This is a genomic window from Nostoc sp. LEGE 12454, assembly GCF_056620565.1.
In genome coordinates this window covers 1-57,671 of the sequence record NZ_JBWQXL010000014.1, presented here as the reverse complement: position 1 = coordinate 57,671, position 57,671 = coordinate 1, and the positions used below count along the sequence as shown (strand labels likewise).

The window sequence follows — 57,671 nt, the reverse complement described above, 5'->3', positions numbered from 1 at the left end:
TCCGTTTGAGGAGTCCAGCCAAACAAGAATGCATTACGATCTATGCCGTTGTATTCTGCTGCAACAGGTGGTAAATCAGTAGAGGGACGAGTTTTCATTGTTTTTTCCTTCCTAATCAAGTTGGTTTTTATTCTTTAAATGCTCTCGTAACCAATCAAATGCAAAACTCTATAGCCAACAAAATCCCAAACTAAATAGGCAAGAAAGCCAATCATTGCAAAACGACCGTTTAAAATTTCGGCTTGAGGAGTCTAATCAAACAGAAAATCATTGCGATCGCAACTCTTATATTCTGTTGACATTATTGACAAATCTCTAGAAAAAGGAGTTGCCATTTCCTGCCCTCAAAAATTCGTTTGTTAACTTTAATGTAGCTATTAATAATTAGAATGCTTTCTGTCTATAGGCACAAAAGACAAGCACTTCTTATGGCCGATGCTCAAACGTATTATTATAAATAAATCCACCTAGAGAGGGTGATACAAATAGATATTTAAATAAATCTAAACTATTTGGAAGCAAAGTATTATTAAAATAGAATTACTAACTATAAATTAAATAATTACAATTAAAATTAGCAGTACATAAATAATATTGGTTGCCAATTTAATTATGTTTTTTACCAAGAGATAGCAAAAGTTATATCTTCCGTTGTATGAGGGTTTCAGCCTTTGGAGAGATGCTTTAAAGAGGTAAATTCCACGATTGTGATCTAAAGAGTTAGGTATTGCCATAGGTACAAACATAATAAATACTAAGAGTTGCTTCTCAAGAAATTCTTAATTCCCCAAATTTAAACCTTAGAAGAAGGAAATACAATGTTCCAAAGTACGGAAATCATGGTGGGACTGTACAAACCACTATTGTGGTTAGCACAGGTTCCAGTAGAACCCTCAAACGTCACGCCAGAACAGGCATCAGTTCTCGTTTCTGGGCCGCGCTTTTTTGTGGCTTTAATTTCCGGCGTGATTCTTGCCTTTGCTTTCCAATTAGTTTTAACTAATCTCTCCCTTGCAGCCGGTATTTCCTACCTGGGGCACTCATCTGATTCGGATTCAGATAATGGGGAAGTCGGAAGTTTGGGCGGCAGCATTCGCAAAATAGGCACAGCAGTAGGGATTTGGACATTAATCACTGTGACTGTCGCCTTATTAATCGCTTCTTATCTAGCAGTAAAATTGAGCCTTGTAATCTCAGATCGGGGATTGGGAGCGACTCTCGGTTTGGTGATTTGGGGTGCTTACTTTTTGCTCCTAGTTTGGGTAAGTTCTACCACCGTAGGTTCCTTAATTGGCTCAGTTGTCAATACAGCAACATCTGGCTTTCAGGCGATTATGGGAACTGCTACCGCCGCACTAGGCGCGAAAGCTGTAAATAACCAAGTGGTAGCCACAGCTGAAGCCGCCGCCGCCGCTGTTCGTAGAGAACTAGGAAGCGCCATCGACCCCGTAAGTATCCGGGAAAACATCGAAGATTACTTAGAAAAGATCCGTCCTCCAGAACTCGATGTGTCAAAGATTCGGAGTGATTTTGAAAATTTACTCAACGATCCGCAATTAAAAGCGATCGCTGGGACTCCAGATATCCGCAATATCGACCGCCAAAAGTTTATCGAGTTAGTCAGCAGCCGCACCGATCTTTCCAAAAAGGATGTTAATCGCATTGCTGATACCTTGTATAAAGTTTGGCAGCAAGTCGTAAGTCAGCAACCACCTACCGAAGACCGTTTGGGTGAGTTGATGGATTATCTGAAATCACTTCCACCAGGACAAAGCAAGACAGATGAACTCAACGCTAAGTTGGAACGGTTATTAGCAGAAAAGGGTGGTTCCAAAGAATCTGACCAAAAGCCAGCTACCGGGCCAATTCAAAGTACACTCCAGCAAGGATTATCTGCCTTAACCGGCATTGTGTTAGGACGTACAGATTTATCTGATTTGGATGTGGAAAAAATCTTGGGTAGTCTCACTAGCGCTAAAGATAAAGTCACCGAACAAGCAGATAAGTTAGGCTTGCCAACACCGTCACAACCCTATAGCCCAATTCGGGCTGATGTCGAAAATTACCTGTACAATACTTATGCTTGGCAACTGAGTCCAGAAAGAATTGCCCAGGAATTTCATGATGTCATCTACGATCCAGCAGCTGACCCTGGAATCGTCCGCAGAGAACTAGAACGGCTATCCCGCAATGATTTCGTCAAAATTCTGCAACAGCGAGGATTGCTTACTCAAGGCCAAATTCAACGCATTGCTAATCAGCTAGAAACTGTCCGCCAAGAAGTGCTAGTAACAGTCAGAGCTATTGAAGAAAGAGATATAGTTCAAGACTTGCAACGCGCAGTAGAAAGTTATCTGCTTGTTACTCCCAAGGCAGATTTGACACCCGAAGGCATTGAGCAGAATTTTAAACCACTGTTGGAAGACTCAGAGGCAGATTATGAAACCCTGACATTGCGGCTGGCGCATCTTGACCGCCAAGAAATTCGGCAGATATTGCTACAACGTAATGATGTCCAGTTATATGAAGTAGATAGCATTGTCGATGAGTTGGAAAAACAACGCGATCGCGTCTTGGTAGAATCTAAAGGACTAGCAGAACAGGCACAATATCAAGCAGAAACCCTGTGGCTAAATGTAGAATCATATCTGCGTAACACAGGAAAATCTGAACTGAATCCTGATGGCATCCGCGCCGACTTCAAAAAGCTACTAGAAGATCCTCAAGCTGGAATTAGCTCAATTCGGGCACGCTTGTCTCGCTTTGACCGCGATACTTTAGTGCAGTTGTTGAGTCAGCGGGAAGATTTGAGTGAAGATCAAGTTAATCAAATCATCAATGCTACTGAAGAGTCGTGGTACAGTATTCGCCACACACCTCAAGCTGTAGTCGATAAAGCTAAAGAGCAATACGACTCTGTGACGACAACGATCGCAGATTATCTCCGGAATACTGGGAAACAAGAACTCAATCCTGAAGGTATTCAGCGAGATTTGACCAGATTGTTTGAAAATCCCAAAGAGGGAGCCGTCGCACTGCGCCGTCGGTTGTCACAGGTAGACCGGGATACACTAGTGAAATTGCTCAGTCAACGCCAAGACTTGAGTGAAGAACAAGTCAATGAAATCATTGATTCCACCCAAACTTCGATTCGTAACTTTGTACGTGCGCCCCGTCGTCTAGCTAGCCGCACACAGCAAAGAGTAGAATCATTCAAAGGTTATCTGGAAGAGTATCTGCGCCAAACTGGCAAAGAAGAACTCAACCCAGAAGGTATCAAACGCGACTTGCAATTATTGTTGCACGATCCGCGAGTCGGCGTAGAAAGTTTTGGCGATCGCCTTTCCCAGTTTGACCGTTCTACGATCATCGCCCTGCTGAAAATTCGGGAAGATATTTCTGATGAAGAAGCAGCACGGATTGCCGATAATATGGTGTCCGTAAGGGATCAATTTGTCGAACAAGTACGCAGCATTCAACGGGGCATTCAAGATGCAATTGACGGGGTTTTCGCCCGCATTCGCAACTATCTCAACTCCCTGGATCGCCCAGAACTTAACTATGATAGTATTAAGCGCGATATTCGCACAGTTTTTGACGATCCCCAAGCGGGTTTCGATGCCCTGCGCGATCGCTTGTCCTCCTTTGACCGTGATACCCTAGTGGCAATTATGAGTTCTCGTGAGGACATCTCCGAAGAAGATGCTAATCGGATCATCGACCAAATTGAACGGGCACGCAACACAGTATTGCAACGTGCAGAACGCATACAGCACGAAGCCCAGCGCCGTCTAGAACAGGTAAAGCATCAAGCACAGCGGCAAGCGGAAGAAACCCGCAAAGCCGCAGCTACAGCAGCGTGGTGGCTGTTTGCCACAGCATTCGTCTCCGCGATTTTCTCTGCATTAGGAGGAGCGATCGCTGTAGCTTAACAAGTTGTCTCCGCTAATTTTTCAGCCTCCCGAATGGGAGGCTTTCCTATTTTAAGTACGCATACTCCTATCCGTAGCATCTGCTAAAGAAAAAAGAAAAGAAAGAAATACGTATTCGCGAATTTTGTGTAAGTATGTCTTTCCATTATGTCTTTCAATATAGTCATATATGAATATTCTTTACTGCTCTAATATCAGCAATTAGATGGGTGAAAAGAGAATTGGTTTAATGTTTCAATTTTATTAAATAACTTGCAATTAAATCTCATATCAAGTCCGGGTAATTAGTTATGATTTCCAAAATCATTGCACCCCACCCCCAGCCCCTCCCCGCAGGCGGGGAACTCGGGGCCCCCTCTGGGGATTAGGGGCAGGGAGACGAAGCGTAGCTTTGGCGCAGTGGGGTTCTTGGGGTTTAGTAAGTAATCAAGCGGACATGATATCAGCTTATTATCAATAAATTACTCTGTAATTTTTGCAAGTTAATAATTTTACCTAAATAGCAATTTCAAACAATGGAAAACACGTTAGTTGATAAAACCTTCCGTGACAGCAATGGCAAAATTGTTTTGGCTGAAATGCCAAACCCACCACTTATTCTTTGGATAGTAGCTAGTTTACTAACCCTAGTTATTACAAGTGGTAAAATCAATACAGTGTTAGACTTTCTGGCAAATGGCTCCTTGTTTACTTGGGCATGGATGGAGCTATTTCAAGGCGTTAATTATTTTCGCAGAGCGCTAGGTCTTGCTGTATTGATTGGGATGATCGCATACAAAATCCAGTAAATATACATAATCAAGTAAAAAATACTACTAAAAAAGGAGTGATTTTAAACTCCTTTTTTTTGTCCAAAGTTTAAAATGTGAATAAAGTCATACTGACATTATGACTTTATTACACTGTGTTTTCTTATTCAGCATTTTAAACTGAGAGCAATACAGCAAATCAATTAACTCGTGCAACAAACAAAACTTACTGTAAAGTTAATGAGTAAGAATATCTGTTCACAAATTATTGATAAATGCTGTATAAAACTCAAGCAAATTAATTGATGGAGATTTGAATATGAAACGTATTTTATTAGGTACATTACTTGCTCTCCCATTTGCAATTTCCTCCTTACCGTCACAAGCATCAGCAGCAGAAATCATTGTTAGACCCAATGTTCATAGAACTGCTATTGTGCGTAAACCTGTTGTCGTCCGATATCAACGGAAGTTAATTCCTGCACATTGGGAAACAGTACGACGCGGTAACAGGTGGGTTAAAGTTAGAGTTCCTGCTCGTTATGTAAATGTCAGAGTTTAATATCTAAATAGAGGCTAACAACTATAGTTGTTAGCCTCTATTAGTTAAAATTTTGTTGCTGAATAAGATTTAGAAGTAAATACAGGTAGCTAACATAAGTCAATTTAATCAACATGAATATATCTCAAAGTTTTCAGTTTTTAAAAAGTTTTTTAATATTTATACTAGGAATTAGTTTAGTAACACCCTGCGATTCCATTCAGGCTGATGACAAAAATATAACTAAAGAAAAAATCTTGATTGGTGATAATTATGGAGAATTATACGATCAAGGAAAGTTACGTACTTACTATTTTTACACTCCAAAATCTTATAATCTAGACCGTCCGATACCATTAGTTTTAGTGTTTCATGGAGATGATGGGAATGGTCGGTCTATCAGTAACGTGACTCGCTTCAATAAATTAGCAGAGCAAAAAGGATTTATTGTTGTTTATCCAGATGGAATTGACCAAAAATGGAGTCTTAGAAGTAACGCTCAAGGAAAGGTAGATGATGTCTTATTTGTCAGTGCTTTGATTAGTCATCTTCAGCAGCAACTTAATATTGATAGTCATAAAGTTTATGCCACCGGTTTTTCTAGAGGTGGCATACTTACCCAAGCACTAGCTTGTGAGTTACCCGATAAAATTGCTGGCTTTGCATCAGTAGCTGGTTCGCTCCCAGTTAGACTCAAACCTAGTTGCCAGCCTCAAACTCCCATATCGATGTTAACGATCAACGGTACAAACGATCGCGATGTACTTTATGAAGGTGATGACCACACTCAACGAGGAGCGCTGGTTTCGATCTCAGACATGGTAGAGTTTTGGCGATCGCACGATCGATGTACCTTATCCAATGTATCTCCAAATTTCTCTGAAGATAAAGTGAAAACCGCTATCTACACAAATTGCAGTGGCAACTCCGAAGTTTGGCAGCTAGCGGTAGTCAACGGCGGACATTTCTGGCCTGGTGGTTCTTCAACTGACGAGAACCTAAACAAATTCAATGCCAAGCTGGGGCTGAACGCCAGTGAAACAATTTGGAACTTTTTTCAGCGTCACAGTTCATGAGTAGCTAATTTTTTAAACACCATTTTCCTTAAACCATGCCAAGAGGCGTTTCCAACCATCCTGAGCTTCTTGCTCGCGGTAGGAGGGGCGATAATCGGCAAAGAATGCGTGGGGTGCATTGGGATAGACGAAAATTTTAGATTTGCTGCTACTGGATTGTAAGCGATCGCGCATCTGCTCTACTGTATCAAGAGAAATACCTGTATCTTTCCCACCATAAAGTCCGAGAATCGGGACTGTGAGTTTTGATGCAATATCGACGGGATACTTGGGCTGAAGTTCGTTAGCATCGCCCACGAGTCGCCCATACCAAGCTACACCTGCCTTCACCTGGGGATTATGTGCAGCATATAACCAGGTAATACGACCGCCCCAACAGAAGCCTGTAATTCCCAATTTTTCGCCATTACCCTTAGCTGACTTCTTTGCCCAGTCTACTGTAGCATCAAGATCGGATAACACCTGGGCATCTGGTACTTTGGCGACAATTGGACGAATTTCGTCTATATTGCTTAACTTCGAGACATCGCCTTGACGCACAAATAATTCGGGTGCGATCGCTAAATATCCCAACCGAGCAAAGCGACGAGTGATATCCTGGATATGCTCATGTACACCAAAGATTTCCTGGATTACCAAAACGATGGGGAAATTATCACCAGTAGCTGGTGCTGCTCTATAGGCAGGAATTTCGCCATCTTTGACAGGAATTTTCACTGCACCAGCTACTAACCCCTTGGCATCAGTAGTGATGACTTCGGCAGAAATGGGTTGTACTGCAAGGGCAAAACCTGTCGCCACTGTCGCTGTTGCAATAAATTTGCGGCGCGTTATTTCTTTCATCATCTCTACGCTGAATTACTAAGTTCCCTTATATTTAGGTTACTGTATGGTCAAATGCGCGCAAGGGTAGGTGTACAAATTTCACACCCGAAAAAAAGTGCTTCTATCTCAACACCAGCAAGCGTTTCACCCCACTAATCGTCCAAATTCATCCGCGCAATCTCTGAAATGCTTACAATAATTGAGTTTCAGCCTTCAACCTTTCCCAACACTCTTCCCAAAGAAATTCTCTAATGCTATGATTGCTCTAAAAACGCGCAACCGCACCTTGAAAACTAAATATAGCTTGGCTTTCAGGCTTCCGCATTGCAATTAATCAAAATCCCTATTAGGGATTGAAACCAACTTATTATATATACGTGCATACAACGGAATTGCAATTTATCAAAATCCCTATTAGGGATTGAAACTTAAAATCCTGGTTCTCTGGCTTTGTCCGGCAGCTGTCGCATTCCAATTCATTAAAATCCCTATTAGGGATTCAAACATTTTACCGCCTACCTGTTTTCCAATCTTCTCCACCGGATAACTGAGTTAAATTTTCAGCCAAAACTGTGGGTAACTCCTTAGCTGAATAGGAATAAGTTAGCGCCAAAAACTTCAACGCAGTCTGAATAATTTGGTTTCTATCCACTATTTCAGACAGTTGAAATTGATTATATACTCCATTCATTACTTCATCACTGGCATCAGCGATCGCATCTTCAATCACTTCCTCTTCTATTAAACTCTCCCACTCACCTAAATTAATATAGTAAGATTTTTTATTATCTTTGATATTAAGACTTTTAATTTCTCGGATTGAATTACGAATAGAATTTGCCCATGAACCAGTTAATCGTTGTTCTACTTGGTTCTTAATCAAATGAATCAGCAGAATCCTTAAATAAGCTTGGATATTCCGCAGAATAGCTTGTTTACTCATGCCTTCTAATTCGTCTACAATTGCTAAGGCATCTGCATAACGTCCTTCCAAAATACTTTTTTTGAGGTCTATTAGTTCCTGCGTCATTTTTTCACCGCCTACCTGCTTAAGTACTATATAAAAACAACCTATACTTTATTAATAGCAGAGTGTCTTAGCTGCCATTAATAAAGTAGTATTGTTCACTTATTCGCCTGTATCACTTGCAAACTCCCACCTGCATATAAAGTAGACTTACTCACTTCAAAGCCAGTCTTAGCTAACAACTCAGCTAAATCAGTTTTCAGCAATTCCCAAGCTGTTTCCGTCTCAAACAACAATAAAAACACCGATATCCCAGGCCAAAATATCGGATTTGTCGGAGCGTGAAAATCCACCAACGTAAACACCCCTCCCGGCTTCAGCACCCGATAAACTTCATTAATAATTTTTCGTAATTGCTGAGGCTGCATCTCGTGTAATGCAACGCTCGTATGCACCACATCAAACAAATTATCTGCAAATGGCATCTCTTCAGCAAAAGCTTCTATGTATGAAGCTTCCGGGACATTTAGCCGCGCCCGTTGCAAAGACTTAGGTGAAGCATCCAATCCTATTACGTTTTGTGAAGTTTTTACTAAAAACTCCGTCGTTTGACCACTGCCACAACATAAATCTAAAACCTGAGAATCTGAGTGAATTGTTAAGCCTTGCAAAGCAAGTTGCCGAAAACGGGCTTCACCACCTACACTTAAGGCTGCTAAACGAGAGATACCATCATATAACCACTGATAACGGTAACTCCAATCTCTTAAAATTGTTGCCATTGCATATTTCCTTGCTATTAAGCTTTATATTTAATAAAGATATATTGTTAACATTAGTAAAAAACCTGAAAAGATTGGGGGAAAGTAACTGCTATGGGTCGTGTAGGCGTCTTATTACTCAATCTCGGTGGCCCTGATAAGCTAGAAGATGTCGGGCCGTTTTTGTACAATCTATTTTCCGATCCGGAAATTATTCGCCTACCATTTCGCTGGTTGCAAAAGCCCCTAGCCTGGTTTATTGCCACGCGGCGAACCAGAACATCTCAAGAAAATTATAAGCAAATCGGTGGTGGTTCCCCATTGCGGCGGATTACAGAAGCCCAAGGGGAAGCTTTAAAAGAACAGTTAGGTTCTTTGGGGCAAGAAGTTAATATCTACGTGGGAATGCGTTATTGGCATCCCTATACAGAAGAGGCGATCGCACAAATTACCCAAGATCGGGTAGAACACCTGGTAATATTACCACTATATCCCCAGTTTTCTATCAGTACGAGTGGTTCCAGCTTCCGGCTTTTAGATAAGCTTTGGCAAGAAGATCCAAAACTTCAACCGATTGATTACACCGTCATTCCTTCTTGGTATAAACAACCAGGCTATCTTCAAGCAATGGCGGAACTCATAGCCCAGGAACTTGAGCAGTACCCTAACCCGGATGAGGTTCATATATTCTTCAGCGCTCATGGCGTTCCGAAAAGCTACGTTGAAGAAGCAGGCGACCCTTACCAGGCGGAAATTGAAGAATGTACTGCGTTGATTATGCAGACTCTCAATCGACCCAATGTCCACACCTTAGCTTACCAAAGTCGTGTCGGCCCAGTAGAATGGCTTCAACCCTATACTGAAGATGCCCTCAAAGAACTAGGCGCACAAGGCGTGAAAGATTTGGTTGTCGTGCCAATCAGTTTTGTCTCAGAGCATATCGAGACACTACAAGAAATTGATATTGAGTATCGAGAAGTAGCCGAAGAATCTGGAATTCACAACTTCCGCCGCGTACCAGCTCCCAATACCCATCCAGTATTTATTAATGCACTAGCCGAATTAGTCATTGATGCGCTGAAAAACCCCAGTTTCAAGCTTTCGCAAGCTGCTCAAATGAAAAAAATGGTCAAGATGTACCCTCAAGAGCGTTGGGAATGGGGGCTGACGACTAGTGCTGAAGTATGGAATGGTCGGATTGCGATGCTGGGTTTTATTGCCTTAATCGTAGAGCTGATTACCGGTCACGGCTTCTTGCACATGATTGGGCTTTTGCAGTAAAGGAAATGGGGCATTGGGTATTGGGCACTTGTACTGAGCGTAGTCGAAGTATTGGGAATTGGGCAGAGGCGAAAAGCTTAGTGCAAATCTGCCCTTAGTTCTCCTACTTCCCATGCTTCCTCATCTCACTTGTCTGTCATGCCCTATGCCCTATGACCTTTTCTGCTTTTGTGATACCAGTCATACCACTGCTTTGCACTACGAACTGCAAACCAAAGCAGTATTAAAGCAATTACTCCTCCTTGCCAGGGAGCATCAAAAGCAAATAGTACTAGAGCAATGCACAAGGTATCTTGAAGAAAGACTGCCCACAACGGTAAGCCACGTAACCGATAGAACCAACCAATTTGGACGAGCTGGAGTACCAAAGCTAATAAACCTCCAATGATGGCAATCAGCCAGTTTGGGGTTGCTGTTGCTGTAGCTACTCCTAACCCCATAATTGCACCCACAAGGGGAGACATGAATAACTGAACTACTTGGAGCAATCTTTGCCCCCAGAGCTTTTTTGAGGCTAATAATTCAATTAATGACCAACTGGTGAGGCAACATAATAATATTGGTGGAGAAATGTGAGATAAGATTGGAACTTGCGACCACAAGTTGCTACCCTGTAATAAGCCAATAATTAGCAAAGGTATGCCTATTCTCATTCCTGCTGCCGCAGATGCAGAAAGTGTGGCTAGGATTTCAATCATCAAAGCACTCGTAATATTAATAAATAAGTAAGTATTTGTTATGTATACTACCCACTGCTGGCAATAATTCGAGCATCAAACAGATTGCAATATTAAATGTTATTGGTATCTTTATACAGCATAATTCAGAATTCAGGAGCGATGCTCTGAGCCTGCCGAAGGGTCAGAATGGAATGGCACTAAGAAAAGCCCAAAGACTTATTGTATCCTCGTTCCCAGCCTGGAGGTTGGGAACGAGTTCCGAGAGGCTCTGCCTCTTGTCAAGAAAGAGGAGGCGAAGCCTCCAAGAATGGTTTCCCAGCCTGGAGGCTGGGAAACAGTTGGGGTAAGGGCTGTATCTTAACAAGGCGCAGAGGACGCAGAGAGAAGAAAGAGAAGGAAAAAATTGCTTAACTAAACTGTATTGCTTTATACCTTGGTTTGAGACTTACAGCTATTTTTAGGTAAATAGACCACGCGGTAGGGGCGCAAGGACTTGCACCCCTACGACTTCGGTACCTCACTAACTTGAAATTCGCTGTATATTTTTTTGATGATATCTGCGTATTTTTGGGTTAACAGGTTTGTAGTAAGCGTTTAAACGCTTACTACAAGGAAATTAATCCTAAATCCCTAATCGTTGGTAAACTTCTTCTAAATGCCGCAGATGTTGCTGGGGGTCGAAACAAACCTCTAGTTCTGCTGGAGACAATTTTTGGGTAACTCGCGGGTCTTTGCTAATCAAGTCTTGGAAGTTTCCTTCTGGCTGATTCCAAGCGGCGTGAGCGCTTTCTTGAACGATCGCATAAGCCTCTTCTCGGCTGCTTCCCTTATCTATTAAAGCCAGTAGCACTTTTTGGCTGAACACAACGCCGCCATAACAGTTAAGATTCCGTTTCATGTTCTCAGGATAGACCAACAGGTTTTTGACCAAATCGGTTATTTCTGACAACATAAAGTGCGTCAAAGTACAAGCATCTGGCAAAATTACCCGTTCTACAGAACTGTGAGAAATGTCTCGCTCATGCCATAAAGCAACGTTTTCTAAAGCCGCACCAGCATGACTTCTGACGAGCCGTGCCATTCCCGTCAGTCGTTCCGAACGGATGGGGTTGCGCTTGTGTGGCATTGCTGAGGAGCCTTTTTGACCTTTGGCGAAAAATTCTTCAACTTCTAAAACGTCTGTTTTTTGGAGATTGCGAATTTCTACAGCAAAGCGTTCAATGGTTGCGGCTACCAAAGCTAATTGTTGCACGTAGTCAGCGTGGCGATCGCGGGAAATAACTTGGGTTGAGGCTGTATCGGGTTCGAGTCCGAGTTTTTGACAAGCGATCGCTTCTACGCGCGGTTCAATATTCGCGTATGTTCCGACTGCACCAGAAATTTTACCGACAGCGATCGTTTTGCGGAGTATTCTCAGGCGTTCTTGGTGTCGCAACACTTCTGCTAACCAACCAGCTAGTTTAAAACCAAAAGTAATCGGTTCAGCATGAATACCGTGCGATCGGCCAGCCATCACTGTATGACGATGTTCCCGTGCTTTTTGGCGAATTACCTGAATCAAATCTTCCAAACGTTGCAATAAAATATCCAGGCTGGCAACTAATTGCAGTGCTAAAGCTGTATCCAAAACATCCGAACTAGTTAAACCCAGGTGAATGTAGCGTCCGGCATCACCTACATATTCATTGACATTTGTCAAAAAAGCAATGACATCGTGGCGGACTACAGCCTCAATTTCCAGCACCCGCTTTGGATCAAAATCTGCCTTAGCCTTAATTTCCTCAACGGCTTCAGATGGAATGTAACCAAGTTCAGCTTGAGCCTCACAAACAGCAATTTCGACTTGCAGCCAAGTTTTTAGTTTATAGGTTTCACTCCACAGATTAGCCATTTCGGGCAAAGTATAACGCTCAATCACAGTTCGGCACAGAATACAACCGTCATATTTTACAGTCTAATTAATGTCTAATTAATGTAGATCGCTTTTTAACGCTACTTTTTGCTCAGGAACGGAACCAGTTTTTGAATCTAACATGATAATACTAATCCTGCCGTCAGCCTCTATATACGCGAATTTCACATCAGCTAAAAATTCTACACCTTGCTGACGTAACTTGCTCATCAACTCATCATCTGTAATTAACTCTCGTTGCAGATGGCGCTCAATCATCCGACCGTTTTTTACCAATAGCAGCGGTGGCGGATTCAGGAAACGTTGGAACTGGGGAAGTTTGTAACCCAACCAGTTCAGCAAGTAACTCCAAAAAATCACTGTTCCTACCAGAATAGCGCCTTCAGTAATTGATGTGTAATTACTTGCCATAGCATTTTGAGCAGCTTCCGCAAATAGTACAACTACGAGTAAATCAGTAATTCCTAGTGTTCCTAGTTGTCGGCTAGGAAGCAGGCGTAGCACTGAGAACAGCGCTAAGTAGACTAGCGATCCGCGGATAATCAACTCAAAGATACTGATGCTAGGAATAAAAATTGCTTGCCAATTGATAAAAAACCATTTTTCCATTAGCACTGATTTTCTTCCTTGTTCAATAGACTTCTGGAAAAAATCCAGTATAAAAAAGAGTTAGAATTCAGAATTGCTGAATACTCTACTCATCAACTGTAGCAATAAAAACTAATTCACTGAACTGGATATTAGATAGTTCAATATCTATAAGATTTACAAATATAAATCTCCAGTAATCAAGGATTAAAAGCGCTGATTTTTTCTTCTCTGCTTTAAGCGTTTAGGCTTTCTAAAATACTGAAAGAAGCGATTAATAAAGCGAGAAGATAGCTTTTTCTGACTCGATGCTTGTTCTCTTGGAGCCTTGCCATTATAGTTTGTGTTATCAGATATATGTACAGCATTTTTAGTTGGAACTATGCCGCTGCCATGCCTTCGGGAATAAACTTGAGTAAATTCTGCACCGAAGAAAAGAATTTGTGCGGCATAGTTAACCCAAGCTAAAACCACCACCAGTGAGCCAGCAGCACCATAGGCCGATCCAAAACTGCCATTACCTAAATATTGTCCTAATAAAAATCTTCCAATAGAGAACAAAAGTGAGGTGAGAGCAGCTCCAACTAAAACATCACTCCATGCAATTTTGACATCTGGTAGAACTTTAAAAATTAGTCCAAACAGTACTGTAGTTATTGCAAAAGAGATGACTAAATTAGCAATCTGCCAGATGAAATCGAAACCTGGCAATAAGTTACTAAAGTATGTTACTAAGGTTGCTAATATCGTACTAATTACTAGAGAAACTAAAAGTAAAAAGCCAATTCCAATCACCATTGCAAAGGACAAAACGCGTAGGCGAATCATATTATTTATGCCACGTCCAGGTTTGGGTTTCACTTCCCAAATCGTGTTCATGGCATCTTGCAACTCAGTAAATAAGCCTGTAGCGCCCACTAGTAGAACTAGGACACTAATAATCGAAGCGATCGCTCCTGTCTTTGGTTGGTTAGCATTTTGGATGGCTGTTTCGAGAAACTTTGCGCCATCTACCCCGACTAAACCTTGAATTTGTCCGACAATTTGACCTCTTGCCGCTTCCTCTCCAAATACTGCACCTGCGATCGCAATTACAATAATTAGCAATGGTGCAATGGAAAAAATCGTGTAATAAGCTAAGGCCGCCGCTAACCGCGAGGCTTTATCGTCACTCCATTCTTTGAATGTCTCTTGTAATAACTTCCAAATTTCTTGCAAATTCATCCAATCAGTCTCCTTGTAAGGGATGTTGCTTAGTCCCTGATATATTGGATACTGATCTCCTGAGTTGCGACATCCTCCCAAGGGTGTTTGTGAAGCATCCTTGGGGAAGAATTTAGAATTTTATAGTGAGATGACAGTGCGACTGCGCCAATTGGCAATAATAAAGATGCGCTGATGTTAATGAAGCCATGACACAGACCGCAGCAATTACAGAAGCGATTACCACTCTAGAGGATGCAGAAAATCGATTTGGTTTTGTCCGTGTTGAAAATGAGCAATTTTTCCTAGAGTGGTATGAGGGATTGTCTGAAATTACAGAAGTTTTAGCGTTCCCTTTTCCCTTTTATTGCATTCTATCTATCGTGCGATACTGAATTGCTTCTGCTACATGATTAGTTTTTAGCTCATCTTCTCCTGCTAAATCTGCAATAGTCCGTGCTACTTTAAGAATGCGATCGCTTGCTCTTGCTGATAAACCTAATTTTCTAATTGCTGCTTCTAATAAATTGCGGCTAGCATCATCTAACTTGCACCATTTCTGGAGATGACGACTTTGCAAATGGGCATTGCAACGCAGATTTACTTCTCCTTGGAAACGGGTAATTGCGCGATCGCTTGCTTGTTGCACTCGTTCGCGGACTGATATTGATGTTTCTCCCGTCGGTTGTTGGGTAATTTCTTCTGGTTTCAAGCGATTCACTGCAACTTGTAAATCAATTCGATCCATCAGCGGCCCAGAAAGTTTTGCCCAATACTGCTCGCGTTGTCGGGGAGAACAAGTACATTGTTGAATAGTATCGCCATAGTAACCACAAGGACAGGGATTAGTACTCGCCACCAAAGTAAACTGCGCGGGAAACATTACCGATAGTTTGGTGCGGGAAATTGTCACATAGCCATCTTCTAGAGGTTGGCGCAGAAATTCCAACACATCTCGTTTGAACTCAGTGAGTTCATCAAGGAACAGCACACCCCTATGAGATAATGATATTTCTCCAGGACGAGGAAAGCTACCGCCACCCACAAGAGAAGGCCCGGATGCTGAGTGGTGGGGACTGCGAAAAGGGCGATCGCGTACCAATGAACCACGATTTTTCAATAAACCAGCCACCGAATGAATCCGAGTCACTTCTAAAGATTCGGCAAAGCTCAATGGTGGTAAAATTCCTGGTAAGCGCCTTGCCAGCATGGTTTTCCCACTACCAGGCGGCCCGACAAAAATGAGATTATGCCCACCAGCAGCAGCAATTTCTAAAGCACGACGCCCATGAGCTTGTCCTTTCACATCATGCAAATCTGTGCCAGGGTAGGATAGTGTTGTTGTCTGTGTTGTACTATCTATCTGCACAGGTTTGTAACGCCCCGGATTATTTAAAAAATCCACCACCTCAGACAAATGCTTGCAGCCGTAAACAGCCAAATCTTCAACCACTGCTGCTTCTTGGGCATTATCAGCAGGGAGAACTAAACCTGCAATTCCCATCTTTTGGGCTGCTGCTGCGATCGGTAATACACCAGCCACCGGACGTAAACTGCCATCTAAAGAGACTTCGCCCAAAAATAGATAATCCCCCAACAAATCAGCACTAACTTGCTCAGAAGCCGCCAAAATTCCCACACTAATAGGCAAATCGAAACAGGGGCCTTCTTTGCGTAAATCTGCCGGAGTTAAATTAATTACTATCTTTCGCATCGGAAAGGCAAAGCCAGTATTTTTCAAAGTTGCTTTGACTCTTTCTCTTGATTCTTGAATCGCTGAATCTGGCAGTCCCAAGACAACTATTCCCGGTAATCCCCCTGACACATCGACTTCCACGCCGACTTTGACGGCATCGATGCCCACAATTGATGCACTCCAGACTCTAGCAAGCATTGCTTATATAACAGTAAACCTTTAGAATCTCTAGCAGATGAGTTGGTAGATTGGCATTAGTGAAACCACATAGACGATTTTTTGGAATTAAGGCTAGTAGTCTGTCAATTTGAAATTGATGGGTAAGCAACAAAGGATATTTATCGCGGTGTAATACCGTTTATTTTGTTGCAACTATTGGTGGTGTTAATTATTGTTTTCCCAGGAATTGTCAGTTTCTTATCTTCTTTGGCAAACTAACGCTAGCATTACCTGACTACTTTTTAGCCAGTATAACATTGGTAATCGCTTTGTGCTGCTTGCTTTTTCAGCGTATTTAACAGTTTTTTTTAATTCTTTTTGATTATCTTTTATTTCAACTTGTAATCTTAAGCCCATCACTCTTAAAGCAAATTTACCATTGTTGAGAATTTAGCCCAGCTTCATACAGAAATGGTATTAGTGTAATAATTGATTTTTTATTTACACCTAGTTGTTAAATTGATTATCAGAATGATCAGCTTTCAAACTCAATCTAATTTATTTGCACAGGAAAGAACACTGATAGATTTGCTATGCCAAAGGGGGAAAAACCAGCCGCATCAGCAAGCTTACATATTTCTTCAAGATGGTGAAATAGAAACTAACCGTCTAACCTACCGGGAGTTGGAAAATAAAGTAAAGGCGATCGCAGCTCATCTCCAATCCCTCTCTTCACCAAAAGATAGGGCTTTGCTACTTTATCCGCCTGGATTAGACTTTATTACAGGCTTCTTCGGCTGTCTCTATGCAGGAATTATTGCCGTTCCTGCCTATCCACCCAAACGCAATCAAAAACTATCTCGATTGCAGGCGATCGTTCGAGATGCTCAAGCTACCTTGTTATTAACCACCGCAGATATGTTCCAAGTAATTGAGCAACATGGAACAAACGAACCGACATTTAAACAGTTGCATTGGGTTTTAACCGATCGAATAGCAACTTCTTGTGATGACTTCACCCCTGTAGCCGTGGAACCCAATAGCCTAGCATTATTACAGTACACCTCTGGTTCAACTGGTACTCCGAAAGGGGTGATGGTTTCCCACGGAAATTTGATCCACAACTGCACCGCTATTGGTCAATTCTTTGAAAAAACCCCCGATATTGGATTCTCTTGGCTACCGCCCTACCATGACATGGGATTAATCGGAGGTATACTTCAACCTCTATTTGCAGGATTTCCTGTAATATTCATGCCGCCAATGGCATTCCTGCAAAACCCAATGCGTTGGCTAAAGGGAATCTCAACTTACAAAGCAACGCTGAGTGCAGCGCCTAACTTTGCTTATGACCTCTGCGTGCAGAATATGAAGCCAGAGCAATTAGAGAACCTCGACCTCAGCTGTTGGGAAATTGCCCTTAATGCTGCCGAACCGATTCGAGCCGAAACTATAGAGTCCTTTACCAAGCTCTTTTCGCCCTACGGATTTCGCCCCAGTAGCTTTCAAACCTGTTATGGAATGGCAGAGACAACCCTACTAGTAACTGGAATCAAGAGGGCAGAAGTACCGAGGATTAAGGTTTGTGATGCTAAGGCTTTAGAGGAAAACCAAGTACTTAGCCGCGCTGCAACCGATGGCGATCGCCTCTATCGGAAATTAGTTAATTGCGGTCATCTATGGTTGAATCAAACTGTAGCGATCGCTAATCCAGTTTCGTTAACTAAATGTGAAGCAGGACAAGTGGGAGAAATCTGGGTTGCTGGTGAGAGTGTGACACAGGGATATTGGAATCGAGATGAGGAAACTCAGAAAACATTTGGCGTTTATCTGGCTGATACGGGAGAGGGGCCGTTTTTGCGAACTGGAGATTTAGGTTTTTGGGACGATGAAGCTGGGTTATTTATTACAGGTCGTCTCAAGGATTTGTTGGTGATTCGAGGACGAAATCACTATCCTCAAGACATTGAACAAACAGTAGAAACTAGTCATCCAGGGTTAGGCTTTCACAGTAGTGCAGCCTTTACTGTGGAAATGGATGGAAGCGATTGCCTGATTGTTGTTTCTGAAGTGAAGCGAACTTATCTGCGGAATCTCAACGTTGACGAGGTTGTGAAAGCCATTAGAAAAGAAGTTTTAAGGGAACACGATTTACAAGTTTATCAAGTCTTGCTGCTAAAACCCGGAAGTCTCCCCAAAACTTCCAGTGGCAAGATTCAACGCTTGGCTTGTCGTGAAAATTTCTTGGCGGGTAGTTTGTCATCTGTAAACTCAGGGACAGATATTCCTCAACCCATTAACCTAGACAAGTATTCTCAGCAGTATAGTGTAGAGTCAATCCAAGATTGGATATCCCAATGGCTAGCGACAAAATTGAATATTCCTTGGCAATCTATTGACCAAAAGGAATCTTTTGAAACCTATGGTTTGGATTCTCTGCAAGTAGCAAAATTTATTCAAGACCTGGAGGTTTGGTCAGGATATTTACTCAATATTTCTACACTGCAAACATTTGGGGAAATCGCCTCTTTAGCCCAATATCTCACTCAAGAACTTGCTCACCACAATGACCAGCCTTTAACTCAAATTCCACCTGAACATTATCAATTTGAGCGCTTTCCAGAATATGCACAACTCCAGCAACGATTAACCCACATTCAAACTCTGGAAATTCCCAATCCTTATTTTCAGATGCAGGAATCCCTAGTTAGAGATTGCACTCAAGTTCAGGGACGTACACTGATTAATTATTCCACCTACAACTATTTGGGCTTGTCAGGAGATCCAGCAGTTTCCGCAGCAGCTAAAGATGCGATCGATCGCTATGGTACATCAGTTGGTGCTAGCCGTTTAACATCAGGTGAACGTCTTCTACATCAAGAACTAGAACAAGAAATCGCAGAGTTTCTTGGCGTAGAAGACTGCATTGTTTGCGTTAGCGGTCATGCAACCAATGTTACTACCATTGGACACCTGTTTAATTCTCAGGATTTAATCTTTTACGATACCCTGAGCCACAATAGTATTTTGCAAGGCTGTGCTTTATCCGGTGCTAAGACTGTGCCTTTTCCTCACAATGATTGGCAAGCTTTAGATGAGATGCTGCAAGACCAACGTCAATATTCTCGGCGAGTTCTGATTGTGATTGAAGGCATTTACAGTATGGATGGAGATATCCCCGATTTACCGCGATTTATTGAGTTGAAGCAACGGCACAAAGCTTTACTCATGGTAGACGAAGCCCATTCTATTGGCGTACTCGGTCAGCAAGGGCGGGGTATTAGTGAGTTATTTGGCGTGCAACCAGCTGATGTCGATCTGTGGATGGGAACTCTCAGTAAAGCTTTTGCCAGTTGTGGGGGATATATTGCCGGGTCTAAAGCTTTGGTGAATTATTTAAAATATACTGCCTCTGGTTTTGTTTATAGTGTGGGATTATCGCCCGCCAATACTGCCGCTGCCTTAACAGCCTTGCGTTTACTTAAGGCTGAACCCACACGAGTTAAAATCTTACAGGAGCGATCGCAGTACTTTTTAAAACAGGCTAAAGCTAAGGGTTGGAATACAGCCACAAGCCAAAATTCTCCAATCATTCCCATTGTGGTGGGAAATTCTGTAACCTGTATTCAGCTTTCTCATCTTCTCTTCCAAGCAGGTATTAACGTTCAACCAATCATTTCTCCAGCCGTTGCCAATCATGCCGCACGTCTGCGATTTTTTCTCAATTGTCTTCACACAGAAGAACAGATTAACACCACGATCGCTGCCTTGGCGATCGCATTTACCCAAGTACCTCATAGCATAGAAGATGTATAAACACGCAATTATTACTGGTGGTTCCAGTGGTATTGGTAAAGCGATCGCTAAACTTCTGGTGCAATCTGGTAGTAATATCTCCATCATTGCTCGCACTCAGACTCAGCTAAACTCTACCAAAGCAGAACTCGAAACCTTTAAAACCCATCCCAATCAGCAAATAATAGTTATTTCCGCAGATGTATCTGAACGCGAACAAGTGGAAAGTGCGATCGCATTTGCCATGATTCAGCTAGGTGTACCGGACTTATTGATTACCTCGGCTGGGATTGCCCATCCAGGGTATTTTGCCGAACTACCTGTGGCAATTTTTGAACAAACAATGGCGATCAATTACTTTGGAACTCTTTATTGTATCAAGGCTGTCTTACCCAGCATGATCCAGCAGAAAAAAGGTCATATTGTCGTAATTTCTTCGGGAGCCGGATTGATTGGTTTATACGGTTATACCCCCTATAGTCCCAGCAAATTTGCTGTGCGAGGATTAGCTGAGTCGCTGCGGGGCGAACTCAAAACCGCAGGTCTCCACATTTCCATTGTTTACCCACCAGATACCGATACGCCTCAATTGGCAGCCGAAAAGAAAACTAAGCCAATGGAAACAAAACTGATTACCCAATCTACCCAAATCTTGACAGCCGAGAAGGTCGCCTTTGATATCTTACTGGGAGTGAAACGAAAAGTGTTTGTAATTACACCAGGAATAGAAATGTCTTTACTGTTGCAATTTCACAGCCTTTTGGCTCCCATACTGCAATGGTATTTTGACCGTGTTGTGTGGCGATCGCGCAATATCAATAAACGCGATAATAATGAGTAATTCCTAGTAATATTACAGCTAATTTAATGCAGAACTTGGGCGCAGAGAGTCACGATACTCACGCCCTAACCGCATTGCCTCATCATAAGCTGAGTTGTCAGCAAATTTTCCAGCGATTTGCTCCCACCAGGGTATAGAAGATGAATTGGATTCTACTTTGTTTTTAAGCAGTGCCACTTCCGCTTCTAAATGGGCTACCCATTCCTCTAACTGTTCTGACATTAGCAACAAACCTCATTTGAACTCTAATTTTATTTTGCTCGTAGATCAATATATGTATAAAATATTCAGGGTTTATTGGTTTTCATCTATTTATTCAGAATTGCGACCTTACTGATCCGCAGCAGCATGAAGGTTGAACTCACCCATGCAAAGATACTTTACTCTAAAGGAGACACGCTCTCACTTTGCGTCGCGTGCAGTGAGTTGTTAGACCGTCGTTTGATCGGAAGTTTTACAACTTTACGTCGATGAGCAATCTGTTTTTTTCGTAGGTCGTTAAAGATTGCGTTCAGATCATAGTTTAAGGAGCTAGCGTATTCCTCTCTGTACTTGTAAATTTCCTCTAGAATTTCGTCTTTATACATGAATCACTCTCCTATAAAATCGTATCCCATTAACTCATAGGGTGTACAAATGACTGGTAATTCATATCCAAGTTCAGAGCTAATTTGTGATAGCTTTCTCTGGATTTGGGCGTTTGCCATATGCTTACAGTTCCATGTTAGCAGGTAGTCCAAACCGTAAACTGTTGCTAATGAGATATGCAAAGCATCATTAGAGGCTTTTGGCGGTAGGTTGCTTTGTTGCAAAAATGCTTGTGCAAGCTCTATCGCTTCTTCTGTGAGATCGAGAAACGTTAAGGACTCTAACAAATTCAGTCTTTGATCCGCGATCGCGGCATCTCCCCTAGCCGCTTCATCCTCTACAATCTCAGAAGTATAAAGGACAAAATAACTGCGACGAATATTCCACCAATCTTGCGTGATTTTCATGTTTGCTGCCAGAATTAAGTTTTCTGTCGATCTGGCAGTCAAGTATCCTAAAATGCTGGTTTCAATATAGACGGTTTCGCTCACAGAAATCTCTATAATTTATTCATCCCTTATCCTACAGCGTTTCAGCATAACTGCCTAATTCTGGATATCATCCAGAATAACTCCGAATATCATCTTTTAAAAATTTGTAAATTTGGATTAATTATGAGTGATGAAAAAACCTTTTCACTGCATATTTTGACCCAAGGTGCTGGGGGTGGTCATCATGCTACCTTAAGGGCTTTACAGGCGATCGCACTAACACAAGAACGACCCTGGCAAATTCAGGTAACGGATATTGGTCAACTCTTAGAGTCCTTAGACCCTTCTAAAACGCTCTTTGGTTTAGAGCCAAATGGACTGTATAACCAGATGATTAGTAGAGGCTGGACATGGTTGCATCCTATAACAATGGCACTGGATAAGCTATTAATTCGCCTGTTTTCCCCAATTGGAGTTAAATTGGCAAAGCGATACTGGCATCAGCAGCGATCGCTGGATTTAGTTATCTCTTTAGTTCCCCTACGTAATCAAGGGCTTTGGGACAGTCTGCAACGAGTTAAAGTCAACACACCAATGGTTACAATCATGACTGACTTTGCAGATAGTCCCCCTCATTTCTGGATAGAACCTAAAACTAAAAGTTACTTAATTTGCGGAACCGATCGCGCCACTGAGCAAGCGCGTTCTTTAGGTGTACCAGAAGAATACATTGTGCAAACTTCAGGAATGATTGTACATCCTAGTTTTTATCAACCTATGTCTAGCGATGCCTGCGGCGGGCTACGCCTACGCCGTATAGAAAGACAGCGTTTAGGATTAGATCCAGACCGAGTAACAGGAATTGTTTTGTTTGGGGGAGAAGGTTGTGCAACAATGCTCAACATTGCCCAATCGTTAGATTGTATTAGCGATCGATTGCAATTAATTTTTTTATGCGGTTACAATCAGAAACTTGTCCAAGCATTGCAAGAACGTCCAACTCAGTTACGGCAACACGTACAAGGTTTTACTGATGAAGTGCCATATTTCATGAGTTTGGCTGATTTTTTTATTGGCAAACCTGGTTCTATTAGTATTAGTGAAGCGATGGTCATGAATTTGCCTGTGATTGTCGAACGCAATTATTCAACACTCATCAATGAAAAATACAACGCTGAGTGGATATTAGAGAAACAAGTTGGTATGGCAATCAAAAGCTTTCGCAGGATTGTTCCAGCCGTTGAAGAACTCTTAAAACCTGAAAATTGGCTTCGCTACAAGGCGAATCTTGCAGCTATTCAAAATCAAGCTGTATTTGAAGTTCCTGATATTTTACAGCGCATTCTTGATGCCAAGTAAAAGTTATATTTTACCAATAAATGAAACCGGGCACAATATTACTTAACTCTCAAGCGATCGCAGTAATATCCTACACAAGTTTGCACTCTGTTCTTCAAAGGTAGACGGATAGTTTTTGAGTAAGGCATCGATCCGATTTTGATAGAGTTCTTTTTCGTCTAGCAAATGCCTAAGTTTCTTTTGCAAATCCTGGCGATCGCTAAAGCACTCACCTAATTGATATTTTTCGACAAAGCTAATAGCTCCTCTATCGTTAGCTGCTGCTTTTCTGGGAAGCAGCAATGGTGTACGAGCAAGCATTGCTTCCAATAAAATGCCTGCTGAAGGACGAGCCAGAATAACATCTACAGCAGACATCCATTCATCGAGATTATCTACAAAACCTAGTGTTCGCACTTTGTAATTTTGCTTTTGTCCAGCTATCTGCTCGATTTTAATCCGCAGATTATCATCTCGACCACAAGCTACAATTACAACTAATGAGTCTAAAAATAGACTTTCTAAATATTTCAGGTATGTTGTACAAAAGTTGCCACCAAAACTTCCACTAACAATCAAAATACAAGCATCATTTAAGGATAGTTCAAAGCGATCGCGCAATGTTTTTCGCTCTCTAACTTTAAAATGCTTGGCTTCACGCAGAGGGCCGATTACCTCGCAACGAGCTTGATTTTGAGGTTTGTAATCTCTATCTATATTTCGATAAATTCTATTTTGTGGGTAGCAAATCACAAAATCATAAATGTATCTACCAATAAACCCGATTTGCTCAGACAATTTGCTGGAATGGGTTAAATCATAAGACCAATAAGTAAGTTTAAAGGGGAAACTCTGTACGGCGTTCAGAGTTTCCGGGAAATAGCAAATATGGGTAGCATCTGGGGAAATTAAATCTATAAAAACAGACAAATCTGTAATTACGAGAAAAAAGGGAACTTGCTTTTCTCTAGCCCAACTACCCAAGCATTTGCCAGCAGTATCCGCAGTGCAAATCAGAATATCTGGCGCAATTTGGTCTAAAGTTTCATGCATGGCTGCAACTGAGCTAACTTCACCAATGGGCAATAACATCAAGCGCATCAGATAATTAATTAGTATATCTGCCAACTCGATCCAGTTATGGCGCATAAAGAAGTTCCACGCACTAACCCAGGCTTTTGTCAATAGTTCGCTTAAAGGGTCTTGCAGTAATTCAGTTATGGTGTAGCTGATAGTTTCAAAATGACCATCCTGTAAGATTTCCTTGGCGAGAATATTAGCCATAACTTCATGACCCATTCCCGATCGCTCATAGACAATCAAAATTTTAATTTTGGCAGCATCAGACATATAATGTGTGCTATCAAGCTTCTTCAATTCCTGGTAAATTAGTCAAATCAGTCGGATCTAATCGCTCCGAGATCGGGCAGAACCATTGTTCTATAACCGTTAATGTACCTGCTAAAAACAACTCTCGACAGCGACGGCGTTGTACTTTACCGCTTGGGGTTTTGGGAAGAGTAGCAGGTTTTAAGAGAGCGATCGCATAAACTTCGACTAAATGCAGCGTCACTATAGTTTGACGAATAGCACCAATTATCTCTGCAATCTGCTCAGAATTAAATTTGCGGAACGCGTGGCGATCGATTTCTTGAGCAATTACCAGCCTTTCCTCTCCCTCTACATCCACAGAAAAAACGGCGCTGGCATTAGCTGATAAAGCTGGATGGCTATTTTCTGAAGTTTGCTCTAGAAGTTGAGGATAGAAATTGCGTCCCCAAAAAATCATCATGTCTTTGAGACGACCAGTAATAAATAGTTGGTCATCATGAATAAAACCTAAATCTCCAGTTCTTAAAAAAGGGCCATCATTACTATCTGATAAATAAGCTTGGAAGGTTTGCTCAGTTTCTTGGGGCCGATGCCAATAACTGCGACTCAGCCCCGAACCTTGCACCCAAATTTCGCCGACACCATCAGATAAACAAGGAGTCAGAGTCTTTGGGTTGACAATTATCACCCGGTTTCCTGGCCAGGGATTACCGCAACTAATCAGTCTTCGCGCCCCAGGTTGCCCTTCTGCTACGATCGCAAATCGATTCTGTTCCAAGGCTTGCTCATCTACAAACTGAATAGCTGATGGCTTTTTTACAGCACCTCCCGATATCCCCAAAGTTGCTTCCGCCATGCCATAGGATAAATAAAATGCCTCTCGTCGAAAGCCATAAGGTGCAAATAAAGCTGTAAACTTTTCCAGAGTTTCAGGTCGTATAGGTTCAGCCGCATTCCCAGCGATTTCCCAACTACTCAAATCCAGGTCTGTTATTTGTTCTGGTTTAACTCTTTGCACGCAGAGATCGTACATAAAATTAGGGCCACCACTGATGGTTGCTTTATAAGTTGAGATCGCTTTAAGCCAACGACTGGGGTTTTGAAAAACGGCTATTGGTGACATTAAAGCAGTACAGGCTCCAGCATAAATGGTTAGCATAATGCCAGCGACTAAACCCATGTCATGGGTTAAAGGCAGCCAATTCACTCCTCGAAAATCAAGAGTCGGAAATATCTGCTGAAAATTGGCGCAGTTCTGCAAAACATTCCCGTGAGAAATTGTCACTGCTTTGGGAATACCTGTGGAACCAGAGGTGTATTGGAAATAAGCGATCGCATCACGAGCAATTTCTCGTTTCTGCCAGTTCAAGCCATTATCTAATGAAATTCGATCCGTGGTTATCCAAGACAGGTTCTTGCTCTCTGGTGGCAGATCCACAGATTGAGTTAACCATGAATCTTGTAACTTATCTATAAGTGCGGCAGAAGTCAGAGCAATACCCACTTGACATTCCTGGATGCGAAAGCCAAAATCTGCCCATTCTTCTGCATTTTGAGGCGGTCTTGTGGGTATGGCGATCGCGCCAGCATAGAAGCAGCCAAACAAGGCTGCAATAAACTCCAGAGAGGCGTTGAAAGGATAAACTAATAAAACCCGGTCGCCAACTGAAGTTATAGGCTGAAGACTGGCAGCAATAGCACGAGCCTGGCGATCGAGAGCTTGATAGGTAAGGCTACCTGACTCAATTTCCCCATCTTTAAGAAATGTGAAAACTTGATTATCGGGTTGTTTTTGAGCGCGATCGCTCAGAAGTTCAATTAGGGATTTAAAGGAATTAGATAACACTTTAACGAAACTTTTCTACTAGAGAGGAACGTCAGGAAATATAATCTTTACAAACCATACCTTATATCTTTTCTCTAGCTATATTAATTAATATTGCTTAGTTAGATAATCGGATACTTTCTTTGGTTATACAGTATTTGCAGGTTACGTCCATCAACGCCAACATTATTACCCTAAACTCTGTTTCTGGATGACGATACCAATTCCCTATGTCGATCGCAAATAGTTTTAAAGAGCTTATCCTAATTTATTCTCCCATTTAATGAAGTTATTTTTTCCACTTTGGACGTAAGGAGACCAAGAAATTAACTGAATTATCAGTTGATTCAGGAATGATAAAGGAAAATGCAGGGGTCGGATGAAATCTAAAAATAAAATCACCCTAATCTCATCTGTATCGTTCCAAACCTCATGACAAAATGTATCATCAAAAATCAAACTTTTTCCTTCTTCCCAATAACGGAAATCTTGACCAACACGAATTTTACAGTCTATTTTGTTCTCAGGAACTTTTAGGGCTAGGTGATATCTAATCACTCCTTTGTATGGGCCTCGATGTTCTGGAATATGTTTGTGAGGTAATAAAATAGAGAAGAATGCCGTCTTCATCCCAGGAATTTGTTCAACGATCCGAGTTGTTTCAGGGCATCTCTGACAATTTTTTTCGGCTTTAATTCCATAGGCATAAAAAAAGTAAGTCTTCCAGCGATCGTCAGCAGTGATGCTCAATTGGTCGGTCGAAATATCTTGAAAATTGGGGATATTATCAAGCTGATTTAATAGCAGATTCATCTCATCCCTAATTTTCATCCAATTTGCTTCTACATTGTTAACCCAGCTAAAATCTTCAGAATTAAAAAATGTTAAATTGCCAATTTTAGAGGATTCACCAATCAGACTTTCCAAACTTCGTAATATCTTTTCGCCAATCTTTAATAAAAATTCTCGAATTTGAGATTTTTTTTGAGTTAAAACCATTAGTTTATCTCCTAAACTATAGGACTTTTTCTTATCCGACGCAGTTGAGGCCAAATTAGTAGACAATTGAGAATCAGGATTAAAGCTGTAGACAATAAGGTTGCTATTCCTGTACCGACGATGCCAAAAGATGGAGTTAAAATCAGCAGCAATGGCAAATAAACTCCCAAGATAGCGATCGCATTTACTCTTAAGGGAAAAGTGGGTTTGCCGATTGCATAAAAAGCCGGTTCTAAAGCACAGTTCCCCATTGTGAAAACTTCTGCTGCCACTAACAGCACTAAGATGTTATAGGCGGAAATAAAGGCTTCACCAAAGGCATACTTCAAAATTATCTTACCCATAAACAGGCTCAGGAGTAAGATTATTAACCCAACTACTATGGCGAGTAAAGTTGATTTGAGCAGCAACGCCACGAACGAGCGCCACTTTTCCTGAACATCTAACCGAGCCAGTTCTGGATATACGGATTGCGTCAAAATCTGAGCTATATCCTTGAGCGGAGTAGACAACTCATAGCTTACCTGAAATAGTCCTGCTGCTGCGGGAGTGGCAAAAATTCCCACTGCTAAGGGGCTAGCTTGTCTCATAATCGTTGGTAAAGAAGAGTCAAAATTAGAGACAATGCAAAACTTTAATAAACCGGGATGAGCTTGGCTCAAGTTGCTCAAAGACCAATTCATATTTTGTAACATTCCTCGTTTCCAAGCAACTCGCCAACCAACAAAGAACAACAATATCCCTCCCAATGCTTCAGAAATAAACCAAAGGCACAGATATCCCCACAATGGAGCATGAAAAATAGTAGCAACCACCGCCCCAAACATGCGAATCGAGGTAGGAATAGTAATCTGTAAGGATAGTAAATCAAAGCGATCGCAAAGCTGTAACAAACCTCTGGGTGTTGCTGTGCTGGTAAATAGAATAATCAAGCTATACCACTGAACTTGAATTATCATTGCCTGATTCCATCCCAAATAAAAACCAATATAAGGAGCAACGATAATTGCGATCGCTAAACCAACTATTACCCCCAACAAATCGAGTCCAGTGGTAAATTTTAACAACTGTTGCAGAGCTAGTTTATTCTTTTGTTCAAGACAAATAGCACCGTAACGAATTAGCGCTTGAGAGGATTGAAAGGTAGTTAACTCTGTAACGATCTGAATATAAGTTAAAATCAGAACCAACGTCCCAAAACCCGAATCACCAAGATGATGTGTGACTAAACTTAAGTAGACTAAACTGGTGAATCCAGTTATTACCCGTCCTCCGAGCAGCCAACTAGCATTCTTGAGGATTTTACGGAAAAAAATACTGTTAGCCAGCGATCGCTTAATCATTTAATATTTAATTGACCAAAAGAATTGGATTCAAGCCTCGCCCAATTACTGGGACTTTTGATTCTTAAAAACAACCATATAATTTATAATTGTAGCCACTTACTGCAATAGCTAAGAATCAGTGTACCAAATCCCGTATTACCAACCAAGATTATGACTGGCAAAAATTAAATATACTAAACTGATCGATCCAGTCATCACTCGCCCCTAGTAGTCCAGTAGCATTTTTAATAATTCTGCTGAGGAAAATACTGTCGGCAAACCATCGCTTCATGATTGCAAACTAGATCGAGGTGATATCTCACAAATCAATATAATCAATTTTCATTTAAAAATGTTACATGAATTCTTTTAGAAGAATCCCCTTAGCTTGGTTGCAACTCACTCGCTATAAGCTGCGGCTGTTGGTAGCGATTATAGGTATTGCTTTTGCGTCAATTCTCATTTTTATGCAATTGGCCTTTTTAGATTCGCTCTACGATAGCCAAACAGCATTACACACTCGTCTCAAGGCTGATTTGGTTTTAATTAACCCTCAAATGAAAACTTTGGCTAACACCACAGATTTTCCCCGGCAACATTTGTATCGCACACTCAATTTCAGTGAAGTTGACTCTGTTAACTATGTGTATCACGGACAGCATTCTTTCAAGTATGGCAATGTTAGTGGAGGAAAAGGAATTATTATTTTGGGCATAAACCCGGATAATTCTCCCTTTAAAATTACCAACTTCGATCGATCTGCTCATTTGTTAAGGACTAGGGGTGTGGTTTTATTCGATCGCAACTCTGACTTAAAAGAATATGGCAATATCTTAAACGATTTGGACTCAGGAAAATCAATTGCAGCAGAAATAGGTAGACGGCAAGTTTGGATTAGCGGTTTGGTTGATTTTGCTGGTGCTTCCTTTGCCGATGATGGTAATGTGATTACCAGCAGTGCGACTTTTAATTATTTGTTACCCGAACGTTCTGCTAACAATATTACCATCGGGTTAGTTAACCTTAAACCTGGTGTCGATCGAAAAGCGATCGCCAAAAAAATCAGCACTCAACTTCCCGCTAATGTTCAAGTGATGACACCGCAAGAATTTATTGATTATGAAAAACATTATTGGGCTACCAGCGCTCCCATTGGATTTGTCTTTAGTACAGGAGTTTTCGTTGGTTTCTTAGTAGGGGTGATTATTGTCTATCAAATTTTATATGGCGAAGTCTCCGATCATTTACCAGACTATGCTGTTCTCAAAGCTAGAGGCTATAAACATCGTTATTTTTTAAACGTTTTATTTCAGGAAGCGCTTATCTTAGCAGTATTAGGTTACATTCCTGGGCTAATCGTTTCTATCGGATTATATGAAATAGTCAAAGATGCAACCGCTTTGCCTATGTACATGACATTACCACGAGCATCATTAGTACTTTTACTAACAATTATTATGTGCTTTACATCCGGCACTATTACTATGAATAAGCTAAAAGATGCTAATCCAGCAGACTTGTTTTGAGTGGGAAGTCGGTGAGATGAGGGGGATAAATGAAAAATAACTAATGCCCAATGACAAATGACAAATGACAAAACAGTTGTTTCAATTCAAAATCTCAATTACTTCTTTGGAGAAGGCGAACTCCAAAAGCAAGTTTTATCTGATATTAATCTGGAAGTGAAAGCCAAAGAATTCGTGATTTTGACCGGGCCTTCAGGTTCGGGAAAAAGTACATTGCTTAGTTTAATTGGTTGTCTGCGTTCTGTTCGCCAAGGAAGCCTCAAAATTTTGGGGCAAGAACTTAATAGTGCTAACAGCAAGCAATTAGTCCAAATGCGTCGAAATTTTGGTTATATTACCCAATCAAGCAATTTGTTAGATTTCTTGACAGTTCAGCAGAATATTCAGATGTCGTTGGAATTGCAGCCAGACTTTTCACCTAAAGAAGCCCGTGCAAAAACAGCAGCTATATTGGAGGCTGTTGGATTAGCCGAAAAGCTCAATGCCTATCCAAAAAATCTTTCTGGGGGACAGAAGCAACGGGTGGCGATCGCTAGTGCTTTGGTAACTCGGCCCAAGTTAGTACTCGCCGATGAACCCACAGCATCTCTGGATAAAACAGCAGGACGCAATGTAGTAGCGTTAATGCATCGTTTAGCTAAAGAACAGAGCAGTGCTGTTTTGATTGTCACCCATGATAATCGGATACTTGATTTGGCAGATCGGATTGTTAATGTTGAAGATGGTAAGTTGGGTTTAGCTTTTAACCAAGAACTTTCACTGGTGTTACCTGGTTTTGATGAAGCCTTGCTAGAAAAAGCAACGACTAAACCAATCGTTTTAACTTACGAATCAGAGCAAGCAATTGTTCGCCAAGGTGAGCGAGCCGATAAATTCTATATTCTTTTAGAAGGTGAAGTCGAAATTATCCAAGAATTACCTGATGAACCGCATCGCGTGATAAATCATCTCAATCGTGGGGATTATTTTGGTGAAGTTGGTTTGCTTCGAGATGGTAAACGGACAGCAACAGTACGCGTTGCTAGAAATTCAGAAGTCAAAGTGATGGTGATTGATGAAGAACTTTTCCGGCTTTTCCTTGGCAACTCTGAATTAACCAAAGCTGACATTGTGCGTCGTTTGCATCACCGTGTGATGACAAGTCATCTCTCAAATGCACTACCCAATGTCGATCCGTCAGAGATTTTAGCAGTTGCCGCACAAGCAAAGGTAATTAGATATGGAGCCAATTCTATCATCGTTCAAGAAGGTGAAGTAGCTGAGAAATTCTATCTCATATTAGAAGGAGAACTTGAAGCATTGATGAGCGATCGCCATGATGAATTAACATCATGTAAGCTCAAAGCAGGGGAATACTTTGGTAATGCACAGCTGGTTAATGGGGAAAACTATCCCTTTACAGTTCGAGCCGGGCTAACTGAAGTGGAAGTAATGGTAATCGATCGAGAAAGTTTTTGTAGCCTGATTTTAAAATCGAATACAAATCAGGAAATTGTTGCTTCTGTACTTCGTCACCGATTGATGAATTCTTGATTAGCATCACCGAACAAGGCAAAGGTTAAAATTTACTAAGATTCTGAGGTAAGTTTGAATCGACTACGAGATTTTGATGATAGTTTTGACCAGATATTACCGAGATTCCTACAACTATCTCCAGTTTTAAAAAGGATGGCTAGAAGATTGAATTACAAGTTATTGGATGCAATTTCTGTCAAAAAACATTGCAACCCTGCTCTCTGAACTTCCGTCAAATGCTGCTCTGCTGAATTTCTATCACCTGTCCAGACTATTGCCATCCCTTCTTTATGAATTCTAAACATAAGATTAATTGCCTGTTTTTCCGATATCCCAATAACCCTTACTAGAGTATTTACAACTGTTTCCATCGAACTGAGGTCATCATCAATAAAGATAAGGGCATGTGTCTCAATTCCAGTGAAAATTTTTCTGGATAAAATTGGCTCACTCGTCTGCTGAACAAGACGATTTAGCAGATAGATGATAATGATACAAAGAAAAACAGATATTAGTAGCGGCATATAAAATTTATTTTGTATTAATCTTAACGATTTACATTAGCATTGCTCAGTTAGTACAGCAAATGCTTTGCGGAATTAGGCGATGGCGCGTGACTTCACAAAGTATCGGGGTCTAACGCTTGGGTTTTGTCTGCGCCATATTCAGCGATTGCCTCACCTGCCACTCTAGTAAGGAAATTTTGGGACTTTGCAAAGGTCTTATCCTATTGAACTTCATCTTCAAGTTCTTCTATAATCATTAGAGCGATCGCATCTTGGTCATGACTAGGTAATGCCTTTAAATGGGAAATGGTTTGCTCAATTAGTTCGGTCATAAGCACTATTATCTAATTGTTAGGATCATACATTTTTTGACGAAGCGTAAGTCGTTTATAATTTAGCGTCATTGCAAATTAGTTTAACGAATTTGAATCGATGCTCTTACCTGTAGCTTATTTAAGGTTCTCACCCGTTCGCTGTCATTTGGAGCGAGACGAATTTTAACTTTCACAATTCTGACATCTGCTTTAGCAGAGGGGTCATCATTCACAATTCCCGGCTGGTCGATTTGCAATCCAATGCGATCGACAACTCCTTTAATTTCCCCAGTGAACCCTCCATATTCGCTGACAATTATTGCGGGCTGATTTACCTTAATGTATTGAATATCGCTTTCATAAACTTCAGACATCACATACATCTGCTGTGTCTGGCCAATGTCAACAATGCCACTACTGCTGACAACTTCACCTACTTTAGCGTTGACACTTAATATTTGCCCTGTCACGGGTGCTTGGATATATGTAGATTCCAGATCAACTTTTGCTTTTCGCAATTGAGATAACGACTCATTCAACTCTGCTTTGGTTAACAGAATATCTGTTGGCTTCACATGATTGAGACTTTCCAAAGTAGCTTGAGACTCTTTAACACGCTCCTTACCCGTACTAATTTGCTCACTCAGCTTTGCTTTTGCTTCCTGCAACTTTTCTTTCTCAATCTCTACCTGCAAACGTCTAGTTTCAGTGTCAGCTGCGGAAACAGCCCCATCTTGCGAGAGAGTTTTGTAACGTTCATAGTCATTTTCGGCTTTGCGTACTTCCACTTGCTGACGAGCAATGACTGCTTTCTGAACCTTTACGCCCTCAAATAATTGAGCTTCCATTTCTGCAACTTTCTTGCGTTGGGACTCAATTTGGCCCAACTCCTCACCAGCCTGCACCTGAGCTAAACGCGATCGCGCCACATTTACTTTCGCTCTGGCATTTTCTACAAGGGCTTGATGCTGATTAAAATTGTCCATAATCGCAATGATTTGGCCAGCTTTAACTTGGTCGCCTTCCTGCACACGCAGTTCAGCCAAACGCTGGTTAGAAGCTGGAGCAGACAGATGAATGATATCTCCTTGAGGTTCCAAGCGCCCCAAAGCTGTTACATGACTTATAGTCTGCTGATGACTTGAGGTTTCCTGTAGGTTGTTTTGGGTGGTACTAAAATGCCTACGCGAACTAATACCAACAATAGTACAAAAAGTAACAGCACCAATAGATAAAAGCAAAGCGATCGCTTTCATATTCAGTATAGATTTAGCTTGCCGAGGTACTTATTTTGCCCATTATTGTTTACAAGTTAATGATGTTCGGTGCAAAATATCGGTTTTAGAAATGATCTAAAAATAACGTCTCTATTTGGGTTAGCAGGGCAAGGGGTAAAATTGTTGGCAAAGAGTTTCTCTTTACTGTGTGGACTCTGCGCCTCTACGGTTAAATCAATTACTTTTGCACCGTACAGACGCAGAGAAAAAAGCAAATATTCTATAACTTACCTGATGTTATTAGAAGTGACAAAATTGGCATAACTTAATTCGTTAACGCGATTCCAATTAAAAATCTGCTGGCGAAAGGCTTTCCACTGTTCGTAGACTTGTTTAAAAGCCGCATCTTTACTGGCCGCATAACTATGCGTCCCTATCGTGTAATCAAGTTTATAGATGCTGAAACTTTCGCTTGTTATTACCACCAATGTTGAGGTATTTTCAGATTTTCCGGTAGGATTGTGGTGCGATCGCCAATTGCCTGTTCGATCTGTTGTGATTCTACATTTTCCGAGCCGCTCAAGTTGGCTCCACAGAGGTTAGCTTCTTGGAAATTAGCTTCTTGGAGGTTAGCTGTACTAAGTAATGCACTTTCTAGATTAGCGCCAGCAAGTTTTGCCCTTTGCAAGTTACTGCCAATCAAGTTTGTATCTTGGAGATTGCTACCCTCGAAGTTGACTTCTTCCAAGTTGGCATCACAAAGGATTGCTCCTTCCAAGTTGGCATCGCAAAGAACTGCTCCTGTTAAGTTGGCATCACACAGAACTGTCCCTTGCAAGTTGGCATCGTAAAGGATGGCTTGGGAAAGGTTCGCTTTTCTAAGAACTGCGCCTTGGAGATTGGCTTCTGGAAGGATTGCTTTTTGCAGGTTGGCTTCATAGAGAATTGAGCCACAAAGACAGGTAACAGATAAGTCTGCTTCAGAGAGGTTTACTCTGGTAAAATTGACCCACTGCAAGTTAGCCCCGACAAAAATTGCTCTAGAGAGGTTAGCTTCGGTTAAGTCTGCATTGCAGAGGTCTGTATTGCGTAAATCGAGTTTCTGATTGACTGGATCTTTAGATGAATCGCGTCTGCCAATGACAGTTAAGGCTGTTTGAATATCTGTAGGAAGTTTTGATGATTGCAGCGACTCATCCTCATATTCCCTATTCACTGGGGCATTCTCGCGGATAAAAGCAGCGAGGATTTCCATGATTGTCCAATGATCTTTCGGGGAATCTTTGGCAATTCGTTCTAAAGCATAAATTGCCGCAAATCGCGTTTCAATCTTTTCATTTCCCAGTTGTTCAATCGCTTTAGAAAAGCGTTCGGAAACAATTTCTTGGGGAGTTAGTTGTGTCTGATTGATACAATTTACGATATTGTTATCCCAAGCTACTGTTCCAGTTAGTAGTTGCGTTAACAAGCTGTGATTCTCATCTAAAGAGAGTTTAGAGGTATAGTAAGCATTAAGAATTAATGCCAATCCCCCAATAATTATGGCAATGGTTGTTAATGCTTGAGAGATGTATTCAATTTTTTCTTGATTTGAAAATCCTTGAATGCTTTCAAAAAATAATATAATTAGAGTGAATGATAAAATAAATATAACTGAGACAAATGCCAACAAAGTCGTGAGTCCATTGGTCTTTATGAAAGACATGTCATAAGTCTTCATATCCGACTCCTTACGGAAGTAAATTTAGGTTGATTCTAAGAGTATCCGTAAAGTTATGATAGAGTACAAACACGGATAAAATTAGCGAACTATTAAATCCACTATATAAAAATTATCTATATAACAATCCCGAATCATTTGTGAGGAACAAGACCCTTGACTTCCTAGAGAAGCCAGGGATCTGATTATTCACGACTGATTAGATATCTGATGAAATTAAATATGCTGTATCCAGAAACCTTGTAGAGACTTAGTACTGCTACATCTCTACACTCTTTTTCACTCAGATTTATTCGATCAAATTTTCAGGCATTTAGCGCACGATATAGACAGGGAATGAAAAGTAGTGTAGTTCATTTACTTGAAAAGTACTGTCAATAGGGTGATATAAATTTTTGACAAGAGAATAAACTTTTTATATCAACACGCTGTTGGGACACAACATTTTTCTGGATTACCCGGAGTATTCCAGGCAATTAAAAAGACCGTATTACTTGTGAAGAATAGTTTAAAATCTGTAACTTTAAGCCAGTTCAATTACTCAGATCGATCGCAAACCCTAAGTAGATTGGACTAAGTTAGAAATCGCCACGAGTAATTCCTCTGGTGCTACAGGCTTAACAATGTGCTGTTGAAATCCTGCTTTTAGTGCGTACTGCTGATTGATTTCGCCTGCATAAGCAGTCAGAGCGATCGCAGGCATCTTTTTTCCTCCGACTTTTGCTTCCAAAGTCCGCACCTGTTGTATCAGCATATAGCCGTTCATTTCTGGCATTCCAATATCGCTGAGTAAGATATCTGGCTTTGACTGGGTTAGCACTTGTAATGCTTCATCTCCTGATGCTACTGCGGTGACGATCGCGCCAAACTGTTCCAGTACAAAGCTGAAAAAGTTGCGGGTATCATCATTGTCATCCACAACCAGCACTTGTAAACCCATGAGGGGAGAGGAGGGAAAAGCGGCAGTTGAGGAATCAGTATTTGTGTCATCCTCGCTCGTCGCACTGTCCTTAATTAGCGGCAACCTAACTGTGAAAATCGCTCCCTGCTCCTCACCAGGACTTTCTGCCCAAATCGTTCCGCCGTGCATCTCAATCAAGTGACGAGCGATCGCTAAACCTAACCCCAATCCACCAAACCTTCTAGTTGTCGTACTATCACCCTGACGGAAATAGTCAAACATATAAGGTAAAAAATCAGGGTGAATGCCTTTACCTGTATCGCTGACGGTAATCTGCGCTTGAGCGTCGATGCGCTGCAATCGCACATTTATTTTTCCCTCAGTCTCAGTAAACTTGACGGCATTTGATAGAAGGTTCCAGAAAACTTGCTGTAAGCGGGCTGGATCGCCCAAAACTTTCCCCACATTTGGATCGAGCTTCGTCTCAATGTCAATAGTTTTAGCCTCTGCTGCTAAATGCACTGTTTCCATTGCGGCTTCAATGGTGGATACCAGATCGACTGGGATCGTGTTGAGGCTGAGTTTGCCTTGGAGGATGCGAGAAACATCTAGTAAGTCTTCAATTAATTGAGCTTGTAATTTGGCATTGCGCTCAATAGTTTTCAGGGCTTTGTTGAGCGCTGCCTCATCAAATTTCCGGCTCTGTAACAGTTTTGCCCAACCGAGAATCGGATTCAAGGGCGATCGCAATTCATGAGAAAGTACCGCCAAAAACTCATCTTTAATTCGGTTAGCAGCCTCAGCTTCCGCCCTGGCTCTTTGCTCTAGTTGCAAAAGGCGATCGCGTTCTGATTCGCTGCGTTTGCGATCGGTGATATCAGTTAGCATGGCGATCGCACCTAAACACTCACCTCGTTCGTTCAAAATCGCTCTTGCAGAAATCAGTGTCCAGATGTACGAACCATCCTGGCAGCGCAATCGCCCTTCTTTGAGATCGCTCTCTTCTCCTTTGAACCACCCCAGTCTTGCTTCATCTGCAATATCTTCAGCCAGATCCATAAAATCAAATATAGAACGACCGAGTATTTCTGCTGCCGGATAACCCAACATCTGCGATATCCGCTGATTCACAAACTCTGTTCGGGTTTGAGAGTCAATCATCCAGATTCCCTCATAAGAGGTATCAACAATTCGGCGATACTTGGCTTCACTATTCTGTAAAGACTTCTCTGCTTGCTTGCGCTGACGCCGCTCCTTAGCTTCCCGCAATGCGCGTTGCACCGAAGGAACTAACCGCCCTAGTCTTTGCTTTAATACATAATCGGTTGCACCGTTCTTCAAAGCTTCGATCGCTAATTCTTCACCAAGTGCAGCAGAGACAAAGATAAAAGGAATCTCAGGACAACGATTTCGGGCAATTTCCAAGGCAGAAATTCCATCAAAAGATGGCAAGGCATAATCGGCAAGAATTAAATCGAAAGCGTCTGTTTCCAAAGCAGCTAGGAAATCAGCACCGGTTTCGACTCGGATCAGTTCGCAATTAATTCCCCCTTCAGTTAATATCATTTGGGCAAGCTCTGCATCTAACAGGCTATCTTCCAAAAGAAGGAAACGCAGGACATTCATCAGTTGCTCTCCTTTTGAGGATGAGGTGCTGGAGGTAAAGCACCAACGGGAGGCTGATTGATCACTGCCCAAAACAGGCCAACACCTTTAATAGAATCGACAAAATCATGGTAATCTACTGGCTTGACAACATAAGCATTCACCCCTAGCTCGTAGCAGCGAACTAGGTCAGGCTCTTCGCGGGAAGAGGTTAGTACCACAACTGGAATTACTCGCATTACAGGGTCAGATTTGAGTTGCGCCAATACTTCTAGTCCATCGATTTTAGGCAGTTTTAAATCGAGCAATACCACAACAGGATACCCTTCCATTCGCAACCGGAACAACCCCCGGCGATAAAGATAATCTAGTGCTTCTTCGCCATCACGTACCACCACTACTTCATTGGCGAGATGGTTTTCTGACAAGGCGGCTAGGATTAACTCTGCATCGTTGGCGCTGTCTTCAATTAGCAGAATCCGCTTCAGTTCTTTCATTCACTTTCCTTCTTGGACAACTTCGGCAGCGAGAAATAAAAGGTGGCGCCACTGTCAACTACACCCTCTGCCCAAACTCGACCATTATGCCGATGAACAATGCGTTGCACGTTTGCCAATCCAACACCAGTGCCTTCAAATTGTGGGTCGCTATGCAGACGTTGAAATACTCCGAATAGCTTGTGGACATATTGCATATTAAAGCCTACGCCGTTATCTCGTACAAAAAAGACAACTTCGTTTTCATTGTCAATACTGCCAACAGTAATTTCTGCTGGGTTTCGAGTCTGGCTATATTTTACGGCATTGCCCATCAGGTTGCGAAGCACCAGTCGCAGCATGGAGGGATCGCCCTGCGCTTCTGGCAGTGATTCGATGTGCCAATGGATTGTGCGTCCTGGGGTTTCTGCAATTAAATCGCGTTTTACCTCATCTACCAATTCCTCCATATTGAGGTTGATGTAGCGCATTTCGGTGCGTCCCATCCGAGAAAATGTCAGCAACTCATCGATCAGTATTCCTGCTTGTTTGGCAGTGTCGGCAATTATTTTTAAATAACGCTGACTTGTTTGGTCTAAGCTTGTTGAGCTATGGCGCTTCTGAAGCAATTCGACAAATCCGGCGATGTGGCGCAGTGGTGCGCGCAAGTCGTGAGAGACTGAGTAGGAGAAAGATTCGAGTTCTTTATTGGCGGCTTCGAGTTGAGCAGTGCGCTCTTGAATCCGTTGCTCTAGCATTTCGTTGAGTTGTTGCAGGGCGGCTTCGGCAACTTTGCGATCGTGAATGTCGCTGGCGATGCCCACCCACTTGATAATCCGTCCGCTTCGATCTCGAAATGGTAAACCCCGGACAAGATGCCAACGATAGCTACCATCAGAAACTCGACGAAAGCGAATTTCTACTTCGTAGTTGGTCGCGTTAGCAACAGCCTGCATCGAACTTTTCAAGACGCGATCGCGGTCATCGGGGTGAATGGCATAAATCCAGCCGTAGCCAGCAGTCTGCTCCATTGTCAGTCCGGTAAAATCTAACCAGTGTTGATTGCAATAGGTAATACCACCATCGCGATCGCCCATCCAAATAGCCTGTGGTGACACCTCCGCTAAAATTCGGTATCGCTCCTCACTGTCACGTAGCGCTTTTTCTCCTAACTTGCGATCGTGGATATCAACACAAGAGCCGATATAGCCTAGAAATTTCCCTGTTGGTGCAAACCGAGGTACACCAGTATCAAAAACCCAACGATATTCGCCATCACAGTGTTTGAGGCGATATTCCATTTGAAAATTTTGTCGGGCATTAAAAGCATTGGTGTATGTATCTAAGCAACGCTGAAAATCATCAGGATGAAGGCCTTCAGTCCACCCATTGCCGATCTCTTCTTCCAGAGTCCGCCCGGTAAAATCTAGCCAGGGTTTATTAAAGTAGTTACAAAGTTTGTCAGTGCCGGACATCCAAATCAGTACGGGGGCGGTGTCTGCCATCTGGCGAAAGCGGGATTCACTTTCGCGCAGTGCTGCTTCTGCCTGGTGGCGCTCGCGTAGCGCAGCTTGCCGTTCGCTGATGTCAGTGATTAACGCTGCATACCCTTCAACGATTCCTTGTCTATTAAACTGAGGAACAAAAATAGCATTAATGTAGCGTGTGCCACCATCTTTATAAGGCATTTCACTTTCAAATGTTACCTGCTCTCCTGCGAGTACCTGTTCTACATAGTGACGAACTCTTTGATATGCGGGTTCACCCACAACTTCCCAAAGATGCTTTCCATAGATATCTACCGTCGAATGCCCAAACCAATCTTGATATGCTCGGTTGTTGAAGCGGTAGCGTTGTTCTGAATCTACAAAGGTAATCAGAACTGGCAGCGTATCTGTAATTAAACGAAGTTCTGTTTCTCGTTGCCGCAGTGCTTCTTCTATGAGCTTACGGTTGGTGATATCGCGCCAGCAATCTATTGCACCAATAATCTCACCTTGGGAATCTCGAATTGGTACAACATTGGCGATCGCTGTAATTGTAGTACCATCTGGACGTTCAATGATGCATTCTTCATCGCGGATGATTTCACCATAGCGCGTTGCACGGTATAAAGGTAGTTGCTCTAAGGTGAGCGGCGTTACACCATCAGCCAAGAACAGACTGTAAAGCTGAACATAAGATTCAGAAGACAAACCAACCAGAGATTCATTCGGTCTGCCCAAAAGTTTTTGCGCGAGTTTGCTGTTAGCGATGATTGGGAAATCAGGGGGGCCAGCAGTGATAGTAATTCCCTCTGGGACGTGTTCTAGGAGCATTTGCAAAATGCTCTGGGCTTCTTCTGCTTGGCGGGATCGATGCTGGGCTTCTGCTTGGGCTTGTTTGCGTTCGCTTAAGTCAAGTACAAAACCAATGATTGTCCGATCTCCCTGTTTAGCAAAACCAAGTAGAACGGGAACTAGAGAGCCGTCTTTGCGGATGTATTCCTGCTCAAAGGGCTTACAACTCCCGGTCATTGTCAGTTCTTGAATCGCTCGCTCGCTCACCTCAATATATTCGAGTGGAACGATCTCGCCCCAGCGGATTCGACCAGAGCGCAAATCCTCGTGTGTATAATTGAGCATTTTTAGAAAGGCATCATTGGCTTCAATGATTAAGCCGTTTAGATCGGCCACAATCATCCCAATAATATTAGACTCGGTTAAGCGACTAAACCGGGCCTCGCTTTCGCATAGTGACTTCAGGTTCGCCTCAGCTTGTCGTTGGGCTGTGCGGTGTGATTCATTAAGCCAGCTGATTAACCCTGCTGTCAGCATGAACACTGCCAAGGGAACTACAATATTCGGATTTGTAATGTTCTGCGGATGGAGTGGCTTAAAAAAGAAGTAATTAACTGCAAAAGTAGACAAAAGGGTTGCAAGTAACCCTGGACCTAAGCCCCCGTACCAAGCACTCACCATCACCGCAGCAAAAAACAGTGCCCCAGGTGTTGAAGTAAAATATGGATTGAGTAGTAGGGTTGCCCGCAGTGCTAAGGCAACGGATAGGAAGGCAACACCATAGTGCAGGAGTTTCTCCCGGATGAATGCGCCCTTGTCTCCATTGCCAGAAAAGATGTTTTGGGATTCAAATGCCTTCGCCTTACGACTCATAACCCTACTCTGCTTCTGGAAAATACTGATTTAGCAGTCTTTTGCCAGGTTCACCCATCTTCCGTAACATTTCTTCTATTAGTTTTAGCGCTATCCGTGAAGGGACTGTATGCCCATTCTCCCAACGGTTGACTGTTTTGAAGCAAACTCCCACTTTAGCAGCAAATTGTTTTTGAGAAAGATTAAGCTGCTGACGAAGTTCCCGAATTAAATCTAAAATTTCCAGCTGCTTTGTTAGAGACATCTCTTGTTTTATCCCCATAGGACAATTAGCGTAGGACAGATGTCTTATTCATTGTCTCTTACTCAGGGAATATTTTCTCTGTTTCCGTCTCTAACTGAACTGTTGGAGTTCAAAGCTTCGGCGATGAAGCTAAAAGGTTCAACGATGAAGCTAAAAGGTTCAACGATGAAGCTAAAAGGTTCGACGATGAAGCTTAGAGGTTGAATGTTGAAGCTAAAAGGTTTGGCGATGAAGCTAAAAGGTTCAACGATGAAGCTCAGAAGTTCGACGATGAAGCTCAGAAGTTCGACGATGAAGCTAAAAGGTTCAACGATGAAGCTAAAAGGTTCAAGTTTCGGTATCTCAGGGTGAAACTTGAGCTTTCAATGTTTGGGTGGTTGAAGATTTTTTGGTAGGATGGTTGTGCGATCGCTAGAAGTTCGATTTTAGTATGGGGTGGAATAATCGCCTTAGTAATTCTAGTCTCGAAACCCTTACTAGCTTGGGTTTAGACTTGTGATGACAACCGTTTCAGGGATTAAATTTACGCGCAGACTACGCAATTCCACTGTTTGAGGTAATATTACGTAATTTACAAAGCCGAATCAAAAATTTGCTGCGCGGTTAAATTGAGTTGGGGTAAAGTGGCAGAAATAATTAAGTTGTTACCAGTAAATGGAGTCATTTGATATTCCTCATCTACTAACTCACATACAAAAATGGTAGGTTGTTTGGGATTACCAATAAATTTTTTACCTCCCAACGCAGCGTAATCTAAAATCCAGTATTCGGGAATACCCATCTCTTCATAATCCCCGAATTTATCATGATAGTCATCACGCCAATTAGTACTAACAACCTCAATTACAAGAGGGACAGATTTGGGCTGAATTACAGTTGATTGTTTCTCCCAGAAAGGTTCATTGACCAAATTATCGTGATTTAATAATAAAATATCAGGGGAATAAGTAGAATCTCCTGTTTTAACAAACGCAGTTTTGGGTATGCGATAAGGTAGTCCCATTTGCAAAAGTTGAAAACCGATTTGTACCGTTAGAAACCCGGTAACATTTTCGTGTTTTCCTGTAGGGGGCGGCATTTCAATAATTATTCCTTTATGCAGTTCGTAGCGCTTTTCATCATTGGGATACCACTCAATAAATTCTTCGTAGGTTATGGGTTTGGGTAATGCTTGAGTCATTTAGCACCTGATTAGAAGTCGCTCGAAATAGCAGCCATAAGGCTTTCGTTTGTTTGGCTTGCGCTCCATTTTAGCCAATCATCAAACAGTTTTCTGACTTGCGATCGCAATTATTCGCATTCCCGACTCATTACCAGTCGTCCGTCGGAGAGTCGATATACACCAGTTGTTTCGACAATTGGATGAACTAGCTATATTATTTAGTATAAAACTATAGCACTAAGTGAAAACGGTAGAATACGCCCAAATAACTAATGATGCTGCGATCGCTTAACCCAATTGCCGCCAATGTGTCGGTGCTTCGATATAATCAGGTAGGCGAGTGGTGCGATCGCCAAGTGCCTCTCTAATCTGATGCAACTCTAAGTTTTTCGCTCCTGTCAAAATAGTCCCTTCCAGTTTGACATCATTGAGGTTAGCTTGTGAAAAGTTAGCTCCCATCAAGTTTGCCTGAGTCAGGTTAGCTTGATAAAAGGTTGCCCTATAAAGGTTTGCTCCAATGAGATTAGCTTGATATAGGTCAGCTTCCGTTAAGCTAGCTTCTGAGAGGTTGGCAAAATATACTTCTGTTTGGTGGAGTTTGGCTGCATTCAAATTAGCCCCAGAAAGGTTAGCTCCATTCAAGTTTGCCCCACAAAGATTAGCACCAATCAAACCCGTTTGGTGTAGGTTGGCTTTACCCAATTTTGCTCCTTGCAAGTTAGCTAAAAACAACTTTGCTCCAGAGAGGTTAGCCATTTTTAAGGTCGCTTGCTGCAAGTTAGCTTTATAAAGGTTCGCGCCCTGTAAATTAGCTGCACGCAGACTTGCACCAGAGAGGTTGGCTGAACGCAGGTTGGCTCCAGAGAGGTTAGTACGATTCAGGTTAGCCCAACAAAGGTTGGCTCCATATAAACTAGCTTTTAGTAACTTGGTTTCATAAAGAATCGACCTAATGAGTTTAGCGCCACTAAGGTCACATCCACTCAAGTCAGCCCCACGCAGGTCAGCCCCACTCAAATCAGCCCCACGCAGGTCAGCTTGTTGTAGGTTAGTTTTTAGTAGGTCTGCTTGTCTAATGTCGGTGTTACGTAAATCAAGTTTTTGATCTTTTGGGTCTTCGAGTAAATTACGCCTGCCGATAACAGTCAGGGCTGCTTGAATATCGGTGCGTATTTTGGGGAATTCTTCATGGAGATTTTGCTCTAACTGCGGTGTCGGACGCGACCCAATTCTACGCCGACTTGAGTAAATTGCTCCTTGATATTCCGGCTTTTGTTGCTCGCCTTTTACGTGCTGGATGGGTGCATTCTCTCGCACAAAAGCAGTGAGGATTTCCATAATTGTCCAGTGTTCTTGAGGAAAATCCTGAGCAACCCTTTCTAAAGCATAAATTGCACCTGTCCGAGTTTCCACCTTTTCATGGCCAAGCTGGGCAATTGCGCCCATAAAGCGCTCTGCAATCAATCTGTCTTGATTGAGTTTGGCATTTTGCAGGCCAATTTCTAAGTTTTTCTCAGATGCGATCGCACTCTTCTGCATCGCTTGGGCACGCCTTGCTGCATAATAAGTATTAAACATTGCTGCCGATGCGAGAAAAACTATTGCAGTAGTTGTCAAAGCTTGGTTTCTATACTGGATTTTTTCTTGAATTGACAATTCTTTAATATTGGACAAGACAAAGAAAATTACAGTCAACGAGCAGCCAAATATAGCTGTTAAAGTTATCAACCAATTCAAAAGAGCGTCTGTCTTTTTAGAAGACATGGTAAAAATTTTCCTTACAACCTAGAATTATTACTTAGATGTTGAGGAAAAATAGTATAGCATTTAGCAGAAAATTATAATAGGTGTCAAAACACTCATTGAACTAAAGAATTATATCTAATATAATTTTACGTCACACATTAAGAAACGCTGGCGCTACAAAAATTACGAATTACGCTGAAAATAGAGAATGAGGAGAGACGCAATGAATCGTATATCTACTAAAGAGTAGGGAAAAATTTTTCAATAAGCAATCAAGCGGATATGATATTACTCAGAGAATTTGGTTTCTCTGAGGTTTGCTTCATCAAGTATGGTGTCAGAGAGAATTGCTCCATGCAAGCTAGCTAGATATAAACTGGCACGATGCAGGTTAGTTTTAGAAAGATTAGCTTTCTCTAGATTAGCTGCACTGAGGATTGCTCCTTCTAAGTTCGCTAGATATAAATTAGCTCCTTCTAGATTAGCTGCACTAAGTATTGCCCCCGCTAAATTAGCTTCTCTAAGATTAGCCCCAGCTAGATTTGCTTGATAGAGATTTATCTGTTGTAGATTCGCCCCTTTCAAGTTTGCTCCTCTGATATCCGTGAAGCTCAAATCAAGTTGCTCATTTACTGGATCTTTATTTGCATCTCTTCTGGCGATAACAGTCAGCGCGGCTTGAATATCTAAACGAATTTTTGTTGACAGGTGGCTCGTTACTTCCTCTTGGGGCATATAAGGAACATTTTTTCGTACAAAACTAGTAAGAATATCTACGATCTTCCAATGGTACTGTGGATAGCTATAAGCAATTTGTTCTAAATCATTAATTACAGCTAGACTGATTTCTAGAGTGTTATTTTCTAGCTGTTCGCTTGCTATTCTTAAGCTTCGTTTTAGCGACTGATGCTGATTTTGTTTAACTTGTTTCTGGAAAATAGGTATCCGCCGGAATATTTGGGATAGCTGGATGTGACTTTTTGATAAAATGTTTTTCATGGCATTAAAGACATTAATAATTAATGGAAATGAGTTTTAATATCTAATTTTTATTGAACAATTTATTTACGTCTGTTATTGTTTAATACATATTTATTACTGATTTTTTTTATGCAATCAACAAAATGAAAAATATAACTTCTGAGTAAGTAAACATAAGCATACCTACTCTTGGCATTCTCAATAATCAGTTGTATTCACTAGTCTTTAGTCTTCACGGACAATTAACTCTCGTCATGATAATTTTGATTTACTTCTAATCACTGATTAACTAAAGATGACTATTAAAACTCAGCAAAATATACAACCAATAGTTAAAAATCTGGTGTTAATTGGTGGCGGTCACAGCCATGCTATTGTTATAAAAATGTTCGGTATCAAACCGTTAACAGGAGTACGTTTGATACTGATTACCACAGCATCAGAGACAGCCTACTCTGGGATGTTACCAGGACATATTGCCGGATTTTACAGTCACAATGAATGCCATATTGACTTGCAACCCTTAGCGAACTTTGCTCAAGTACAATTGTATATTGACACGGTAGTTGCCCTTGACTTAAAAAACAACAAAGTTCTTTGTGATAACGGACTTGCGGTAGATTTTGATGTGCTGTCTATTGATATTGGCAGCACTCCGGCCATACTGTCTGTATCAGGCGCGGCAGAATATGCGATCGCAGCTAAACCAGTATCGCAGTTATTAGAGCATTGGTATGAACTAATTGAAGCTGTAAGTAAAAATCCTCAAGAACCAATTAGGATTGCGATCGTAGGTGGTGGCGCGGGCGGTGTAGAATTAGCGCTATCGATGCAATCTCGTTTACATCGGATTTTGGATGAAACTCAACAACCTATTCAAAACCTAGAAATTCATTTATTCCAACGCGGACAAGAACTGATGCCCAATTATCATCAATCAGTGCGGCATCAACTTCAGCAAATTTTAACTGACCGAGGTATTGAGTTACATCTGAGAGAATCTGTGTGTAAAATTGCACCTAAAACCCATAATGAAGCTAAAGAAGTATTTGAAATTAAATGTGAATCTGGTTTGACAGTAGAGTGCAATAAGATTTTTTGGGTAACACAAGCATCAGCACCCGAATGGTTAAAAAACGCTGGACTAGCAACTGATGAGCAAGGTTTTATTTTGGTAGAAGACACGTTGCAATCTCAAACGCACCCGCAGGTATTTGCATCTGGTGACATTGCCACAATGGTAAATTATCCGCGTCCGAAAGCTGGGGTATTTGCTGTTAGACAAGGTAAACCTTTATTTGAGAATTTACAGCGAATTTTATTAGGCAAGCCACTCAAACCTTATAAACCACAGAAACAATATTTGAGTTTAATTGGTACAGGAGATAAACGAGCGATCGCAACACGAGGCACTTTTACTTTACCACCCCACAAACTCTTGTGGCATTACAAAGATTGGATTGACCGCCGTTTCATGGAACGCTTTCGCTTTGAGGATTAGAGGCAGGGGAGCAGAGGAGCAGAGGAGCAGAGGAGCAGGGGAGCAAGGGGAACAGACAATGGGGATAAGGAGAATAACCATGCCCAATGCCCCATGTCCTCATCTAAGCTGTTCAATTAGCTCAATAATTTGTTGGTAATATTGGATATTTCCTTCTTGGTAATACAAGTCTGCGGATTTCTGAAAATCTCTAATTGCTCCTTGAGAGTCTCCCAAATTCCGGTAGACATCTGCCCGCAGGATGTAAGCTGAAGCCCAATTAGGCTGACGCTGTAAGGCTTGGTTTAAGTCTGCAAGCGCTCCTTGTAAGTCTCCCAACAGAGAACGGCTACGACCCCGATTGTACCAGTCTTCGGCAAAGCTGGGGTCGATCGCGATCGCTCGACTGTAATCTTCTATTGCCCCTTGATAATCTTCTAAGGCATAGCGAGCATTAGCGCGATCGCTGTAAAATGCAGCAGATTGAGGATTTATTTGCAAAGCTTGGGTGTAATCTGCGATCGCACTTTCATAAGCTTCTAAAGCATAATGGGTGGAACCTCGGTTGTAATATGCTTCAATTAAATCAGGATTAATTTTTAATGCTTGATTATAATCTGTAAGCGCTCCTTGTTCATCTCCTAAAAGACGACGAGCATTTCCGCGATTGCAATACGCTTGAGAAAAATCAGGAACAAGCTCTATGGCTTGAGTGTTATCATCAATTGCACCCTGTAAATCTTGCAGGGCTTCACGAGCAATACTCCGACCATAATAAGCTGCGGCTAAGTTATCATTAATTTGCAATGCTCGATCGTAATCTTTAATTGCTCCTTTATGATCTCCTATAGAACGACGAGCCGCCGCGCGATCGCAATATCCTTCTGCTAAATTAGGATTGAGTTGTAATAGGCGATTGCTATCTTCAATTGCACCTTGATAATCTCCCAATCGCCGACGAGCATTTGCGCGAAAGCCGTATACTAAAGCTAGAGTCGGATTTTCTTGTAACGCTTGGTCATAATCTGCGATCGCACCCTGATAGTCTTCAAGAGTACTACGAACCAGACCTCGCTCACAATAAGCTTGCACATCATCAGGATTCAGCTTTAATGCTTGGTTAAAATCTTCAATTGCTTCGTGATAATTTTTGAGGTGAGCAAGCACCAAACCCCGATTATAGTACGCTCCGGCAAAGTTGGGATTGATTTTTAGGGCGCGGTTGTAATCTGCGATCGCACTTTGATAATCTGCTAAAGCGTAGTGAGCATTACCTCGGTTATGATAAGCCTCTGCCAAGTTAGGATCTAATTGTAATGCTTGGTTATGGTCAGCGATCGCTTCTTGATAATTACCTAAAATATGGTGAATATTGCCGCGATTGCTGTAAGCTGCGGCAAAATGGGGATGCCATTGTAAAGCTTGCTGAAAATCTGCGATGGCTCCTTGACGATCTCCACGTTCAAAAAGAGTTACGCCGCGATTATGATAAGCGTTGGCAATATCAATATTGATATTATCAGCTAATTGGGTACTCATTTCGATTGTTTGGATATAATCTGCGATCGCTTTGTCGTAGTTTTCCAAAGCAAAGTAAGCATTCCCCCGGCTGTGGTAAGATTGCGCCAGATTAGGATCGATTTGTAATGCTACGTTATGATCTGCGATCGCGCCTTGATAATCGGCTAAAAAGTAACGAGCATTAGCGCGGTTGTAATAGGCTGTGGCAAAATTGGGATTGATTTCGATGGCGCGATTGAAGTTAGCGATCGCACTGCGATAATCTTTGAGTTGACCACTTAAAATCAGCCCTAGATTATGGTAAGCTTCGGCATAGTCAGGATTTAGCTTGATTGCTTGGGTGTAAGCTGCGATCGCTGCTGGATAGTCCCCTTGCAAATTTTGGTTTAATCCTTGGTTAAAAAAATCTTCCGCACTCATATAATTTTTTTGGCTTTTGACATTCTCTAGCCTAAAGCATCGGGATTGTTAACGATATGTTTTCAAAATTATTCCAACTACTATTGTGTCGGTTGCTAAGATTTTTTGTTTCAATCGCGCGAACGGGTTTCATTTATTTGAAAGTCTAATTAAAGCTTAAAAGTTATGAACAGCATAATTCACCCCATTAGGTTTCGAGTCATTGAGCGCAAAATCACACCCGAAAGGTCTTACTGGCATTTTAGAAAAGGTAAAACTTTTTACAACCCATTAAATTTACCAGATAGCGATATTGAATTCATGTTTGGTACAACTAAAAAGAAAGTTGTTGTTGAGTTATTTCGGATTAATGGCGGAAAAGTTGGCTACTATCTAGCAGACTTACGCCAAAAAATAATACTACTACTGCGGACAAGATTGGGATAGTGTGAGAGTGCAGTTGCGATCGCTTGGCATTGGCAGAGACGATCCAATGGAGTAGGCGATTACAAAATCCCTCTTGAAAAGTTCTTCAGGCGGGTTTAGTCTGTATAGCCGCGATTTCAAATCGCCCGATGTTTCTTCCAAAAGTGGATGCTCCCGATAAAGACAGAGTAGACGTAGATAATCTATCGTCTACCTTTTCAGGCTTCGTTTGCATAATTTCAAACTTGCAGTCTGAAGAATAATCAGGCAACTCATAACCAACACTCTTAACATGAGCCAACATCAACTCATCTCGTTGATGCCAAACAGCAAATATTTTCTCTCTGCTATCATATAGCGTTTCTAAATCAATTTGATAAACCTGATTCACTCGTTTTAGCTTCAAACCCAATAAATTTAGCAATCGACCAAGTATTTTTATCGCTGAAACTTGCTCTTTTTCGCCAACTAAATTAATACCAAGCGCTCTTTTAATATGCTTACTATGCTGAAAAGCAATATTTTTCAGCAATATCAAATCTGGATCGTTCTCATGAAATTCGCGTTTTTCTTCGAGAAACTGAAGCATTCCTAATGCTCTCATAGCTTCAACATTGAGCGTATAAGTTTTTAAATCTGGGAGAAAAACTTTTCCTTCACCCCAAGACAATTGCTGATGCCATTCTTGTTCGTCCCTAACGTGAAAATACTCGCTTTCGTGAGTTAAATAATAGTGAATTAACAATTGACGATAATATCCTTGTTCATCCTGTAATTTCAGCCAAGGAGTAATTTCTACACCATATCTTTGTCTAAGAACATATTTATTAATTTGGTTGCGTTCTCCATCCGTTAGGGAATGCTTAACTAACATCTGCTCATATTCCACATAATCGATATCTTTAGCATTGGCAACAGCAGATGCTAAAGATAGTTGATTTTGCTGCTTAATATCTTTAATTTTACGTTTAATTTCTTTAGCTTTTTGACGACTTTGTGCCCAATCTTTTTGAACTTTAACAATTTCTAAAATTAACCTTTTGCGAGTAGCTAAATCATCGGCATCGGTTGCCAAAAAGGCCAGGCGTAAATCTCGAATAATATTATTGTGAACCGCATTACTCCGCACCTGAATTTGATGCCCATCAGCAATCAAACCATCTTGCATCGATTGTCGGTAAAGGCGAATAGAAGCATTCACTCTTGCAGATAATTTCGCCCAAGTTCGCAAATGAATCGGGTCATAAACTAAGGGTAAATCTACATCTATTTTATGTAGGGGACTCAGCAAAGCTAAGTTTTCTTTTTGATTTTCTTGATACCAATCAGATAATAAGCGATAATTTGTACTACCACTACCAATTAAACCAATACCTCGTTTAGCACACCAGACAACACGCGGTACATCATCTCTGACTCTTGCTAACGCTTGTCTTGCTTCCGAGTCAGGAATTACTCCCTGGAAAATGCCATAAACCCGGTCGAAATGTTGAACATCAATACTAATTCCCGTACCAAGACTAGGGGTAACAAAAACCCCGTCATATTCCGATATTTTTTGATTAATCGCTGCGATAAAATCAACTGCTGCGTGACCAGGTGTATTTGTAGTATGACTACTAACTACCAGAGTTTTAGGAAATTGTCGCCGTAATTTTTGTAGCCGTTCTTTCAGATAACGTTCAATTGTTTCACAACTATAACGCCCAGCCCGACTATCGGTAGTAACATAACATTTACGTCCAGCAAGTAAATCCAATTCCAGTTGGTGAATTAGCGGTGTTGGATTCGGTGAATCATAAAAAGTTACATCCCAACCTTGTTGAGGCTTCCACTGATTGAGAACTACCCAAGGTGTTAATTTAATTCCTGCCAATCCCTGCAAATATTCAAGTGAAACATCTGATAAATCAGCATCTTGGGCAATTACCAATCCCCCACTTGTTAAAACTGTTGCAATTAGTTGCTGGAATAACTTTAATATTTTTACCCGCTTGTGTTTACAAGTATTACTATTTAAAAGATGCCATAAAGATTGCTCCACTTCATCTAAAATTACTATTGCTCCCCGCCAATGTTCTGGGTTAAGTTTCCAAATCGAATCAACGCACAAGCCGAGAGATTGCTGAGGAAATAGAGAGCGCAGGATGGGAGGAGCGGGGGTAAGTGTTTTATTAATCCTTTTCTCTCCATCGTCTTTATGTGTTCCCCATTGAATACCAATTTTTTCACACAAGAATCGTCCAAGTAAGATTCTGTGAGTAATTAACAAAACGGGTTGGTTTCGAATTTTTGCTTGTTGAACAACACCTTGCAATGCCGTAGTTTTACCCGTTCCTTTCGCTGATTTGACTCCTACTAATCCAGAGGTGGGGAAAGGTATTTCACCTATATAAGGACGGTTGAAGGTAAGTGCAGCAGGAATACTTAACTCGGTGTGGGGTTTGGTTTGAGCAAGATAGATTTCTAAATCAACACTTTGGCGATAAACTTTATCGAAACTACTTGCACCCTTAGCAACAATAAACTCATCAACCCCTTTTTCTATTCCTGGAAGTTCGATGACTTTTACAGAACAATTTTTTTGCTGAAATAAACAGCCAAGTTGAGAAATAGCATTATTTACAGCAGCAATTGTTTTGGGTTGAGTTTCAAAATCAAAGCAAATGTAAAAGCTGCGCTTTGTAATCGCAAACGCGGCTAAATCAGGAATTAGCTGACGACGGGTAACTTTACCAAATTCATCTTTCACAACCCGATAACCACTGGTAATTCCGGGGATGGCAATGGCTAGATATCCTTGCGTCAACAACGTGGCTGCTTTTTTTACACCCTCGCAGATGATGAGGGGAATGTTCTGTTGCATCACCCATTGCCAAAAGCCTCCAGCCTCACCATCAGGAGTAATGGTGATATTTTCAGGCATAACCAGATTGTAACGCCCAGCGACTTGCTGCCACACTTGCAACGTTACCCGCAAACAAAACACCCGCGTTGGCGTGCTGGGGGGATGCTCGTACTTGATGGACTTGCCATTGTGATTTTGTCGGGGTTGGTTTGGCTTAAAGCATCCCCATTCCATCATTTGCCAATTATTCAGAGGGTCTAGTCCCGAACACCACCAACCACCTTCTGTAATGTGAGCGTAACGCTGTAACCATCCGGCTTTTACCATTCCGGTATTGGTGCGGGGAAGTAGCTCAGAAATCAACAGGTACTCATAAGCTGTTACACCTTGGAGCGACCTAAAATTGAGATGCACTAAGTGTAAGTCTATACCACTACTCTTGACTAATTCTTCAAGGTGTTGGGGGTGTAAATAGTGCAGATGCATAGGGAAAGGCGCGAAGGGAAGACAATGAGATTAAAACAGTAACATGCATCTGCTTTTTTTTAATACGCGAGATTGCGAGGCTTTTATGAGACTTTTTTTACTTCGTTGCCGGAGACACATCGGTTAGAACTGTAGTGGGTTATTCTGCCTATTAGATCCCCAAAGTAATAATTTTGTATTGTGATATTTGTTCACTTTTAATTTTTATTTATCAGTAAATTTCTGCGTTAAGGAATGCGATCGCTACATGACATCGCTATAAGGTAATATCTTCATATACTTCAGCAAAAGCTTTACACTGAGCATCCACTTCATACCACGTCTGTAACCTCTCTGAATGAATAAAGACAAAAACGCTCACTCTACATAACCCTTGAACTCCGCTCCAAAGGTTTGAGATAGCCTTGAGTGTTAATTTTTCTTTGCGATCGCAGCTAATACAGATACCTGAACGTAAAACTTTTACTCCAGTAGTACGGTAACTTCTCAAGCTGATTGGAGGTAAAATAAACAACAACTTTTAAAATAAGTTCAATCTGCATTATAAACCCTTTGCTTTTAGTTGCGAATGTAGGAAATATGGCTTTGTACTTTTTCATTTTTCCGTGTGTTTGTTTCATCACTGGCTATTTTTTATTCAAAAATAGAAATAATGAAATCTCACATTTAGTGACTGTATTTGCAGCTATCAGCCTGATTTTGGGTTTAATGTTAGCTCCTTGGCAGATTCTACTTCTACTATTAATTCTTATTATTATCAGTACAAGCTACGAGTATTATACAAGCACAGTAGTCAACAGAGAAACACAATATACACAACAGCCAGTTTCCAAATCGGAACCAGATTATCACTTAATCTACCGTGGAGCTTCCTATCGTCATGACCTCAACCCCAAATTAGATGCGGAAACCACAGCATCAGTAACCCATAAGTTGAGCTTTCGGGGATGTACTTATGTTGTTGGCGCCGATCCTAATACCCAATCGACTAAAATCATTACACCACAAGCAACTCATAAGTTGAGCTTTCGGGGAAGCACCTATTCTATAAATAGAACTACGCACAGAGAAATTAAAGAGCAAGGTAGTTAGAAACTTGGTGCAAGTCTTTGAAAGTTTACATTTTATTGGCTTATACCTTCCAAATCCAAGAGGCGATGTCTACAATGGGCTATGACGATCGCTAACACTACACTACCGATGAGGTACTGGTGCTATTTATACCAAATTCTGCTGTACACCTGCAATTAATATCATTTATAGACTTTATGCCCAGCAATATGCCATATCAAGGGAGAGCCTAGCAGCGATCGCACATCCTCGACTATTGTCTACTGAACTCAATGCTGTTTGATAATGCGATCGCTATAAATCATCACCATTTTAAGGAATACCTAATACATATACTTTGAGAAATAGTATTAATATATGGCTTTGTCAAGATTCCTAGACGCACAAATAATGTTAAAAAATAAGAAAATATTGTGGAAACCACTGTTGAGAAAGTTTATTTTTTATATGAGTGGAGTGGAACTTCCTTGGTAAAAGAGATATCTAGTTAGTTTGATTCTTAACTATTCACTCCTTGGGGAGGCGGTTAGTCTCCAGAAATAGACAACATATTTTTAACCTGTAAAATTATGTGGAAATCAAAGTTAATATTTAGACTTATATTGTCGGCTGCGGCGATCGCTACTAGCGTGCAGCTAAATTCAGCAAGTGACTATGCTATTGCTCAAAGTGCATCTTCCAATCCGACTGTCGAATCTGGGCAACAAAATCAAGCTTTAGAAGATGGCAAGGTTGCTATGGCAGGAGTTGGCATAGGAACCATTGCAGGCTTACTAGTTTCTGGTTTATGGTATCAGAAACGTCGTTACCACAAAATTCAGTCACGTGCCAAAATAAACCGCTTTCGTGAAGAATTTCTCTGCGGCTCTTTAGCAGATTATTACTTATCTAATTCCAAAACAAATTCTTCACCTACAAATTCTCGGAAAACTTTATCAACACCTACTAAAGAAGAATCCCCTACTTCTGAGGAAACTTTAGTAACGCCAACTAAAGAAGAAATATCCGATCCCTCTACTTCTGAAACAAATAATCTAGCAGCAGAACCTACGCCAGCCACAGTATCTAATTTATTATCAGACTCCTACCACAAGTTAATCGAGGAAATTGTTAATACCGATCTCAACGATCAAATCAGTTCTAAAGAGTATATATATCGCCAATTAGTAGAAAATGTGAGCAGTGGTAATGGTGAAGTCTTTGAACGCTGTTTGAGCGATCGCTTGCATTCCACCCAATCTGAACTACATAAAGTAATAAATTCTCCGAGTTTATTCCAAAAAGAAACTCCTGAGTTAAAGAAAGCCCGTTTAAATCGCACTTTGAAGGCATTACAAAGTATTCAAGGGGAATGGGAACAAATCCAAAAACAAAAGCGAGATTAAGCCGTAGGTTGGAGGCGCGATCACCCTTTGAGCAATGTAATAAAAGTAACTAAAATTATCTGTTAATTCATACCTAATTCAAAGCTGACAAAAAAGCCTATTCTGAAAGGTTGGGGGTAGAAGTTACACTCTTCAGTCTAACTAAAGGACTTAGAATAATGTTATTCCTGCTGCAATCAGATTGATAAGTGCTGTGACAAACTCAACAGCACCAGCACTCTTACTCAATAGGTTTTTAGCTCTTTCTATTGCCTTCAAAACCAAATTTTTATTAGGTGTCTCTTTTTTCGCCTCCTGTATTGCAGTAGCTATTTCATAATCTGCATCAGTAACTATTTCAGCATCAATGATTTGAGCATTACCAGCTTTCGATAGTTCGCTTTTTACTTTTTGTAGTTCACGAATAAAATCATTAGTATTTTGAATAGTACCAATATTGATATCACCTTTGATATTAATATCGCGTGCTGCATTATTTTGGTTTTGCACCTGTTGTCCATGTTGATCAAAAGTTGCCACATTTCCTCCTTGTGTGTTGTTGTAAATTGTGATTGCTACAAGCCTTTCAATTTGGTCACTTAATGCCGAGTCTTTTGTAATGTTCCAAGGAAGGTCACTAAGTTCGAGGACAAAATCTTGGAGGCGACTACGGACAGTTAGCAATATCTGAGCAAAAACGCTAGGAGTAACGGGTCTTCTTACCTCATAGCATTTATGCCCACCGTATCCAAGTGGATTATAGTGATTCCAAATAGCAATATGTTCAGCATCCCAATTAAAGAAAATGTTATCGTCTTTTGTTGAAAATTCTTCAACGATTTTAATACCAGGAGCAAAATGAATTTTATCAGCTATTTCCTGAAACCAATCAGGTGTACGAGCAAGAGGAATTTGTATATTCTTGCAACCATCGTAACCATTAGAGATGTAAGCAAGTAATGGGCGTATAAATAACACGATAGTCAGGCACTATATCACGATTTTGATAGCCATCTAACTCATATTTAACCCACCGCTTAAAACGATTATTTTTCAGATGATGAGCCAATAGTTTAGCTTTGAGCAGAATCGTGTTTAGTCCTACTTCTGGATTAAGAATATCTTGTTGAATACTTTTTACAATGTCATCCATATATCTATTAGCAATTATGCAGAGTTCTGATAATAAAGACAGACGCTACATAGTTATTTTTAAATACGTTTGTGCAATTATAGCTCAGGCAAAAGTATATTTGTACTATAAAGAATAAAGGAAAGTAAAGAATTAAGGTAGTAATAACCGTACTTTGGCTTAGAAAAGATATACAATTATATATTCAGCTAGTCTTGAATCTAAATAAAGTCTCAAAACAAGGTGCGTCTAAGTATAGAATGTAGCAAAAACTTAAGAGTGAGTAGTGAAGAGTAAACTTACTTCTCACTACCCACTCTTCTGAAATAATTGCTAAACTAAGCGCCTACAGCTTCCTTGGCGGCATACAACACCTCAGCATTGATTTCCTTAAAACCGCGATCGCAGACAAATTTATTGATGCTGTAATAGTTTAATATTCTGTTAACTGAAATTATTACTAAATAGCACGTAAAAGTTCTAATTCAGATTTTACCAATAGTTGCGATTGTTTCCACTTTAGACAAATAATGTCCTCTACTTGCTATATCTGCATATAATGGGATTATTGAACATCCGTAGCTGGTGAATCAAATGGCTAAAACATTAACAATACAATTGTCAGATGAATTAGAAAGTAAATTAACTGCTCAGGCGGATAAACTGAATCTATCTTTAGAAGATTTAATTCTGCAATCCTTATCTCAATCAGCTAAACAGGAAAATATTTCCGAATTCGATCCAATTTTACCTTTACTAGGTACATTGAAATTTGATAATTCTGATGTAGGAGAAAACCACGATCAATATCTCCAGCAAACTTTGCAGCAGGAGTGAAAAATTGGCGAATAAAGTCTTTATAGATACATCGGGGTGGGCTAATTTATTTATTGCAACTGAGTCTTACCATAGACCTCTTGCAAAAGTCGCTCAGGAAGATTTTATTTTGGGGAGACAAAGCTCATAATTGTAGAGAGCAGCAATCAGATTAAACCTTAAACTAAATCTTTTTCGGCGATTTCTATAAGTAAGGGA

General features: G+C 41.2%; 47 protein-coding genes and 1 pseudogene (1 of these 48 running past the window's edge). 17 read left to right on the top strand and 31 right to left on the bottom strand.

Features of this window, described 5'->3' with window-relative positions; translation table 11 throughout:
• Window positions 1-98 carry the 5' end (the start) of a high light inducible protein gene (locus tag AC1F2U_RS16975; protein ID WP_480262164.1) on the bottom strand. It extends 106 nt beyond the left edge of the window, so only the first 98 of its 204 coding nucleotides appear in the window; it begins with the start codon at window positions 96-98; the stop codon falls past the left edge of the window.
• A gap of 720 nt (window positions 99-818) precedes the next feature.
• Between AC1F2U_RS16975 and AC1F2U_RS16970 the strand changes: the two genes are divergently transcribed.
• The 4 genes from AC1F2U_RS16970 to AC1F2U_RS16955 all read left to right on the top strand — a co-directional run bounded on the left by AC1F2U_RS16970 (window position 819) and on the right by AC1F2U_RS16955 (window position 6,298).
• A complete protein-coding gene (locus tag AC1F2U_RS16970; protein ID WP_480262163.1) occupies window positions 819-3,932 on the top strand; it encodes an MFS transporter in 3,114 nt (1,037 codons plus the stop codon).
• Between the two features lie 515 nt (window positions 3,933-4,447).
• The gene (locus AC1F2U_RS16965; protein WP_480262161.1) at window positions 4,448-4,720 is read left to right on the top strand and encodes a hypothetical protein; all 273 of its coding nucleotides are present in this window, start codon (window positions 4,448-4,450) and stop codon (window positions 4,718-4,720) included.
• Window positions 4,721-5,000: 280 nt separating this feature from the next.
• The gene (locus tag AC1F2U_RS16960; protein WP_322692594.1) at window positions 5,001-5,243 is read left to right on the top strand and encodes a hypothetical protein; all 243 of its coding nucleotides are present in this window, start codon (window positions 5,001-5,003) and stop codon (window positions 5,241-5,243) included.
• A gap of 113 nt (window positions 5,244-5,356) precedes the next feature.
• Entirely contained in the window at window positions 5,357-6,298 is a 942-nt protein-coding gene (locus AC1F2U_RS16955) for an extracellular catalytic domain type 1 short-chain-length polyhydroxyalkanoate depolymerase (RefSeq protein ID WP_480262159.1), read from the top strand.
• 12 nt (window positions 6,299-6,310) lie between these two features.
• Here the strand turns inward: AC1F2U_RS16955 and AC1F2U_RS16950 are convergent, their stop codons facing one another.
• The 3 genes from AC1F2U_RS16950 to AC1F2U_RS16940 all read right to left on the bottom strand — a co-directional run bounded on the left by AC1F2U_RS16950 (window position 6,311) and on the right by AC1F2U_RS16940 (window position 8,872).
• On the bottom strand, window positions 6,311-7,141 hold the full coding sequence (locus AC1F2U_RS16950) for a dienelactone hydrolase family protein (RefSeq protein ID WP_480262222.1): 831 nt from the start codon (window positions 7,139-7,141) through the stop codon (window positions 6,311-6,313).
• Between the two features lie 490 nt (window positions 7,142-7,631).
• Entirely contained in the window at window positions 7,632-8,153 is a 522-nt protein-coding gene (locus AC1F2U_RS16945; protein WP_480262157.1) for a DUF29 family protein, read from the bottom strand.
• Window positions 8,154-8,248: 95 nt separating this feature from the next.
• Window positions 8,249-8,872, bottom strand: a complete 624-nt coding sequence (locus AC1F2U_RS16940) for a class I SAM-dependent methyltransferase (RefSeq protein ID WP_480262155.1) — start codon at window positions 8,870-8,872, stop codon at window positions 8,249-8,251.
• 93 nt (window positions 8,873-8,965) lie between these two features.
• On the opposite strand from AC1F2U_RS16940, the gene hemH reads away from it, so the two are divergent.
• Window positions 8,966-10,132, top strand: coding sequence for a ferrochelatase (hemH, locus tag AC1F2U_RS16935; protein WP_480262153.1), 1,167 nt, complete (start codon window positions 8,966-8,968; stop codon window positions 10,130-10,132).
• 143 nt (window positions 10,133-10,275) lie between these two features.
• Here hemH and AC1F2U_RS16930 read toward each other — a convergent pair whose 3' ends face one another.
• The 4 genes from AC1F2U_RS16930 to AC1F2U_RS16915 all read right to left on the bottom strand — a co-directional run bounded on the left by AC1F2U_RS16930 (window position 10,276) and on the right by AC1F2U_RS16915 (window position 14,536).
• Window positions 10,276-10,830 (bottom strand): DUF4126 domain-containing protein, encoded by a 555-nt coding sequence (locus AC1F2U_RS16930; protein WP_480262152.1) that lies wholly within the window; start codon window positions 10,828-10,830, stop codon window positions 10,276-10,278.
• Window positions 10,831-11,434: 604 nt separating this feature from the next.
• On the bottom strand, window positions 11,435-12,730 hold the full coding sequence (purB, locus tag AC1F2U_RS16925; RefSeq protein ID WP_480262150.1) for an adenylosuccinate lyase: 1,296 nt from the start codon (window positions 12,728-12,730) through the stop codon (window positions 11,435-11,437).
• Window positions 12,731-12,781: 51 nt separating this feature from the next.
• A complete protein-coding gene (locus tag AC1F2U_RS16920) occupies window positions 12,782-13,333 on the bottom strand; it encodes a DUF421 domain-containing protein (protein WP_480262221.1) in 552 nt (183 codons plus the stop codon).
• Between the two features lie 186 nt (window positions 13,334-13,519).
• Complete coding sequence (locus tag AC1F2U_RS16915; RefSeq protein WP_480262149.1) at window positions 13,520-14,536, bottom strand: YihY/virulence factor BrkB family protein; 1,017 nt, start codon at window positions 14,534-14,536, stop codon at window positions 13,520-13,522.
• 188 nt (window positions 14,537-14,724) lie between these two features.
• Between AC1F2U_RS16915 and AC1F2U_RS16910 the strand changes: the two genes are divergently transcribed.
• On the top strand, window positions 14,725-14,910 hold the full coding sequence (locus AC1F2U_RS16910) for a hypothetical protein (protein ID WP_480262148.1): 186 nt from the start codon (window positions 14,725-14,727) through the stop codon (window positions 14,908-14,910).
• On the opposite strand, the gene AC1F2U_RS16905 is transcribed toward AC1F2U_RS16910, so the two are convergent.
• Both AC1F2U_RS16905 and AC1F2U_RS16900 read right to left on the bottom strand, forming a co-directional pair.
• The gene (locus AC1F2U_RS16905; RefSeq protein ID WP_480262147.1) at window positions 14,880-16,409 is read right to left on the bottom strand and encodes a YifB family Mg chelatase-like AAA ATPase; all 1,530 of its coding nucleotides are present in this window, start codon (window positions 16,407-16,409) and stop codon (window positions 14,880-14,882) included. The two genes, AC1F2U_RS16910 and AC1F2U_RS16905, sit on opposite strands and share 31 nt — an antisense overlap.
• Window positions 16,410-16,628: 219 nt before the next feature.
• The gene (locus AC1F2U_RS16900) at window positions 16,629-16,787 is read right to left on the bottom strand and encodes a hypothetical protein (RefSeq protein WP_480262146.1); all 159 of its coding nucleotides are present in this window, start codon (window positions 16,785-16,787) and stop codon (window positions 16,629-16,631) included.
• Window positions 16,788-16,901: 114 nt separating this feature from the next.
• Here AC1F2U_RS16900 and AC1F2U_RS16895 point away from each other — a divergent pair, with 114 nt between their 5' ends.
• Window positions 16,902-20,186, top strand: coding sequence for an aminotransferase class I/II-fold pyridoxal phosphate-dependent enzyme (locus AC1F2U_RS16895; RefSeq protein ID WP_480262145.1), 3,285 nt, complete (start codon window positions 16,902-16,904; stop codon window positions 20,184-20,186).
• Window positions 20,179-21,006 (top strand): SDR family oxidoreductase, encoded by an 828-nt coding sequence (locus AC1F2U_RS16890; protein ID WP_480262144.1) that lies wholly within the window; start codon window positions 20,179-20,181, stop codon window positions 21,004-21,006. Before AC1F2U_RS16895 ends, AC1F2U_RS16890 begins: the two co-directional genes overlap by 8 nt.
• Window positions 21,007-21,024: 18 nt before the next feature.
• Here the strand turns inward: AC1F2U_RS16890 and AC1F2U_RS16885 are convergent, their stop codons facing one another.
• Window positions 21,025-21,228 carry a hypothetical protein gene (locus tag AC1F2U_RS16885; protein WP_480262143.1) on the bottom strand — a complete coding sequence of 68 codons (204 nt, stop codon included), beginning with the start codon at window positions 21,226-21,228 and terminating at the stop codon, window positions 21,025-21,027.
• Window positions 21,229-21,596: 368 nt separating this feature from the next.
• On the bottom strand, window positions 21,597-22,085 hold the full coding sequence (locus tag AC1F2U_RS16880) for a type II toxin-antitoxin system VapC family toxin (RefSeq protein WP_480262142.1): 489 nt from the start codon (window positions 22,083-22,085) through the stop codon (window positions 21,597-21,599).
• A gap of 123 nt (window positions 22,086-22,208) precedes the next feature.
• Between AC1F2U_RS16880 and AC1F2U_RS16875 the strand changes: the two genes are divergently transcribed.
• Entirely contained in the window at window positions 22,209-23,384 is a 1,176-nt protein-coding gene (locus tag AC1F2U_RS16875) for a glycosyltransferase (RefSeq protein ID WP_480262141.1), read from the top strand.
• Between the two features lie 42 nt (window positions 23,385-23,426).
• On the opposite strand, the gene AC1F2U_RS16870 is transcribed toward AC1F2U_RS16875, so the two are convergent.
• The 4 genes from AC1F2U_RS16870 to AC1F2U_RS16855 all read right to left on the bottom strand — a co-directional run bounded on the left by AC1F2U_RS16870 (window position 23,427) and on the right by AC1F2U_RS16855 (window position 28,862).
• Entirely contained in the window at window positions 23,427-24,713 is a 1,287-nt protein-coding gene (locus tag AC1F2U_RS16870) for a glycosyltransferase (protein WP_480262140.1), read from the bottom strand.
• A 13-nt stretch (window positions 24,714-24,726) separates the two neighbouring features.
• A complete protein-coding gene (locus AC1F2U_RS16865) occupies window positions 24,727-26,541 on the bottom strand; it encodes a fatty acyl-AMP ligase (protein ID WP_480262139.1) in 1,815 nt (604 codons plus the stop codon).
• Window positions 26,542-26,778: 237 nt separating this feature from the next.
• Complete coding sequence (locus AC1F2U_RS16860; RefSeq protein WP_480262138.1) at window positions 26,779-27,519, bottom strand: aspartyl/asparaginyl beta-hydroxylase domain-containing protein; 741 nt, start codon at window positions 27,517-27,519, stop codon at window positions 26,779-26,781.
• Between the two features lie 11 nt (window positions 27,520-27,530).
• Window positions 27,531-28,862: an oligosaccharide flippase family protein gene (locus tag AC1F2U_RS16855; protein ID WP_480262137.1), complete on the bottom strand. Its 1,332-nt coding sequence runs from the start codon at window positions 28,860-28,862 to the stop codon at window positions 27,531-27,533.
• Window positions 28,863-29,203: 341 nt separating this feature from the next.
• Between AC1F2U_RS16855 and devC the strand changes: the two genes are divergently transcribed.
• Window positions 29,204-30,370 (top strand): ABC transporter permease DevC, encoded by a 1,167-nt coding sequence (gene devC, locus AC1F2U_RS16850; protein WP_480262136.1) that lies wholly within the window; start codon window positions 29,204-29,206, stop codon window positions 30,368-30,370.
• A 57-nt stretch (window positions 30,371-30,427) separates the two neighbouring features.
• Complete coding sequence (locus AC1F2U_RS16845; protein ID WP_480262135.1) at window positions 30,428-31,903, top strand: cyclic nucleotide-binding domain-containing protein; 1,476 nt, start codon at window positions 30,428-30,430, stop codon at window positions 31,901-31,903.
• A 152-nt stretch (window positions 31,904-32,055) separates the two neighbouring features.
• Here AC1F2U_RS16845 and AC1F2U_RS16840 read toward each other — a convergent pair whose 3' ends face one another.
• From AC1F2U_RS16840 to AC1F2U_RS16805, 8 genes and pseudogenes are all read right to left on the bottom strand, one after another.
• Complete coding sequence (locus AC1F2U_RS16840) at window positions 32,056-32,409, bottom strand: ATP-dependent Clp protease adaptor ClpS (protein ID WP_480262134.1); 354 nt, start codon at window positions 32,407-32,409, stop codon at window positions 32,056-32,058.
• 397 nt (window positions 32,410-32,806) lie between these two features.
• Window positions 32,807-33,961, bottom strand: coding sequence for an HlyD family efflux transporter periplasmic adaptor subunit (locus AC1F2U_RS16835; protein ID WP_480262133.1), 1,155 nt, complete (start codon window positions 33,959-33,961; stop codon window positions 32,807-32,809).
• Window positions 33,962-34,209: 248 nt separating this feature from the next.
• Window positions 34,210-34,338, bottom strand: a pseudogene (locus AC1F2U_RS16830) (ABC transporter substrate-binding protein); the annotation flags it as partial.
• Window positions 34,339-34,400: 62 nt separating this feature from the next.
• Window positions 34,401-35,627, bottom strand: a complete 1,227-nt coding sequence (locus tag AC1F2U_RS16825; RefSeq protein WP_480262132.1) for a pentapeptide repeat-containing protein — start codon at window positions 35,625-35,627, stop codon at window positions 34,401-34,403.
• A gap of 574 nt (window positions 35,628-36,201) precedes the next feature.
• Window positions 36,202-38,169, bottom strand: coding sequence for a hybrid sensor histidine kinase/response regulator (locus AC1F2U_RS16820; RefSeq protein ID WP_480262131.1), 1,968 nt, complete (start codon window positions 38,167-38,169; stop codon window positions 36,202-36,204).
• Window positions 38,169-38,645, bottom strand: a complete 477-nt coding sequence (locus AC1F2U_RS16815; protein WP_190942202.1) for a response regulator — start codon at window positions 38,643-38,645, stop codon at window positions 38,169-38,171. Before AC1F2U_RS16815 ends, AC1F2U_RS16820 begins: the two co-directional genes overlap by 1 nt.
• Entirely contained in the window at window positions 38,642-41,776 is a 3,135-nt protein-coding gene (locus tag AC1F2U_RS16810; RefSeq protein ID WP_480262130.1) for a PAS domain S-box protein, read from the bottom strand. The genes AC1F2U_RS16815 and AC1F2U_RS16810 overlap by 4 nt, the downstream gene beginning before the upstream one ends.
• Window positions 41,777-41,780: 4 nt before the next feature.
• Entirely contained in the window at window positions 41,781-42,020 is a 240-nt protein-coding gene (locus AC1F2U_RS16805) for a helix-turn-helix domain-containing protein (protein ID WP_480262129.1), read from the bottom strand.
• Window positions 42,021-42,059: 39 nt separating this feature from the next.
• On the opposite strand from AC1F2U_RS16805, the gene AC1F2U_RS16800 reads away from it, so the two are divergent.
• Window positions 42,060-42,224, top strand: a complete 165-nt coding sequence (locus AC1F2U_RS16800; protein WP_480262128.1) for a hypothetical protein — start codon at window positions 42,060-42,062, stop codon at window positions 42,222-42,224.
• A gap of 367 nt (window positions 42,225-42,591) precedes the next feature.
• Here AC1F2U_RS16800 and AC1F2U_RS16795 read toward each other — a convergent pair whose 3' ends face one another.
• The 3 genes from AC1F2U_RS16795 to AC1F2U_RS16785 all read right to left on the bottom strand — a co-directional run bounded on the left by AC1F2U_RS16795 (window position 42,592) and on the right by AC1F2U_RS16785 (window position 45,927).
• The gene (locus AC1F2U_RS16795) at window positions 42,592-43,200 is read right to left on the bottom strand and encodes a Uma2 family endonuclease (RefSeq protein ID WP_480262127.1); all 609 of its coding nucleotides are present in this window, start codon (window positions 43,198-43,200) and stop codon (window positions 42,592-42,594) included.
• Window positions 43,201-43,470: 270 nt separating this feature from the next.
• Window positions 43,471-44,946: a pentapeptide repeat-containing protein gene (locus AC1F2U_RS16790; protein WP_480262126.1), complete on the bottom strand. Its 1,476-nt coding sequence runs from the start codon at window positions 44,944-44,946 to the stop codon at window positions 43,471-43,473.
• A gap of 270 nt (window positions 44,947-45,216) precedes the next feature.
• Entirely contained in the window at window positions 45,217-45,927 is a 711-nt protein-coding gene (locus AC1F2U_RS16785) for a pentapeptide repeat-containing protein (protein WP_480262125.1), read from the bottom strand.
• Window positions 45,928-46,204: 277 nt separating this feature from the next.
• Here AC1F2U_RS16785 and AC1F2U_RS16780 point away from each other — a divergent pair, with 277 nt between their 5' ends.
• A complete protein-coding gene (locus tag AC1F2U_RS16780; RefSeq protein WP_480262124.1) occupies window positions 46,205-47,410 on the top strand; it encodes an FAD-dependent oxidoreductase in 1,206 nt (401 codons plus the stop codon).
• 99 nt (window positions 47,411-47,509) lie between these two features.
• Here the strand turns inward: AC1F2U_RS16780 and AC1F2U_RS16775 are convergent, their stop codons facing one another.
• A complete protein-coding gene (locus AC1F2U_RS16775; protein WP_480262123.1) occupies window positions 47,510-49,330 on the bottom strand; it encodes a tetratricopeptide repeat protein in 1,821 nt (606 codons plus the stop codon).
• A gap of 165 nt (window positions 49,331-49,495) precedes the next feature.
• Here AC1F2U_RS16775 and AC1F2U_RS16770 point away from each other — a divergent pair, with 165 nt between their 5' ends.
• Window positions 49,496-49,756 (top strand): hypothetical protein, encoded by a 261-nt coding sequence (locus AC1F2U_RS16770; protein ID WP_480262122.1) that lies wholly within the window; start codon window positions 49,496-49,498, stop codon window positions 49,754-49,756.
• 85 nt (window positions 49,757-49,841) lie between these two features.
• On the opposite strand, the gene AC1F2U_RS16765 is transcribed toward AC1F2U_RS16770, so the two are convergent.
• Window positions 49,842-53,069 carry a plasmid replication protein, CyRepA1 family gene (locus AC1F2U_RS16765; RefSeq protein ID WP_480262121.1) on the bottom strand — a complete coding sequence of 1,076 codons (3,228 nt, stop codon included), beginning with the start codon at window positions 53,067-53,069 and terminating at the stop codon, window positions 49,842-49,844.
• A gap of 669 nt (window positions 53,070-53,738) precedes the next feature.
• Between AC1F2U_RS16765 and AC1F2U_RS16760 the strand changes: the two genes are divergently transcribed.
• Window positions 53,739-54,161 (top strand): hypothetical protein, encoded by a 423-nt coding sequence (locus AC1F2U_RS16760; protein WP_480262120.1) that lies wholly within the window; start codon window positions 53,739-53,741, stop codon window positions 54,159-54,161.
• Window positions 54,162-54,709: 548 nt separating this feature from the next.
• On the top strand, window positions 54,710-55,525 hold the full coding sequence (locus tag AC1F2U_RS16755) for a hypothetical protein (RefSeq protein WP_480262119.1): 816 nt from the start codon (window positions 54,710-54,712) through the stop codon (window positions 55,523-55,525).
• Between the two features lie 150 nt (window positions 55,526-55,675).
• On the opposite strand, the gene AC1F2U_RS16750 is transcribed toward AC1F2U_RS16755, so the two are convergent.
• Together AC1F2U_RS16750 and AC1F2U_RS16745 are read right to left on the bottom strand one after the other, a co-directional pair.
• Complete coding sequence (locus AC1F2U_RS16750) at window positions 55,676-56,482, bottom strand: AbiTii domain-containing protein (RefSeq protein ID WP_480262118.1); 807 nt, start codon at window positions 56,480-56,482, stop codon at window positions 55,676-55,678.
• Window positions 56,445-56,657 (bottom strand): AbiTii domain-containing protein, encoded by a 213-nt coding sequence (locus tag AC1F2U_RS16745; protein ID WP_480262117.1) that lies wholly within the window; start codon window positions 56,655-56,657, stop codon window positions 56,445-56,447. Before AC1F2U_RS16745 ends, AC1F2U_RS16750 begins: the two co-directional genes overlap by 38 nt.
• Window positions 56,658-57,230: 573 nt before the next feature.
• Here AC1F2U_RS16745 and AC1F2U_RS16740 point away from each other — a divergent pair.
• A complete protein-coding gene (locus tag AC1F2U_RS16740; protein WP_480262116.1) occupies window positions 57,231-57,473 on the top strand; it encodes a hypothetical protein in 243 nt (80 codons plus the stop codon).
• Window positions 57,474-57,671: the final 198 nt, after the last annotated feature.

What these genes read in the sequence shown, in the direction of transcription:
- AC1F2U_RS16970 (WP_480262163.1), top strand. Translation starts at nt 819, where the DNA reads ATGTTCCAAAGTACGGAAATCATGGTGGGACTGTACAAACCACTATTG.
- AC1F2U_RS16965 (WP_480262161.1), top strand. Translation starts at nt 4,448, where the DNA reads ATGGAAAACACGTTAGTTGATAAAACCTTCCGTGACAGCAATGGCAAA.
- AC1F2U_RS16960 (WP_322692594.1), top strand. Translation starts at nt 5,001, where the DNA reads ATGAAACGTATTTTATTAGGTACATTACTTGCTCTCCCATTTGCAATT.
- AC1F2U_RS16955 (WP_480262159.1), top strand. Translation starts at nt 5,357, where the DNA reads ATGAATATATCTCAAAGTTTTCAGTTTTTAAAAAGTTTTTTAATATTT.
- AC1F2U_RS16950 (WP_480262222.1), bottom strand. Translation starts at nt 7,141, where the DNA reads ATGAAAGAAATAACGCGCCGCAAATTTATTGCAACAGCGACAGTGGCG.
- AC1F2U_RS16945 (WP_480262157.1), bottom strand. Translation starts at nt 8,153, where the DNA reads ATGACGCAGGAACTAATAGACCTCAAAAAAAGTATTTTGGAAGGACGT.
- AC1F2U_RS16940 (WP_480262155.1), bottom strand. Translation starts at nt 8,872, where the DNA reads ATGGCAACAATTTTAAGAGATTGGAGTTACCGTTATCAGTGGTTATAT.
- hemH (WP_480262153.1), top strand. Translation starts at nt 8,966, where the DNA reads ATGGGTCGTGTAGGCGTCTTATTACTCAATCTCGGTGGCCCTGATAAG.
- AC1F2U_RS16930 (WP_480262152.1), bottom strand. Translation starts at nt 10,830, where the DNA reads ATGATTGAAATCCTAGCCACACTTTCTGCATCTGCGGCAGCAGGAATG.
- AC1F2U_RS16920 (WP_480262221.1), bottom strand. Translation starts at nt 13,333, where the DNA reads ATGGAAAAATGGTTTTTTATCAATTGGCAAGCAATTTTTATTCCTAGC.
- AC1F2U_RS16915 (WP_480262149.1), bottom strand. Translation starts at nt 14,536, where the DNA reads ATGAATTTGCAAGAAATTTGGAAGTTATTACAAGAGACATTCAAAGAA.
- AC1F2U_RS16910 (WP_480262148.1), top strand. Translation starts at nt 14,725, where the DNA reads ATGACACAGACCGCAGCAATTACAGAAGCGATTACCACTCTAGAGGAT.
- AC1F2U_RS16905 (WP_480262147.1), bottom strand. Translation starts at nt 16,409, where the DNA reads ATGCTTGCTAGAGTCTGGAGTGCATCAATTGTGGGCATCGATGCCGTC.
- AC1F2U_RS16900 (WP_480262146.1), bottom strand. Translation starts at nt 16,787, where the DNA reads ATGGGCTTAAGATTACAAGTTGAAATAAAAGATAATCAAAAAGAATTA.
- AC1F2U_RS16895 (WP_480262145.1), top strand. Translation starts at nt 16,902, where the DNA reads ATGATCAGCTTTCAAACTCAATCTAATTTATTTGCACAGGAAAGAACA.
- AC1F2U_RS16890 (WP_480262144.1), top strand. Translation starts at nt 20,179, where the DNA reads ATGTATAAACACGCAATTATTACTGGTGGTTCCAGTGGTATTGGTAAA.
- AC1F2U_RS16885 (WP_480262143.1), bottom strand. Translation starts at nt 21,228, where the DNA reads ATGTCAGAACAGTTAGAGGAATGGGTAGCCCATTTAGAAGCGGAAGTG.
- AC1F2U_RS16875 (WP_480262141.1), top strand. Translation starts at nt 22,209, where the DNA reads ATGAGTGATGAAAAAACCTTTTCACTGCATATTTTGACCCAAGGTGCT.
- AC1F2U_RS16870 (WP_480262140.1), bottom strand. Translation starts at nt 24,713, where the DNA reads ATGTCTGATGCTGCCAAAATTAAAATTTTGATTGTCTATGAGCGATCG.
- AC1F2U_RS16860 (WP_480262138.1), bottom strand. Translation starts at nt 27,519, where the DNA reads ATGGTTTTAACTCAAAAAAAATCTCAAATTCGAGAATTTTTATTAAAG.
- AC1F2U_RS16855 (WP_480262137.1), bottom strand. Translation starts at nt 28,862, where the DNA reads ATGATTAAGCGATCGCTGGCTAACAGTATTTTTTTCCGTAAAATCCTC.
- devC (WP_480262136.1), top strand. Translation starts at nt 29,204, where the DNA reads ATGAATTCTTTTAGAAGAATCCCCTTAGCTTGGTTGCAACTCACTCGC.
- AC1F2U_RS16845 (WP_480262135.1), top strand. Translation starts at nt 30,428, where the DNA reads ATGACAAATGACAAAACAGTTGTTTCAATTCAAAATCTCAATTACTTC.
- AC1F2U_RS16840 (WP_480262134.1), bottom strand. Translation starts at nt 32,409, where the DNA reads ATGCCGCTACTAATATCTGTTTTTCTTTGTATCATTATCATCTATCTG.
- AC1F2U_RS16835 (WP_480262133.1), bottom strand. Translation starts at nt 33,961, where the DNA reads ATGAAAGCGATCGCTTTGCTTTTATCTATTGGTGCTGTTACTTTTTGT.
- AC1F2U_RS16825 (WP_480262132.1), bottom strand. Translation starts at nt 35,627, where the DNA reads ATGTCTTTCATAAAGACCAATGGACTCACGACTTTGTTGGCATTTGTC.
- AC1F2U_RS16820 (WP_480262131.1), bottom strand. Translation starts at nt 38,169, where the DNA reads ATGAATGTCCTGCGTTTCCTTCTTTTGGAAGATAGCCTGTTAGATGCA.
- AC1F2U_RS16815 (WP_190942202.1), bottom strand. Translation starts at nt 38,645, where the DNA reads ATGAAAGAACTGAAGCGGATTCTGCTAATTGAAGACAGCGCCAACGAT.
- AC1F2U_RS16810 (WP_480262130.1), bottom strand. Translation starts at nt 41,776, where the DNA reads ATGAGTCGTAAGGCGAAGGCATTTGAATCCCAAAACATCTTTTCTGGC.
- AC1F2U_RS16805 (WP_480262129.1), bottom strand. Translation starts at nt 42,020, where the DNA reads ATGTCTCTAACAAAGCAGCTGGAAATTTTAGATTTAATTCGGGAACTT.
- AC1F2U_RS16800 (WP_480262128.1), top strand. Translation starts at nt 42,060, where the DNA reads ATGTCTTATTCATTGTCTCTTACTCAGGGAATATTTTCTCTGTTTCCG.
- AC1F2U_RS16795 (WP_480262127.1), bottom strand. Translation starts at nt 43,200, where the DNA reads ATGACTCAAGCATTACCCAAACCCATAACCTACGAAGAATTTATTGAG.
- AC1F2U_RS16790 (WP_480262126.1), bottom strand. Translation starts at nt 44,946, where the DNA reads ATGTCTTCTAAAAAGACAGACGCTCTTTTGAATTGGTTGATAACTTTA.
- AC1F2U_RS16785 (WP_480262125.1), bottom strand. Translation starts at nt 45,927, where the DNA reads ATGAAAAACATTTTATCAAAAAGTCACATCCAGCTATCCCAAATATTC.
- AC1F2U_RS16780 (WP_480262124.1), top strand. Translation starts at nt 46,205, where the DNA reads ATGACTATTAAAACTCAGCAAAATATACAACCAATAGTTAAAAATCTG.
- AC1F2U_RS16775 (WP_480262123.1), bottom strand. Translation starts at nt 49,330, where the DNA reads ATGAGTGCGGAAGATTTTTTTAACCAAGGATTAAACCAAAATTTGCAA.
- AC1F2U_RS16770 (WP_480262122.1), top strand. Translation starts at nt 49,496, where the DNA reads ATGAACAGCATAATTCACCCCATTAGGTTTCGAGTCATTGAGCGCAAA.
- AC1F2U_RS16765 (WP_480262121.1), bottom strand. Translation starts at nt 53,069, where the DNA reads ATGCATCTGCACTATTTACACCCCCAACACCTTGAAGAATTAGTCAAG.
- AC1F2U_RS16755 (WP_480262119.1), top strand. Translation starts at nt 54,710, where the DNA reads ATGTGGAAATCAAAGTTAATATTTAGACTTATATTGTCGGCTGCGGCG.
- AC1F2U_RS16745 (WP_480262117.1), bottom strand. Translation starts at nt 56,657, where the DNA reads ATGGATGACATTGTAAAAAGTATTCAACAAGATATTCTTAATCCAGAA.
- AC1F2U_RS16740 (WP_480262116.1), top strand. Translation starts at nt 57,231, where the DNA reads ATGGCTAAAACATTAACAATACAATTGTCAGATGAATTAGAAAGTAAA.